The organism is Streptomyces violaceoruber (genome assembly GCF_033406955.1).
Taxonomy (GTDB): Bacteria; Actinomycetota; Actinomycetes; order Streptomycetales; family Streptomycetaceae; genus Streptomyces; species Streptomyces violaceoruber.
This window is the reverse complement of sequence record NZ_CP137734.1, coordinates 1-54,457: the sequence shown is the minus strand read 5'-3', so window position 1 is coordinate 54,457 and position 54,457 is coordinate 1. Positions and strand designations below refer to the sequence as shown.

Below are 54,457 nucleotides of genomic sequence, written 5' to 3'. Positions count from 1 at the left end.
CACAAACGTGGCTGGTTCCTGAGTCTGCGGCCGCGATGAACGCTCCCGATCGCGCCCACGGTTGCGGCGCTCCGCGCACGGCAGCGCATCGCCAACGGTCGAAGTAGTCACGAAGCTCTCGAGGCCACGGTTCCGCCCGCGCGGCCCGACCCCGGCGGACGCGGTGGCTTCCGTGGGTGGCCGCGCTCAAAGGCTCTTCAGTGCAGCGGCGCTGGGGCTGCCAACTTCTGCCGTGTACATCACCAAGGAGAAACCTGAGCCGGGCAGGCTGAGGGTGTGCCGGTCGATTTCGAGCTCGCCCAGTGTCGGGTGATGCAGTCTTTTTTGCACGCCGGGTATGGGGCGCACAGCATGATTGCGCCAGCTGCTCGCAAAGTCTGGATCGTGGGTCGCGAACTCGTTGATCAGCTCCGCGAGCACTTTGTCTGTCGGGTACAGAACGCTGGCCGCGCGCAATTGAGCGGCTACTTGCTGAGAGAATTCAGACTCCGAACCGGGCGCGCCGGTGCAGAGGGTGCCACGGAATCTCGTTGAGATACGTGTGAGGTTGCGCTCGTCGGGTGTGAGACGAGAGAAGTCTGTAATCAGAGCTGCAGCTGCTGCGTTCCAGGCGACGATGTCTTGCCGGTCGTTGACGATGTAGGCAGGGATGCCGTCGACTCTCCCGAGCAGCTGTTGGGCGTCCTCGGGCACGTGCTCCGGCGCGCCGTCGTTCTCTGCGGGCAGCACTTGTCCGGCCAGGCGGGCCAGATGGTCACGCTCCGCGTCAGTGAGCTGGAGAGCCGTCGCCAGCGCGGACAGTACTTGCGGTGAGGGCCGGGGTGCCCGTGCCTGTTCCAGTCGTTCGTAGTAGCTCACTGACACCCGCGCCAGGGCGGCTACCTCTTCGCGGCGCAATCCGGGTGTGCGACGGGCGCGCCGGCTTGGTGGAAGCGTCGTTTCGGCCTGCACGTCTTCTGGTCGCAGGTCCTCGCGGCGGCGGCGGAGAAAGTCTGCGAGTTCCTGGCTGCTCACTCTTCCATGCTGTCACAGGAGGGACGGCTGAGCCTCGCACTGCTGGTCCGGGGCTTAGCCGTCCGTTCCGCGCCCGCACTTCTGCTGTGCATGGTGATCCAGTCTGCTTGTTGACTACGAGGAGGAATGGTGCACAGCACGCCTGAGGAGACCTTTCGCCGCATGATCGACCTGCTGCTGGCCAAAGACATGAATGCCGTGGCAGATCTGTGGGCCCCTGACGGAATTGCGGAGTTCCCTTTCGCAGCCGGGAGCTCCCCTCGCGTTCTCCGCGGACGTGAGGAGGTACGCGCCTACCTCGCTCACTATCCCGAGCTGATGGACATGAAGGAGGTGGCCGCGCTCACCGTGCGGCCCACGGATCGAACGGACACCGTCGTGGTGGAGTGGACGGCCACCGGCCGCACCGTGGCCACCTCCCAGCCCTACCTCCTGGACTACATCGTGGTTCTCACGGTCCGCGACGGGCGGATCGCTCTGTTCCGGGACTACTGGAGCCCGCTGTCGGCGGCCGCCGCTGCCGGGACTCTCGCCGGGCTGATCGACTCGCTCGAAAGGAAGGACGCCTGATGCCCGGAGTACTCGTGACCGGAGGGACCGGCAAGACCGGCAAGGTGCTGGTGCAAGTGCTCCGCAACGCCGGTGTGCAGGCCCGGGTCGCCAGCCGGAACCCAGCCGCAGCCGACCCCGATCCGATCCGCTTCGACTGGAATGACCCGACCACATACGGACCTGCGCTCGACGGGATGGACCGGGTCTTCCTGCTTCCGCCGGTGGAGAGTGTGGACCCGCTGCCACTGGTCGAGCCGTTCCTGCGCCGAGCACAGCGGGCCGGTGTCCAGCGCCTCGTGATGCTCGGCTCCGCGATCGTTCTGCCGAACGCGCCCAGTGCCGTGGAGATGGCCGCTCAGGTTCAGGCTCAGCCCGGAGGAGTCGTACTCCGCGCGTCCGGCTTCATGCAGAACTTCCTGCGCCCGCACCCACTGGCCGAGCACATCCATCGACTAGGCGAGATCCGTACGGCAGCCGGTGACGGCAGACTGGGGTGGGTTGACGCGCGGGACATCGCGGCCAGTGCTGCCGCGCTCTTGGCTGACCTGGAGGTGGACGCTCGAAGTGACTACCTGATCACCGGGCCGCACGGGATGAGCTATCCACAGGCCGCGCAGATCATCACCGCGCAGACCGGCAGACGGGTCCGGGTGGAGCGTATTACGGAGGAGGAACAGGCTGCCGCCCACCGTGCCTCCGGAATGCCGACCGCGTTCGCAGACGCCCTTGCCGCCGTCGAGCGCGGAATCAAGGAGGGACGCGAAGACCAGGTCAGCACTGCGGTGCTCGAACTGACCGGCCGTCCGCCGCGCACCTTTGCCGAATTCGTCTCCGATCACGCGTACGAGTGGACGCAGTAGTGCGTACGTGTCCGGCCAGCTGTCCGGCCAGCACGAACCCGGCGCGGCCCTCGGCCGCATGGTCAGAGCAGCCTGGAGCGAAACGCTCGGGGAAGACCATCCGGACACTTTGCCGGCGGCCAACAGACTCGCCGGGTGCCTGGTAGGCCTCAGGAAATACGCTGAGGCAAGGGATCTGTTCGCGGACCTTCTCCCGCGCTGCGAGCGGGCGGTGGGCTGGGGGGATCCCCTGACCCTGACCGTCGCCAGCAACCTAAACGGGTGCCTCTCCGCGCTCGGTGCTCACGAAGAGGCCCGGCGACAGTGCGAGGAGGTGGTGCGGCGGAGCCGCCTCGCGCTCGGCCCCGACGATCCCCGCACACTGCGCGCGGCATCCAATCTCGTGATCTTCCTCCGGCGTCTCGACGATCATCAGGCTGCCCTTGCCGTCTGGGAGGACACCCTGCTGCGGTACCGGCGCGTGCTGGGTGAGGACCACCCCGACACCCTGCACGCCAAGAGGGATCTCGTCGCTCTTCTTCGCGCGATGGGGGAGGACGACCGCGCACATGCCGTGGCGGGGGAGCCACCGGCCGGCCCTTGAGCGGATTTCGAGCGCGGGCAGCCGAGAACCGGCCCTGTCAGGGGTGCCTCGGCTCCTCACTGGAAATGCGGACCACGATCTCCCTCGCCGTCCCGTGGTGAAGTGCTGCCGGAGGCGGGCGTAGTGAACGTGAGTCCTCCGGAGATGTTCTCGGCCAGCACCGCGGGCCCATGGAACGTGCCGCCGCTGATGTGGTTGGTCGTCCTGCCCTCGCCGACGCGCAACGTCATGGCCGGCTCGTGCCACTGGCCCAGGTCTGAGCGGAAATCGCCGTCTGCTGCCGCTCGTGCGGCCAGGGCTTCGCCCAGCGCCTGGGCGCGCGGCTGATCGGCGGGGCCTCCTCCAACCGGCTCAGCTCTCCTTCACCGGACGTTGCCGACGAGCTTTCCGAAGTCTCTCCGACGCCGCGGAAGGGGCGCCGTACCAGAGTGCTCAGCCCCCTACGCCTGTCGCCCGGCCTCGCCTCCGGCACCACCCGCCAACGCCATCAACAGCCCTACCGATACAGGATCCACCACGTGGTCCCCGCGTCCACGTGCTCACCCTCTGACAGGAGACACGCTACGAGAAGCGGCGGCTCGCTGAGGGCCGATCAGGAGCGTCCGTCGGCCTGGCTCTTCGCCGCTTGGCGCCGGTTTGCGTTCCGATGTGCCGCAGCCCCTGAAATCACCGCTGTCAAAAACTCTGACGGCAACACCGGTTCCCGGGTCCGTTCATGCCGGTCTCAGCTCGTTCACGCTGCCCTTGGGGGCGTGCTCCCCGGGGCCCGTCCCTGGCGGCGCGAGGCGAGCGGCGAGGGGCGGGCGGGTCCGCCGCTGGGACGCGATCGACGTCGGCGGCTTGACCGGGCCGGGCCCGGTCAAGGCCGTGGAGTTGGCCGAAAAAGCTGACCAGCAGCTTCACGCCTCGACGACGATGGTGCCTATGGTCGATTCCGGGCCCGGGCCTTCCGGACGGTCGACCTTCCACCACCCCAGCACGTCCTGGTACTCCGCCTGCGGGACGGCACGTCCTTCGGCAGTCATCAGGCGTCCTTGATACGCCTGGGCGTAACGTGCTCGAACCGAGTAGACGCCGGGTTCGTCGGGGACTACGACGTCGCACGACACGTTCACCCACTGCGCCGGACCCGGGTTGTCCTCCGCCAGCGCCTTGACGCGCGTGCCGGGATTTACCACCTTCACGCCGCCCCCGCTGCGCTGCTTGCCGCTCCACACCGATGCCTGGGCCTGGTCCTGGCCCGCCAGGCCGACGATCACCTGGTTGATGGCGTTGCCGCACTCCGAGCAGTCGTGCAGCAGGTCGAAAGTGACCTCGTGCGAACCTCCTCCGCGGACGTGCACCACGTCGGCCCGCCCATCGATCTTCACGTTGCGGATCTTGAACCGAAATCCCGTCCCACCTCCGTACGGCTCGACCATCTCGGCGCCGGGAGCGGGAGCCGTGGTCAGGTGGACATTGCTGTGACTCATCTTGTCGGTCATGCGCCAAGTAAACACGTGGCGGCACCGGGGAAGGCAAGGAGTTCTGGATCATGTGCCGGACGAACTCGGGTTCGGTGTGGCCGCAGTTGACGAATCCGCGACCGCGCCAGCTGCCAGGGTCAGGTGCGGGGGAGGAGCGCGTACGGTCGCAGGGGTACGCCGACGATCCGCAGGACGAGGTTGCGGTGTGCGGTGTGCGGTGTGCGGCGTGCGCACGGCGGCACGGTTCAGGCCGGGCTTCGGCGGCTGGACGCCGGCGCGTTCGCGGCCGGGTTGGGGGCGTAGAAGCAATGGGGCGGGCTGGCACGGCGCGGGCGTACAACACGGCGTGCCAGCCCCAGTCCCGGGTCAGACGCCGTGCTGAACGTACAGGACGAGCCGGGTGACGCATCCCGATCCGGTGCCACCGGTCACGCCGAGGACGAAGCGCTGGGCGATGGACTTCCGGTGGCGCTGCCACCGCGCCGTCACGCGGCCCCGCTCCAGCACGTACGCCCAGTCTCCCGAAGTCCCGTACATGCAGGGCGTCAGATGCGCACCTCCGCGCTCAATGAAAGGCCGCGGGACGTCGCGTACTGCCACGCGTCGGCGGCTCGAAGGTGTGCTGCCCGATCCACTTCAAGCCGCCAGTCATCGTGTCCTCCATTGAGCCTCCACCAACTTGAAACGTCAGCGATTGGCTCCGAGGTGGCAGCCGACCCACTCCAGCCTCCTCAAGGACCTGGAAACCACTCAGCCCGCCTGCTGAGTGGATCCCTCAGCGGTTGACTTCGAGGTTCGTCAGGACAAGCAGAGCCCGCAGGAGACAGGTGGCGCGGGCCGGACCGGTGCGGGGTTTGTCGGGATCCGCCACTTCTTGAGGTGGGCGAAGCCGTGCTCGACCGGTGCGCGTCCCACGGCGAGGACGCGGTTGGCGGTCTTCTGGCCGACAGTGAGCTTGTGCGTGCGGGTGGCGCAGCCGGTGACGATCACAGGGTCGAGTACGTCATTGTCCAGGCCGCGCAAGCCAGGTCCGCCAAGGCCTCAAGGCGGGCGGCGCGCACCCGCGCAGCGGCTCCAGCTTGGACCGCACACTGGCATCGAACGCAGCCAACTCGTTGAGCGCCCGAGGCCCTCCTCGCCTACCTCAAGTCATCCCGTACGGACTTCTCAAGGAGCGTGAACGACTTGGGCGTACCGCCCGGCTGCCGCTTGCCCTCCTTGTGTCCCACAACCCGGTAGCCGGCGTTGAGGTAGTACGCACTCAGGCGTGCGTTGGTGGCCAGGCAGTCCAGGCGAACCAACGGTCGGCCCGCCTCGGCCACGCGTCGCTCCGCGACTCGCAGAAGCTGCCGTCCTGTCCCGGCCGGGGCACTTCCGCGGTCCACCATCAGCCGGTGCACGTAGCCGGCCGTCGGCGGCTGCGGCCCCCAGGCGTCCTCGTCCTCCCACCAGAGCTCCCAGGCCCCGACCACACGATCGGCGGCCTCCGCGAACCACACCTCCCCGCTCTTCATGATCCGGCGGAAGTGATCCTCGCCCAGCTCACCAGGCTGCCACTGGCCAGTGACACCTTGGGCAAGCATCCAGCGGGCCGCGTCGTCGCGCAGACGAACGACGGAGACGAGATCGGCATCGTCAGCGAGACGGAAGCGTAGATCGTTCACGCCGCGATCCTCGCACAGGTATCCGGGCATGCCGGGAAGAAGGACAGGTGCCCATCACCGCCTGAGCGAGCTCAACTCATCCACGACCATTGGCAATTACTCGCCGCGGGCATGCCGGCATCGCTGGGAGTCTGTGCGGTTCAAGCGGTTGCGCGGGGTCGGCGAGGGGCCTTCAGTGGTGGTTGCCTCGGTGCAAGAGCCTTCAGTGTTCGTGACAGTCCTCGCACCTTGATCACCCGGCCGTGCCCTACGTCCACTGTCATCGGTGGCCCGGCGGAAAGCAATATCAACACCTCAGCCATGAATCGGTCCACCACGATGGCGAGGTGCCGATCGTGCAGGTGCGTGTGTGCTGCCTGAGCCACAGACTCGACCAGCCATGCCTTCCTGCTGCTGCGTCAGCTGAGGCCCGGTCAACCGGTGGGTCGAAGAGGGCCTCTACGCAACGCGCCCGAGGACCGACGCTTGCGTCGGCCCGCAAGTGATCCGTTCCCAGACTTGCCGAAGTAGGAGAGGCCGACCGGCCCCGGACTAGAAACATAGCAAACATTCTGTATCTTTTATTGAGGACGTACCGGCCATCGGACTCACCGAGGGGATCTCCAACATGCCCGTACACCACCCGGGGCCGGAGCCCTGGGCTTGCGGACCGAGCGGGGCCGACGCCGACTTCACCGGCTTCGTGGACGACGTCTTCGGCTGCCTGCCCCGGCGTGACCAGCGCCGGTGGGCCGGCGCCTATCTGCACGGGCTGCTGACCGTGCAGGGCAAGAAGACCATCCAGCGCATGGCCCGGGCCGCCACCACCGCGCCGGGCGCCTCCCCGGCCCTGCAGCAGTTCATCAGCGCCAGCCCCTGGGACTGGAACGACGCGCGGGCCGCTCTGGCACGCAAGGCCGCCGCACACCTGCCCAATGACGCCTGGACCATCGGCGTGGTGCTGGCGGAGAAGCGCGGTGAACACACGGTCGGGGTGCACCGCAGGTTCGTCGCCGAGACCGGCCGCACGCTCAACTGCCAGGTCGGAATCGGGCTGTTCCTCACCTCTGCGACGGCCAGCGTGCCGGTGGACTGGCAACTCCTGCTGGACGAGAACTGGTCCGGCGACCCGCGCAGGCGCCTGCGCGCCCGCATCCCGTCGACGGTCGGCGCACAGCCGGTGTGGGCGCACGTCCTGGACTTGTGCGACCGCCTCGCTTCCTTGCGGCTCTCCGCCTCCGCCCCGCTCGTCGTGGACCGGCGAGCCGCCACGGACACCGCGCGGCTGGCTCTCCACCTCGCCTTGCGCGAAAGGGACTTCCTCATAGAGGTCCGACCCGACCAGCGGGTCCTGCCCGTGGGACGGACCGACCGGGGTACGAGGGTGGGGCACCTCGGGCAGCAGCCGGTGAGCGCCCATCAGCACCTGCGCGGCATCGGCACCCGGCATCCCTTCGCGGTGGCCGAGGGACCCCACGGGAGGGCCCGGCACGTGGACGTCTCCCGCTCTCTCGTTCGCCTGCCCGGTGCCCTCGGTGTCGGTGCGCTGGGCGCGTTCCGCCTGCTGGCCGAGCACTCCCCGGGCCGGCGCCGTGCCACCCGCTACTGGATCACCAACCTCGTGGACCGCCGAGTGGACCAGCTTCTGGCACTGCTGCAGCGGCCGGACCTCACCCGCGTCGCACTGCAAAGGCTCCAGGACGACTTCGGGCTGCTCGACTTCGAGGGACGGTCGTTCCCCGGCTGGCACCACCACATGACGATGGCGTCGGCTGCCGGCGTCTACAGCCACCTGACGCGCGACGCACACCGCGGCGCGCTCACCCTCGCCCGAACCGCCGGCACCTGATGCGGCACGGCAAAGGACGCCTCGCCATGACCACGACGACAGCTGCCCCGTGTGAAGAGCCCGCTTCCGGCAGGGAGCACGACGAGCGCGACGAGCAGCGCACCCGCCGCTTCGAACGGGAGGCTCTGGCCTACCACCGTCGGATGGAACGCGCCGCCCTGCGGATGACGCGGCATCCGCAGGATGCCGAGGACCTGGTGCAGGAGACCTACGCCAAGGCGTACGGGTCCTTCCACCAGTTCCAGCCCGGGAGCAACTTGTGGGGCTGGCTGTACCGCATCATGACCAACGCCTACATCACGTCCTACCGCAAGAAGCAGACGGAGCCGCCGCGCTCCCCGACGCCCCATCTCGAGGACTGGCAGATGGTGGGCGTCGTCGGCGACGACGCCGCCTCCCTGGCGTCCGCCGAGGCCCGGGTCCTGAGCAGGATCCCGGACCCAGAGCTGCTTCGGGCCTTGCGGGACACCCCGCAGGACTTCGTCAGGGTGGTCTACCTGGCCGACGTCGAGGGCATGTCGTATCAGGAGATAGCCCGGATGCTCGGCATCCAGCCGGGAACCGTCTCCTCCCGGCTGTATCGCGGGCGCCGGCGTCTGCGCACCCTGCTCGCGCAGTACGAGCGCGGCCACGGCGGTCACGGCCGCGGCGGTCACGGCTGAACCCGGCTCGCGGCCGGGCACCCGTCGCGGCAGGGCTCTGGCTCCGACGTGCTGTCGGGCGCCGAGGCGGTGTGCGCTTGCATCCGGCGGGCGGAAAACCCACCGGATGCAAGCCTTCGTCCCCGCGCCCGGGGGATGTAGCGCCGGGACGGTCGCCGCCACTGTCCCCGGTTCGCCGGCCGCCGTCGTGGCGGCCGCGAACCGGGGCGCCGGCGGTCTCTCAGGCGGCGCCGGGGCCGGCGGAACGGTCGGCACCCGGTGCGGCCTAGTTCAGGCTGCGGGCGGCGGCGATGACGCTGTCCAGCACGTCACGTGCCGCCAGCAGGTTCGCTATGGCGTCGCTGACCCGCCGGTGGACCTGGTACAGCTCGGGGAGCAGCTCCGGGCATCCCGACTCCTCTATCCGCGCGTCGCCCAGCAGGAACGGCAGCAGTTCGGCGATGGTGAGGGTGCCGATCCCGGCGGCCAGCAGGGTGCGGATGCACCGTACGGTCCGGACGTCCGCCTCGGCGTACTCACGGAAACCGCCCGGCCTGCGGTGCGGCCGGATGAGGCCCTGGTCCTCGTAGTAGCGCAGCAGCCGGGTCGGGGTGCCGGTGCGCTGCGAGAGCTCTCCGATGAGCACGGGCGATCACCGAACCGCTCCGGGGCGGCACCCCGGCCGGGCGTCCCCTGCGGTGAGGTCCGCCGGGGACGCCCGGCGTGCGGGGTCGGTGTTCACGAGTCGACGGCGGCACGCTTGGCGGGGAAGCCGTGGTTTCGGGCCGCCAGGGCGATGACGAGAACGGGCGCCAGGAGCACCAGGATGGTCCACGGGAAGGAACCGGCGCCGACCGCGTCGAGGAGGACTCCACCGGCGATTCCGCCACCGGCCATGGCCACGTTCCACAGGGTCACCAGCATGGCCTGGGCATTGTCGCCCTGCTCCGCCCCGCCCGCGTCGCTGGCGGCCGTCTGCAGAAGAGTGGGCGCGCCGCCCCAGCCCAGACCCCACAGCACCACGGCGGCGTAGACCAGTACCGGGCTGTCGGCCAGTACGGCCAGCAGTGCGGCGGCGACGGCGATCAGCAGGGTCGCGGCGATCATCAGTCCGCGCAGCCGGTGGTTGATCTGCGCGCCGACGACCCAGATGCTCACCAGGCAGGCCACGCCGAAGACCAGCAGCACGAGGTCGGTGGAGTCGCCCATCTCCACGCTGTCCAGGAAGGTGGCGATGAAGGTGTAGAGGATGGTGTGGGCCAGCACGAAGATCAGTGTCACGGCCAGGACCGGCATGACGCCGGGGACCTTGAGGGCACCCATCATCGAGGTGCGTCCCCCGGCCCGCTGTCCCGGGTAGTCGGGAACACGCGCCGCGATCAGGACCAGAAGCAGCACGGTGAGGCCGGTCATGGTGAAGAACGCCGCCTGCCAGCTGATCACCTTGCCGAGGAAGGTACCGGCGGGGACTCCCAGCGACAGGGCGAGCGGAATGCCGGCCATGGCGATCGCGATCGCCTTGCCCTGCAGATGCGGGGGCGCCATGCGCCGTGCGTAGCCGGCCAGCAGCGCCCAGGCCAGACCGGCCGCAACGCCCGCCACGAAGCGTGCGGCCATGGTCAGCGCGTACACCTCCGAGACGGCCGTGACCGTGTTGGCCACCGCGACGCCCGCCATCGCTGTCATCAGAAGACGCTTGCGCCGCCACCCGGCGGTGGCGGCCGCCAGCGGCATCGCGGTCAGCACGGTCCCGAGCGCGTAGATCGTCACGGTCTGCCCGGTCGCGGACTCGCTCACCCCGAGATCCTGGCTCATGGCGGGCAGCAGACCGGCCGGCAGGGTCTCGGTGAGACTGGTGATGAAGACGGCGGTGGCCAGCGCGAGCAGCGCCAGCATGGGCAGTCCTTGGGGCCTTTCCGTGTCGCTCACCGCTCCGGGAGCAACGGCGGCCTCTTTTTCGCTAATTGACATGGTGTGAATGCTCAGGGCTTCACACATGTGTGAAGGTCAACGCGAAGAGGTGTGAGGTCGATCACATGCGTATCGGAGAGCTGTCGGAGCGCACCGGCACCCCTCGCCGGCTGCTGCGCTACTACGAGGAGCAAGGGCTCATCGCCGTGGAGCGCTCCTCCAACGGCTATCGCGAGTACGACGACGCCCTGGTGGACCGGGTCCTGCAGATCAGGGGTCTGCTGGAGGCCGGGCTGCCGACCCGGATCATCAAGGAGATCCTCCCGTGCCTGCACCAGCCCCGGACGATCCACCTCGCGAACGCCACCCCCGAGATGATCGCGACGCTGGAGCTCGAGCGCGACCAGATGACGGAGCGCATCCAGTCCCTGATCCGGAACAGGGACGCCGTCGCCGCCTACGTCGACGCGGTGCGCAACTGCCGCATCCCGAGTGCTCCGCCCGAGCCCCGCGTCCACTGCCTGGCGCCCCGCGGCATGCGTCAGAACCCGGCTGCGGCTCCCACGACTTGACGCTCCTCCCGCACCGGGGAGGGCGGCGGGCGGACGAAGGCCCCGCAGTGGACGCACGGCATCACCGATGCACCGGGGCCGGGACAGCCTTCGACAACAAAAAGAACACCCTCTATATTTAAGTGCGATGACGGCATACGCCCACCCGGGCACGGAGGGCCAGGGCCGACGGGCCGGCAGCTGGGGCCACACATCCCGAACTTGAGTCGCTTGAGTCGCTGAAGGGACCCGCTTGTGTGCTTCGAACTGCGAGTCCCTGAAAGCGACCCGGCGGGCTCGGCCCCTGATGACCGACGGGTCCTCGCATCGCACCGCAGGGCTCCGCGTGACCCGCCCGGACGGGGCGTCCGAGCGCGGACTGCTGCCGGACAGTCTCAGCGACCGGGGTAACGCCAAGCTGTTCGTCGCCCTGCACGGAAGGACCTGCCGCTACGTGCCGGGCCTCGGCTGGTACCGGTAGTCCGGCTATCGCTGGGAGAGCGACGGGGACGACGCCGTGCTGTGGGCCGCCGGCGAGATGGCCGAGGCGTTCGCGACGACCGACCCTCACGGTCGGTACACGGCCTCCGCGCTGGAGCGCAACCGGCGTCGCGCGCTGTCGACCGCGGGAATGCACGCCATGCTGAAACAAGCCAGGTCCGCACCCGGAATGGTCCTCAGTGCCTCCCTTCTGGACGCCCGGCCACACGCCTTGTGCACCCCCGAAGGAGTCATCGATCTCCGCACCGGGATGCTGCGGTACTTGACGTCGGTGGTGCTGAAACGCAGCTCGATCTCGGCTCCTGTCGGTTCGCTGCGCAGCGCGGTCCGCTCGAGGCTCCAGCCGGAGTCCTTGAGGCCTGCGGCTAACATAGAGGTCATTCTTTTTATTTGTCGAGAGAGTCGAGGGATCTGAGCATCCGGTGACACAGCACAAACGAGAACGAGCCAAGCAGGAGCGGGCGATCCGTACGCGCGAGCAACTTCTGCGGGCAGCAGCAGAGGTCTTCGACGTGTCCGGCTACGCCGGAGCCAGCATCAACCGGATCCTCGACCGGGCCGAGCTGACCGCCGGTGCCATGTACTTCCACTTCAAGTCCAAGGAAGATCTGGCCAGAGCCGTCATCCTGGAGCAGGCCACGGACGTCCACTTCCCCCGGACCGAACCGGGCCTGCAGCAGGTCCTCGACATGACCGGGCATCTGGCGACCGAGATCCGCACCAACACGCTGCTGCGGGCCGGAATCCGGCTGGCCGTGGACACCACCGAGGAAGGTCTGCGCGAGTTCGCCATCTACGACTACTGGGTAGACCAGTTCCGCTCGGAGCTGGTCGAGGCCCACGCTCGGGGGGAGCTCCATCCGTTCGTCGACGTGACGGCCGCCGCGCGCCTGGTCGTGGCCTCCTTCACCGGCACCCAGATCATGTCCCAGGCGGCCAGCAACTGGGCCGACCTGCCCGCACTCATCGCCGACCTGTGGCACTGCCTGCTGCCCGCCTTCGCGCCGACCGAAGTCATCGGGCGACTCACCATTCCCAACGACCGGAACGGGGCAACCGGGTGAGACTGCTTCGCGTGGCGATGACAGGGTGGGTCCTCCGGCTTCATCGGGTCAGCGGTACTGTCCGGTCTTCTCCGAGCCCGCACCGGCGGCCGTATCGCCGAGCTGCGTCTCCTGGGCCGTACTCCACCCGACCGGCACATGCTTTCCCGGCCGGGGCCGGCGTGGCAGCACGCCGACCTGGCCGAGCCACGCTCATTGGCGGGCACGCTCGACACCGAGCAGCAGCGCCGCAGACACCGGGCCTGAGCGGTCCGTTGCCGCGCAGGACAGTACGGTCAGGTACCTCGTCAACAAGCACAGCGGCAAGTGCCTGACGGTCTACCGGGCCAGTGGCGCAGACAACGCGAACGTCAACCAGTACCAGTGCGTCGGCGCCCGGAACCAGCAGTGGCGCATGGTGATGACCGGCGGCGACGGGGCGCTGGCGTCTGTGGTCCTGCAGAACATCGGCAGTGGCAGGTGCCTCACGGTGCACGGCGCCAGCGGCGCCAACGGGGCGAACATCGACCAGTACACCTGTGTGGGAGCCACCAATCAGTCCTTCGCTTTCATCCCCGGCCGTCTGAGCCGGACGCCGCTCTACACCAAGCCGCTCACCCGGAAGAAGTGTGTGGACGTGCAGGGGGCCAACAAGGCGAACAACGCCAACGTCATCCAGTGGTCGTGCAACGGAAACACGAATCAGCTGTGGGACATGACCCGCAGTGCCTGACCAGGCGAGCGAGGCCCGTTGTCTGACGCGGCCGTCTCCGCGCGGCCGCCGTCGGCGTACGGGGCCCCCGCTCCCGTACGCCGCCACCGGTGAACCGCCCCGAGGCGCCGGAGGCTGGATGTGTCAGAACGGCGGCGGGCCGCCGGCCATCCCCGACAACCCGAGCACGCCCGCGCACGAACAGCACTCCACGCGGCCGGTCTCCGGGTCGAGGACTCGGCCGCAGCCGTTGGCACAGCGCGGCCAGGCGATGCAGTCTCGGCACAGGGTGTGCCCGGCACCACGAGCTGCCCGCAGTCGCCCTGCTGGCCGTCGCACGTGCAGACTGCCCCCCGGAGGAACTCCTGGGGGAACGGAAGGCTCAGCCCCGGTCACCGCCGAGACGGCGGTGACCGGGGCTGAGCGCGCTCCGCGAGTGGACGATCGAGCTGTACCGCCCGGAGGACCACGCCTTCGAAGAGGTCTCCCACATGGCCAACGGTTCACCCGTGGGGCCGTTCTACTCGTACGTGGGCGGGTCCGTCCGGATGTCCTACGACGAGGAACCCTACTGCCGTGGAGGCAGCCACCCCGACGACCTGCTCGACGTCATGCGCAAGGTGGGATTCGGGCCGATGGAAGGCCCGGACGCGGACGAGGACGAGGACGAGGTGAAGAGCCTCACCCGGGCCAAGTTCGCCTTGGCGCACCACGTCACCGGGGTCCGGCTGACGCGCCGGCTCCTGGAGACGGCGGAGTTCACCTGCGGGCTGGTGACAAAGAGACCCGCCATCTCCTGGCCGCGGGTTTGAGCCCCCGGCCGTGGAGCTGCGGCGAGGCCCGACCGCGCCTGCCCGCTCGGCGCCCGGTCACGGGGCCAGCGCGGCCGCCCACGGCGTGAGGATCTCGGCGTACCGCGCCGGGTCGGACTGGTGCATCATGTGTGACGCGTCCGGCACCGACTCGTAGTCGACCTTCACCCCTGCCGATTCCAACAACCGCCTGGCCTGCGCGGCCTGTTCGTCGGAGAGCGCCCCGAGCAGGTTCCCGGTCTCCGGGTCGGTGCCGCGCATGTGGTGCGTGAGGAGCACCGGCGTGTTGACGCGGTTCAGCATGCGTTCGTGGGGGCAGTTCAGCCCGACGGTCCCTTCGTAGAAGGCCCGGGCCCATTCCGGGTCGTACTCCTTCAGGTGCTGCGGGATCGTGTCCGCCACGAAGGACCGCGCCATCGGCGACGCCGAGGCGCCGGCCGCGCGACGGAACCCCTCCCAGTCACCCACGCTCCACTGGTCGCCGAGATACGTGCGGAACAGCTCGAACACCGGGCCCGCCCCCTGCCGGACCGAGTGACCGTGTGCGGGGACGAGTTCGGAGGCGAAGAACGGCGGGTCCTCGCACAGGACGCCGCGGATCTGACCGGGCATGGAGTACGCCGACAGCCACGCCGCGAGGACGCCGCCGGAGGAATTGCCCGCGACGACGACGGGCCGCCTCACCACCAGGGCGATGAACCGGACCAGGTCGTTGCCGAAGTTGTCGAGGCTGTACCGCTTCGGGGTCCAACTACTGCGTCCCTGGCCCCGCAGGTCGACGGCGTAGACGTGGAAGTGCTCCGCGAGGAGGCCCATCGCTTCCTCGTACGACCACCAGGACCCCGTCTGCTCGGGGATCAGCAGCACGGCGGGCCGGCCCCGGTCACCGGCCTCGGCGTAGTTCATGGTGATCTCGCCGAGATCGACCTGCTGTTCGGGGTAGGCGTGCGGGACGTGGACGTCGCGCAGCGCGGGGCTGGTCACCATTGTGGTCTCCTCGGTCTGTGCTGCCCGTCGTTACGGGCGGACGGCGCTTCCCGCGGCCCGGCGCCGGTGATCAGAGCCGGCGCCCGCCCTCACCGGGTGGGCACGTCACAGAGCTATTATTCGAACCGTGGCAGACGACGCGCACCGCCGGTTCCGATGAGTGGAACACCGGCCCAAGTCCCACGCTCAGGCAGGCCGTTGCACGGTGAGCCGGTCCTGGAGCGGGCCTTCCGGGTCCTGGGTGCCTTCACCGAGGCAGGCGAGGGCCTGGCACTCCACACACTCGCGGCCCGAGCGGGCCTTCCGAAGAGCACCACCTCCCGGATCGCGGCCCAGCTGACGGACGTAGGAGCCCTCGAACGCCTCGACAACGGCGACTTCGTCGTCGGCCTGCAACTGCTCGAGATCGCCTCGCTGGCACCCCGCGGCCACGGACTGCGCGCCGCCGCGCTGCCGTTCATGCAGGACCTGCACCGGGTCACCGGCCAGCACATCCTCCTCGCCGTGCGCGAAGGCGACGAGGCGGTTCTGGTCGAGCGGCTGTCCGCACGGGGCGCGGCGGCGGTCAAGTACCGGGTCGGCGGACGCCTCCCCCTCATCGGGACCGGCATCGGCATCGCCCTGCTGGCGCACGCCCCCGGGCGCATACGGATGGAAGCGCTGGCCGGCGCGGACGACGCGGCCTGCGTCCGCCGGCTCCTGGCCACCGTACGCACGGACGGCGTCTGCGCCGTGACGGTACCCAACCCCCTTCGCTCCGGGCCCACCGCCATGTCGACCGTCGCCGCCCCGATCCTGAACCGCCGCGGCGACGCACTGGGCGCGTTGTCGTTGGTCGCCCCCGATGAGGGCGGGCCCCGTACCGCGGCCGTGACGGCGCTGCGCAGGGCGAGTCTGGCGATCTCCCGGGCCGCGGGGCCGTGAACCACGCCTGCGCCGGGCAGCAGACCGGCGCCCGTCGACGGGAACTCCCACGCCCGGTCCCTTGTCACCGTTCTCCGCGTGCTTCGGCCGTGCAGCCGCCGGCGCCTCAGGGCTCGACGAACTTGTCGGCCAGTCCCCGGTCCAGGTAGTCGTCCGGCAGATCCTGGATGACCAGTTCTGCTTCGGTGCGTCCGGTGTGCAGCCGCCAGTAGGCGTCGGCGATCGTCTGCGGCTGGGAGTCGTGGCCCCCTTGGCCGATGTAGGCGGCGATCGCCACGTGCGCGGCGTAGACGCCGGTGCCGGAGAGCGCCGCGTGCAGATTGAGGATCCAGTTGCGCATCCCGCCGGTGGCGATCTGGACGTTCGCCACGTGCGGGGCGATCACCGGCCCCGATCCCGCCCCGCTGCTGACGAGGATCGTCCCCGTGCCGCGTTCCAGCATGCCGGGCAGGACGTGCTGCACCGCCGCCACGCCCCCGAGCAGATAGAGGTCCAGCTGAGCCAGAACCGAGTCGACGGTGACCTTCGTGGCCTCGACCAGCGGCGCCCGGCGCAGGTCGGCCGGGGACGGCGCGGGCGAGTACTCGAGGATGTCGATCGGTCCCAGCCGCTCCTCGGCTGCGGTGAGCGCGGCGTGCAGAGCGGGACGGTCGGTCACGTCGGCGGGGAAGACCTCGGCCCGCACGCCCGTGTCGGACAACTCGTCGGCCACTGCCTGCAGCGTCGTGCGGCTGCGGGCGATCAGCGCCACGTCGACCCCTTCGACGGCGAACCGCCGGCCGATCGCGCGCCCGAGTTGAGGACCTGCGCCCACGATCGCGAGCGTGCTCAATTTCGCCACCTCGTTACCCTTGTATCGACATTCCGGACCGCGGATGTCGGATCTTCGATGTATGCCGGAACAAGGGTAGGAAGCGTGTGGTCCCGGCGCCTCGGACCGGTGCGTCAGCTCGAACGGGAGATTCGCGACAACGATGAGCGGTACTTTCTCGGCGGACGTGAGCGGTGCGAACGCCTTCAGCGTCTTCGCACACGAGTGGCGGAGCAGGATGGGCGAGACCTTCGCCCTGGCGCCCTTCCGCCGGACGACCGTGTCCGGGTTCTCGGCGCGCTCCCGCGGGTTCCGGGTGCGGGACATGATGTTCAACCGCTTCGAGACCGCGGCCGCCCTGCGGACGGGGGGCCGACGGGTCGGGGCCGACGATCACGTACGCCTGTGGATCGTCCACCGGGGGGCCTGGCGGTTTGGTGAACCGGGAGGGGCCGAGCACACGGCACCGGCCGGCCGCCTGCTGGTACAGACGGGAAGTCTGTCCCACTTCTCCGCGGCGCCACGCACCGTCGTGCAGGTACTTGTCCTGCCCGCCGCAGAGGTGCGGCCCCAACGGGCCGGGCCGGCCTCCCGTCCGGCCGACACCGCCGAGGTGCGGCTGCTGACGGCGCACGCCACCATGGTGGGCCGGATGCTGGACCGTCTCGGGCCGGCCGGGACCGACGCCGCCCGCAGCACTCTGGCCGAGTTGGCCCGGGCCGCAGCCGGGGGCGGCCTGGACGACGTGGAGCCCTTGTTGTCGCCGGCCCTGGCCCAAGCCGCGCGAGACCTGGCCGACCGCCGGCTCACCGACCCCGCCCTGTCCCCCTCGGCTCTCGCCCGGGAGTTGAACGTCTCCCCGCGTACGCTCCAACGGGCCTTCGCCAGGGAAGGGCGACCGCTGAGCAGCTACATCCGGCGCCGCCGCCTCGAGGAGGCATGCCGCGCGCTCGTCGCACCGCACCGGCGCATGACCGTCACGGAGATAGCCGCCCGCTGGCAGTTCGCCGACAGTGGCCACTTCGCGCGCGCCTTCCGCAAGTACTACGGCCGGACCCCGACCGACTACGCCGTGACCGCTGCTCGTGAAACGGATGCCACATAGCTGTGCGGGCCGGTGCCGTCACCCGCCCACGGCAGGAACGGCTCCGTTCCATAGTCGGTGGTGACGGGGTGTGACGGGGTGTGGCGAGTCTCGTTGACATGACATGCGCGACGTCAACTCCTTTGCGGGGACAGTGTTTTCGGGGCTTGCGTCGCTGGTCATCGAGGAGGTGGTGGATGGTGGTGAGGTGATCCGGGTCGTGGCCTGAACCCGGGGTTTTTCGTTGCCCTGTCCGGTGTGCGGGGCACGGTGTGTCCGGTCCTGGGATGCCGAAGACAGACTTTCCGTGGACAGGTCCCCGGGCTGCTGGAACGTCTCCAGCGCCGCACCACACGGCTGACCGGCCAGGTCTGCAAGGTGGTGAAGGAGTCGTGCGGCCGGGCGGCCCCCCCCCGGCTCACCCGGTCACTGGCCACGCCCGTGTCGTTCGCCACCGCCCTGCGGCTGCTGCGGCGCATCCACGTACCAGCGGTGCGGACCCCAAGAGTGGTAGGGGTGTCGACGACTTCGCCCTGCGCCGCCGGACCGGTACGCCACGATCGTCATCGACGCCGAAACAGGCGCGCGCATCGACGTGCTGCCCGACCGACAGGCCGCCGACTGCGAAACACAGTTGACCTCGACGCGGCGGGAGTGCGGTGGGCCAGGTGTGACACCAGCGCGGCACTTGTAGCTTCTTGACGGTCGGTCAGGAAATCGGGGAATGGACTCGGCATGGCCCTGGTTGCCTTAACCGAATCTGATTCGGATAACGGAAGGACAGCCATGACTGACTCGTCACAGCGCGACGCACTCCTGGAAGCCCGCTACGGGCAGCAGGCGGCGCCGGCGAACATCATCTGGAACGAGCAGATCGAAGCGCTGCTCGCGCACCGCTCAGTGCGCGCGTTCACCGACGAGCCACTGCCCGACGGCGCTCTGGAGACGGTGGTGGCGGCCGCCCAGTCGGCGTCCACGTCGTCGAACCTCCATCAGTGGAGTCTCGTGGCCGTCTCGGACCCGGAGACGAAGGCCGAACTCGCAAGGCTGACACACGGCGCGGAGTTCACCGGGTTCGATTTCGTCGCCCAGGCCCCCAGCGTGCTGCTGTGGATAGCGGACATGTCGCGCAGCCACGCGATCAGTGTCGAGCAGGGCGGCAAGCCCGTCGTCACCGACTACGTCGACGCCTTCCTGATGGCGTCGGTCGACGCGGCCCTGGCCGCCCAGAATGGTCTTGTGGCGGCAGAGGCGATCGGCCTGGGAGGCGTGTACCTGGGCTCGCTGCGCAACCACGCCAAGGAGCTCTCCGACCTGATCGGACTTCCCGCGTACGCCTACGTCGTGTTCGGCATGGCCGTCGGTACCCCGGACCCGCACCGCCCCAGTGCGGTGCATCCCCGTCCGGCACAGGACGTCGTGCTGCATCGCGAGCGCTACCGGACACGGCCGGTCGAGGAGTGGATCGAGGACTACGAGACCGCGTTCAAGGCCTTCCGCGCCGAGTACGGACTGCGTGACAAGACATGGAGCCACTCCGTCGTGGTGAGTACGGGCCTGGATTACATGGATGGGCGTGAGAACCTGCGCCGTACGCTGGAGGAGCGCGGCTACCTGCTGCGCTGAATCATTCGACGAGAAATGAGGGTGCAGGGCGTGGCCAGACCGAAGACGCAGCTGTTGTCTGCTGCACGGATCGCGGACGGCGCGATCGAACTCGTCGACCGTACTGGCGACGTGCAGATGGTTCAGCTGGCCCGGCACCTCGGCGTCGCCCCGTCCTCGCTCTACTCCCATGTCACAGGCCGGGCGGAGGTCATCGATCTCGCCCGGCTGCGGATGCTGGAACGGATGGAGTCCGTCGGGCCGGCGCACGACTGGCGCGAGGCCGTGGCCAACCTCCTGCGCCGGCTCACCGCCCTCTACGCCAGACACCGACGCATCCTGCCGCTCCTCTCCACCACCGCCGTAGCCTGCGACCGTTCCATCGCGGTCTACGAGCCGATGTTCGCCGCACTGATCGACGGAGGCTTCCGGCGAGACCAACTGCGCCTGGTCGTCGCCATGGTCGAGTTCCAGGCGTTCGGTCTCGCCCAGGGGCTGCCGGCCCCCGTCATGTCCGACCACATTCGCGAGACCCTTCCCGCCTACACCGCATCAGTGGACCACTCGCGCTACGACCTGCCCACCGCGACCGAGTTCTCCGTGGCCATGGTCATCGGCGGACTGGAAGCGATCCGGACTCACCCCGGTGCACCGTGACGCATACACGCACCAACGGGCAAGCCCCTCGAAAGCCCTGACCAATTGGACGGAAGGGAACTGAGTGTCCTGGTCGTCCTCGCGTCCTCGGCCCACAACGGCGACTCCGCCGTTCTCCGGGGGGCGTATGGTCCAGCGCCCGGGCCGCACCGTGTGCTGGAAGGAGTTCCCGGTGGACGTGTCCGCGACGGGCTCTTCGGAGGAGCCGGTCCCACCTGGCTGGTGCTGCGTCAGGCAACGTTCGCCCTGTCGACGACCTCCTGTAGGCGTTGGTCGTCGGCGTGGCGGTTTCGCCAGATGACGTAGCGGCGGATCATGTTGCCCTGCTCCTTGTGGGTGGTGTGGTCGGTGCAGTCGAGGGTGAAGTAGCGCAGGGCGGCGAACTGGGCTTCGATGCGGTTGAGCCAGGCGCTGTTCGTCGGCGTGTAGGCGATCTCGACGTTGCTCGCGGTGGCCTGGTCGCCGACGCGCCGGCACTTCCTCGTGGTCAGGTGCGGGGAGAAGTTGTCACAGACGACCGCGATGCGGACCTGGGCCGGGTAGAGAGTGCGCAGGTAGCGGCAGAACTCCAGAAACTGGGTGCGCTTCTTGATCGGCTTGATGTAGCCGTAGAGCTTGTCCCGGGCCAGGTCCAGGGCTGCGAAGAGGTGGCGCACACCGCCGTAGCGGTTGTACATGGCCCGCCGCCTGCGGCGCGGTTCCCGGGCGGGGTCCTCGTGCTTGCCCCCGCGTTCGGCCCACCATGCCCCGCGCGAACAGGAGGGCCATCTGTGCCCGCCGCCATGTAACCACTGAATCGGTGCCTCAGCGGATGATCCGAGCAGGCGCTGTCCCTCGTCATCGTCGATGTGTCGAACCTGAACTCTGTCGGCCACGCCGACCAGTTTCAGTGAACGCGCCGATCGGGATCCGGTTCTCGATCGGCGCGTCGTGGACTGCAGGCGGCGGTATCAGCCGAGGTGCCGGGCGAAGAACCTCAGCGTGCTCTCCAGCTCGAATGCCGGGGTCTCCCCGTGCTTGCCGGGGTTGGCGTGCGACGTTCTCTCGGTCGAGGCCAAGGCGTCGAACAGCGCCAAGCTCTGAACCCGCGGCACACGCTCATCGTCCCACTGCACCAAGAACTGCACTGAGACGCTGATCCGTGCGGCGGCCTCGGACAACTGATCCCTACACCACCAGAAGGTCACCAGAGGGACGTGACCCTGCTTCGCCATCGCAGCCGCTGACCAGCCGATTTCACCGGTCACCACAGGATGAACGAGGCTCACTGACAAGGTGATGCCGTTGGAGCGCCGAAAAGTGCAGGGCCGGCGCTCCAACGCCCGTCACGGTGCCGAACGTTTCCGCTGGACCAACCAGGTGCCCCCCGTCACTGCCCCCGTCACCAAAAAGCCCACCATCAGGGACATCTTGAATTCCGCCATCCTGCTGCCGTCGTCCGCCATGAACACTGACAGCGTCGTCATGACGGCCGTGATCACTAGCCCAATGGCCAGGTTCTTGCGCACCAGCGAATTCAGCAATTTCTCCTCGTTTCTCGATGGGCGTGCCGCAGTATCGTCCTTTACTCGGCGGCATGCCGGGGCTGTCATCGGTTCGGGTCGACCCCGTCCGGTTCACCTGCTGTATCAGCCGCCGAAGCCGGCTGTGGCAGCAGCCCGGGTCTGGTCCAGGACCACCGCCATGGACGGTCCTGCCTCGTCCACAACAAGTCCGATGTGCATCCTGGCGGGCGGGTGTTCCATGAAGACCCAGTCACGGGCCAAGGGCAGCCCGGCGCCGGACGCCTCCACACCGAACAGGGACCGCTGCCGGGCGGCGGCGTGAGCGAGGCCCGGCAGCAGCATGCCAACCCGTACTGCTACAGGATTTCGATCCAGTCGACGTGGGGCGGCCTGGTGGGAAAGGAGATGATGTAGTGCTTGCGGTAGGCGACGGTTGTCCCGTTCGCGTCGTGATAGTTGACCCAGTTGTTTCCCGTGGAGATCTTGTCGACCCACACGGTGGTGCCCGGCCCGCTCTCTGTGAATCTGTAGGTGCCCTTGTTGGCGAAGCAGTAACTTTGGCTGTGGGCCGTTGGCGTTCTCGAAGCGCACATCGGGTCGCAGATAGTCGAACGGGCCGCAGTTCACGCTATCGATGGCGTGTGATGTTCCGGGCGGTATGACGGCGGCCGCGGCTACTGGAAGGGCGAGACGCAGTTTCCTGGACAGGATCCTCTGACTCCTCACGAGCAGAGGCGCGAGCCCCCGGCTATCACGATGTCCTCAGCACACCAGGTCCGGCGACACGCGTCGTCCCTCGTCGATGCGGACACCGTCGTCACCGCAACGTGCCTGACAGCGCCACGTCCTGCGGACCGCCCGACTCCGTCGCCGACTGGCGGCCGCGGACCCTGCGGGCCAAACCGACGAGGACCGAGCGCAACGCCTCGGCCCGACGGCTGGACGGGACGAACATCTGCTGCTTGAGCCGCGCGGCGCGCTGGTGCTTGGTGATGAACGGACGCAGCCCGACCTCCCAGGCGTCCAGGGCGGCGGCGAGGTCGTCGGGGTGCTCCTGCAGGGCCGCGCCCAGTGCGGCGCCACCGCGCAGCGAGGACGTGGCGCCCATGCCCGAGTAGAGGTTCATGCACCAGGCCGCGTCCCCCACCAGCACGACTCGCCCCGTACTCCACCGCGGCATCCGCACCTGGTGTACCGAGTCGAACACGTGGTCAGGGGCCTCTTCCAGGGAATCCAGGACGTGGCGCACCGTGGGATCGTCCATCCCGGAGAAGACCGCGCGCAGCCGCTCGAGTCGCGACCCGCTGAACTGCTCCTGGATGTCCGTTGTCCGGTAGGTCAGCAGCGCGGTGGGCGCGTGGTCGGCGAGCCCGAACACCCACACCGCCCGCTTGGCGCGCGCGATGATGATGCTGTCGCTCGCCTCGTACGTGGGCGCCTGCTCCTTCAGCTGGAAGGCGCAGATCATCGCGTTCCACGTGGTCAGGTGGTCCTCGTGCGGACCGAACACCATCCGCCGCACGCTTGAGCGCATTCCGTCCGCGCCGATCACCAGGTCGAAGCTCTCGCGGTACTGGCCACCGGTGTCGGCGTGCTCGAGCAGGACCTGCGCCTCGGCAGGCCCCTCGGTGATCGCGACCGGAGTGGTCGCGAACCGCACCTCGACACCCGTGATGCTCTGCCACAGCGCGGCCTCGATGTCGCCGCGCAGCACCGCTGCCGGCCCTCCGGGTTGGTCCAGGAATCCCAGAGCCGGCCTGCGCCTGCCTCGGCGATCCACCGACCACGCATTCGTGCCGGCCGCGCGTTCCGGGTTGCGGGTGTGCAGGTGGTCGGCGATACCCAGGTCGACCGCGGCCTGTCGGCCCTCCGGGAACAGCCCGACGAAGTAGCCCCCGGTGCGCCGCTCGGGCGCCCGTTCGACGATCACCGGCGTCCAACCGGCCCGGCGCAGCCCGATCGCCGCGGACATCCCCGCGATCCCGAGCCCCACCACCAACGCCCTCTTCTGCATGGCCGTCACCGCGTCCTGCCGGAGGGGACAGCGGCCGCAGTCGGAGCCGCAGCCGCGGTGAACTCCGCCGCCAGCCGGCGGTGGACGACCCTGCGGACCAGATCGAGAACGCCCGAAACCAGCACCTGGACCGGGCGGCTGGACGGTACGAACCGCTGTTGTTTGATCCGTGCGGAGCGCCGCTGGCTGGTGATGTAGGGACGCAGGCCGACCTCCCAGGCGTCCAGGGCGGCGGCGAGGTCGTCGGGGTGCTCCCGCAGGGCCGCGCCCAGTGCGGCGCCACCGCGCAGCGAGGACGAGGAGCCCATGGCCGAGTAGGTGTTCATGCACCAGGCCGCGTCCCCCACCAGCACGACCCGCCCCGTACTCCACCGGTCCATCTTCACCTGATGGATCGAATCGAACACGTGGTCAGGGGCCTGCTCCAGAGAGTCCAGGACGTGGCGCACCACGGGGTCGTCCTCCATCCCGGAAAAGGCCGCGCGCACCTGCTCGATCGACGGCCCGGCGAACCGGTCCGGAATGTCGTCGGTGCGGTAGGTCAGCCACGCGCAGGGCGCGTGATCGGCGAGTCCGAACACCCACATCGCACGCTTGGGGCGCGAGACGATGATGCTGTCGCTCGCCTCGTACGTGGGAACCTGCTCCTTCATCTGGAACGCGCAGATCATCGCCTTCCAGTTCGCCAGGTAGTCCTCGTCCGGACCGAACACCATCCGGCGCACGCTCGAGCGCATCCCGTCCGCGCCGACCACGAGATCGAATTCCTCGAGGTACTGCTTCCCGGTGCCGGCGTCCTCGAGCAGGACCCGCACTCCGCCGGCGCCCTCGGTGATCTCGACCGGAGTGGTCGCGAACCGTACCTCGACGGCGTCCTCGGTCCCGTCGCCGGTAATGCCCTGCCACAACGCGGCCTCGATGTCGCTGCGCAACACCGCTGCCAGCCCGCTGGGCGCGTCCAGCAATCCCAGAGCCGGCTTCCGCCTGCCCCGGCGATCCACCGACCACGAGTTCCCGCCCGGTCGCCATTCCGGGTTGCGGGTGTGCAGGTGGTCGGCGATCCCCAGGTCGGCCGCAGCCCGCACACCCTCCGGGAACATGAAGATGAAGTAGCCCCCGGTACGTCGCTCAGGTGCCCGTTCGACGATCACCGGTGTCCAACCTGCCTGGCGCAGCCCGATGGCCGCGGACATCCCCGCGATCCCGAGCCCTACCACTAGTGCCCTCTTCTGCATGGCTTTCCTTTCTCCGATCACGTTCTGATGGATGGATGGCTCGATCCGCCACGACGACGGCGCGCGGCTGCGGCCAGTGCGTGCCCATGCCTCACCGACCCGGCTCAACGGGAAAGCGGTGCAGGGCAGTTGCAGGGATCCGTCGGCGAGGCGGGCCATGACTTCGGGCGCCTCGGCGAGCATCCCCCGGCTGATCGCGATCCGACGCCGCTCCCGGTGATCCGGATTCACCCGTTGCGCAGCAAGGTCACGCGGACAGCGACGCCTCCAAGCCAGCGGACGAGCCGATCTACACGTGGGGCGTGTTCGCCCCGGTGTTCCCGCCGCTGCGACGCAGCGCGGCGAAGTATGCCTTGGTGACAGGCCCCCACAGGCAGTCCAGCACGAGACCGGGCGACGTCTCGGACATCGCATCGGCCAGCGCCTGCTCCAGAGCGTCGGGTCCGCCCTGGGCCGGCGACACGGTCGTCGCTCCCGCGTCGCGCAGCCGTCCAAGCGCCTCCGGATGGCGCGCGGCGGCGATGACCCCGCTGCGTCCTGAGAGCCAGTGCCCCCTGCGCGGCAAAGCTGCCCGACGTCCCGTGGCGTCCAGCACCGGCAAGGTGCCCAACGCTCCCACTTCCTTGCGTCGCACGGTGAGGGCCATCCAGCGCGACAGGCCGGGGTTCAGGCCCGCGGCGATCGAGAGGATCCGCCCCCGCCGGAACCTCCGCCTGGAAGACAGCGACCAGCCGCTCGTCCGTCGTCCCGAAGGGCGGACGCGCGCGCTCGGTGCAGACCAGTCGCCCGTACCGACGAGTACCTCATCCGGCCGCGGGCGTAGTGCCGCCGGGCGGCCGGCCCGTGACCGTTGTTGTCCAGGCCGCCTCCGACGAGGTGCAGGGGCTCGGAATCGGGCGGGACCGTCGGCTCGGGTAAGTCGGCGCAGACGGGCGGCGCATCGGGCGCGGTGACGATTGCAGCACGCATCACGGGCACTCCTTAACTAAGTTCAGTGCTGTGGCCAGCATTCCTGAACGCTGTTAAGGTGTCAAGCATGACCAAGGGCATCACCCGGGAGCGGATCGTCACGGCGGCGCTCGAACTCCTTGACGACCAGGGCATGGACGCCCTCACCGTCCGTACACTCGCCTCCCGGCTGGATGTCCGCCCCTCCGCGCTCTACTGGCATGTGCGCAACAAGCAGGAGTTGCTCGACGAGATGGCCACCGAGGTCATGCGCCGGGTCGCCGACGCCCTCGCCGCGGTCCTGCCGGGCGACGGATGGCGCGACGACCTCGCCGCCTACGGTCGCGTGCTGCGCTCGGAGTACCTGCTCCACCGCGACGGGGCACGTATCTTCAGCGGCACCCGGATCACCGACCCGGACGTGGTCCGCATGAAGGAGCCGTTGTTCGAACGCTGGACCGCGTCCGGCTGGAAGCCCGCCGACGCGGACGACGCCATCGACCTGGTTACCGCGTTCGCCGTCGGCTTCGTCATTGAGGAGCAGGAGAGGCGCCAGGCCGCCGGGGCCGATCCGTCGCGCTACTCGATCGACCAGCGCGACGCCTGGCTCGGCGAAGGCGCGCCACTGGTCAAGGAGGCCGGGCACCTCCACGATGACGGCGACCGGCGGTTCGAACGGCTCCTCGGCATGGTCCTCGACGGGATTGGCGCCCGGCTGGACACGTGATTCCTCCGCCTCCACCCGCACCTGGCTGGAGAACCACACCAGAATCCGGCACGTCTTCATCCCCGTCGGCGCCGGCTGGCTCAACCTCCAGGAAGGCTGGTGGCGCATCTTCCGCAAAGCCGCCCTCGCCGGCCAGTCCTTCGCCGGGCCACCCGAGGTCGAACACGCCCCCCGCCTTGCAACAGCCCAGCTCAACACCCGAACCCGGCCCTGGGTATGGGGAAGACCCGCACCACCAACTCGCCCAGGGTTTTGGCGTAGTCGGCGACTGCCCTTTTCGTGATCATTTGAGACGAAGAGTGAGCATTCGGTTCCTGCTCTCGTCCATCGTGCTCTGGAGCCCTTGCGTCTCCCTCGCACCATCGGTTGGAGCAAGCCGACCGCCCTAGGAGATGATTCCGTGCGTGGTCGAAGGAGCAGATACGGATGCGGACGATGCTTGCGCGTGGGCTGAGCGACTGGGTTGGGCGTTCGGGCTTATAGCGGAGGATCCGGTTGCGAGAGGTGCAGCGCTCGTCCGTCTGGCGGAGACACAGAGGAAGGTCGCGGAGGCACTTGCCCGGTCCAACGGAGACGTGGCTGCTGACGCAACCTTTGGAAGCGGACGAGCAGTACCGGGAACCGGCCTTTCTGCACGCGCGCCGGAAGTATCAGCAGGCCCAGAGGTGTTCGCTGCCTGATGGGGTGTGGGGCGGTCCTGCCAACGGGGATCTGGCGACGTGGCCGGGGCTGCCCTATGTGTTGCTCTTCCTGGAGTGGGAGGCGAAGTACCCGCTGGAGTGGACGCAGCATGCGAAGGCGTGGGGTACGAAGCAGAGCCTGATCCGGGAGGTGGCCCGTGCTCGCCACGAGGAGGCGATCAAGGCGAAGCTCACCGACCTGGTCGAGATCGTCGTCCACCGGGCGTATCGTTGCAAGGATCGCGAATACGTGCGAGTGGCCCGGGCTGTCGACAGCGCTGATCTGCGGGACAGGCTCGGTCGGGCGACGGAGTCGGACAGTCCGTGGGCCCGGTGCCACGCCGGGTACGTGCTCTGGCTCCTTGACCGCCCTGACCTGCCGAACACCCGCCGTGTCTGGCAGACCTGGGTTGCGGGCGAGGCCGCAGCGTTGCTGTGAGCAGGCGATGCAGAAAAGGTGCCCGTGATCGCGATGGCAGCCTGGCGCAACCTTGCCGTCGGCGCCCTCCGGCTGAGCGGCATCAAGAACATCGCCGCCGGCCTCCGCTGCAACGCACGCGACGCCCGCCGCCCCCTCGCACTCCTCGGCCTAGCGTGATCACAAAACGGGCGCCCGCCGACTATGCCGAGACCCTGCCAACTCGCCTGCTACGACGCCGGTATGTGTGCACCGTTTGAGGAATCCAGCACCAGGTTCTGTCCCGTCGATCATGTCCGGAGCCAGATGATGGTTACTGCGACGGTAATGGTGCCCAGGTAGACGTATGCGCGCTTGTCGTACCTCGTGGGCACAGCTCGGTAGTTCTTGAGCCTGTTGATCGCCCGTTCCACGGTGTTGCGCTCCTTGTACCGCTCCTTGTCGAAGCCGGGTGGGCGCCCCCCTACACGGCCCCGGCGTAAGCGGATCCCGGCCTGGATGCTCTTCTCCAGGATGACATGGCGGATGCCGTGTCGCCGCAGGTAGCGGCGGGTCCGACGATTGCTGTATGCCTTATCGGCGCTCACGCTGTCTGGTGTGGTGCGCGGGCGGCCCGGCCCGAGTCGAGGCACTCGAATGCGTTTCATGAGTGGCTTGAACTGTGTGCAGTCAGCCCGTTGGCCTGCCGTCAGCAACAGTGAGAGCACGGGGCAACGGCCGTCGGCACTCAGGTGGATCTTGGTGGTGAAGCCTCCTAGGGAGGGACCGAGCTCCTCGCCTCCTGCACCACCTCCACCAGGCGGGCGCACAGTCTCGCCCACGGTCTTCCGCTCCGGTGTGCCATCGCGGCTGCCCCTTTTGACGATGCGGGCGGCGGAGCTTTCCGCACGCCGGCCGCATGCTGGTGGCCATGGACCGAGGTCGTATCAACCGAGACGTCCCAGTCGAGCCCACCGGCGGCATCGACTTGGGCCTGCACCTTCTGAAGCAGCCGTTCCCAGGTTCTGACGGCCGGCCAGCGCCGGTGGCGCTCGTAGAGGGTCTTGCGTGGCCCGTAGCGTTCAGGCAGGTACCGCCACTGCATCCCGGTCCGCACCCGGTGCAGGATGCCGTTGATCACGTGACGGTCGTAGGCGGCGAACAGATGCCGGATGCCGTGCGGGCGGGTGTAGGTCGCATGGCCGGCGCGCGCCGTCAGGGCCTGCACCTGGATGGCGTATCACAACGAGGCGAACGTTGTCTGATGCGGCACTGGTTGAGATCCGGGACTACCTGGTCAGTCGTATCGTCGAGGCAGAGAATGAGGGCTGGCTCGGGGAAGTCGAGAGACTGCAGGTCAGCCTCGCCGGCGCAGAGAACGAGATCAAAAAGCTGGAGTCCAGCCCACGGGGGTCGACACTTCCAGGCATCCCGGATGTCCCGTCGTCCAGGCCCCGTCGGTCGGGTCTTTGATCAGTATGGTGATGAGATCATGGCTCTGATCTTGCTGCTTGCTGCGCCTGTCGTCATCGGCATGCTAACCGCCTTGGTGTGGTTGCTGGGACGGCGCGCGAAGGTGCCCAGCTGGATGCTGATCGTCTTCTTGCTGGCCGGTTGGCTGACCGTTTCCGTCGGCTGGGCTCTCTCACAGCGCGCTCAGCCGAGCCTGTTTCCTGAGACCTCGCCCTGTTACGGCACGCGCGACACTCCTGTTTCGCAGTACTTCCCACCCGACTCGTTCTGTCGCCATGCCGACGGGGAGCTGCGGACGGTCAATGGGGCGAACTCCAAGCTCATGTTCTGGAGCGCCGCCAACACCACCTTGGCAGTGGTGATTGCCGCAGCTCTCGTACGGCGTCGCCAACGATCTTGATCGTGATCCCTCTAACACAGGCGGCCAGGGCCTCGAGTGTCCTGCCGTGGCCGGGCAGTGAGCGGCTGTCGCGAACACACCCATGACTGAGTTTGGGGACCAGTAGCATCCGGGCTGTGCCACTTCAGACACGGATCCAACTCGATGCTGATGAGCGAAGGCGGTATTGGTGGCGGACTGGGGTCGTGACGCTGACCTTGATCGGTATGGCGGTGGCGGCTGGACTCACGGCACCAGGCACCGAGCGCTGGTGGTGGATCGGTGGCGTCGTCGCCTTCTCCTGCCTCGTACTGCTTTCCATGGTCAATCAGGCGACAGGAACGACGCTCCTCACCCCAAAGGGCATGGAGTTCCGAACCCTCCTCAGCCATCGGGCAGTCCCTTGGGACGAGGTCGTGAGCGTTGAGAAGCGATACCGCACAGGACGGAACGGCACATGGTCCTACGTGCGCGTTCTCCGCGCGCACGGCAGAGCTCTCACGCTTCCAGGCGCCTTAACTGCACGCTGGAACGACCCCAAGTTCGAGGCGAAGTTGGCTACGATCCGGCAGTACACCGCTCACGTGAACGACAACTGATACTGCAGCAGTAGTTCAGGGAAGTGACCAGGCCACCAGTCCAAATGAGACTGCACCGGACCAGATCGTGTGGGGCACGGCAAACCCTCCATGGCGGCCCCGTGCGAGGCCAGTGTGGGATCTCAGATCCCGTGGCCGAATGTCTGTTGGCACGAGGGTCGGTCGGCATTCGGGCCCGCGCTGGGGACGCCGTGGGCAGTGCTGCGATCACTCTCAGTATTCGCCATATGGATGGTGCGGTCGACGAGGCCCGGGTCCGGTCTGCTCCTCGCTCAATCTCATGCGCTCGGCCGCACCGTGGCGCACGTTTCGCTGGTAGAAGGACAGCGGCACTACTCGGGAACGTACTGGTCAGCGCCGACGCAGAGCCATGTGCTCCACGAATCTCGGCTTGAACTGGCGCGCCTGCTCTTCGCCAACTTCGAGTCTTCCGTGCACGGCAGCGTGGCGCAGCCGTTTCTGCTGAAGGCCATGGTCGACGGGCGGGTCCGTCGGCACGTCCCGGACTACGTCTTGAGTACCGAGCGCGGCCCTGTGGTGGTGGACGTCAAGCCGCGGTGCCGGCTGTCAGCCCCGGAGGTCGCTTCGACCTTGGTACCGCGCGCCCCTCAGCGACGGTTGCGCCGGGGCAGAAGCGGCTAGGACTTGTCCGGCCGATCATGTGACTACTTCGTCCACAGGTCGTTGATGCGGACATGGGGCGGGGAGATCTGACGGATGCCGAGTGGGAACGGCTGCTGCCCTTCCTGCCGGTGAGTAACGGTCGTTGCGGCCGGTGGCGGGATCACCGTCAGGTGATCGACGGGATTCTGCACCGGGTGCGGACCGGCGTTCAGTGGCGGGACCTGCCCGAGCGGTTCGGCCCGTGGAAAACCGTCTACGAACGCCACCGGCTGTGGTCAGCCGACGGCACCTGGGAACGTCTGCTGCAGCAGGTCCAGGCTGCAGCAGACGCGGCAGGTGAAATCGACTGGGACATCTCGGTGGACTCCACCATCGTCCGAGCCCATCAGCACGCGGCCGGCGCCCGCACCGATCCGCCCCCTGCGCCCGCCTCAAAGGGGGACGACGAGGTGGAACACCAGGACGAGACGCCGTGGCAGAGCCTCGTCGGCCGCCTGGTGGAGGTGGTGCTGGAAGTGAGGGCTTGGGTCGTTCGCGGGGCGGGTTCACCAGCAAGGTCCATCTGAGCGCGGACGGCCGCTGCCGTCCGCTCTCTCTGGTCATCACTCCAGGTCAAAGGGCCGACTGCACCCAGTTCAAGCCGGTCTTGGAGAAGATCCGCGTCCCCAAACTCGGCCCGGGCAGGCCACGCAAGAAGCCGGACAGCCTCGCCGCGGACAAGGCATACAGCAACGGGCCGTGTCGCGAGTACCTGCGGCGCCGGGGCATCCGGCACACGATCCCGGAGAAGACCGACAGCCATGCGGCCCGTCTGCGCAAGGGTTCACGCGGTGGGCGGCCACCGGGCTTCGACGAGGAGCGGTACAAAAAGCGAAACACCGTCGAACGGACTATCAACCGTTTGAAGCAGTCCCGAGCTGTCGCTACCCGTTACGACAAGCGCGGTTACGTCTACCTTGGCACCGCGACAGCGGCAGCCGTGGCGATCTGGCTCCGGACCTGAAGATCCGGGACGCAGCTCAAAGAACGCCCTCGGCTGGCCTCTGGTGCCCACACGGCACCTGGCCTCCGTTCTTGTCGAAGACCTCGGCATCGTCGCCAGAGTTCACCCAGACCGTGATGCCCTGACCATGCACGACCACATTGAACGGCGACTCCTCCGCCTCCGTCTTCGTCACCACCGTGAACTCCTCGCCCGGACGCATCCAGTGATCGGTTCCCCATGGCTCGACCCACAGGCAGAGCCTGCTGCTGGTCTCGTTGCTCACGCTCGTCTTCGACACGCTCGCACCCTAACCAGCAACATGATCGGCCGGACAAGTCCTAGCCGCGCTCCGTGGCGTCCAGCGGAAGGCACCCGCCTTGCTGCCCTTGGGCTGGGCTACGTAGTACCTAGGAAAGATTCTTCCCATTGTGGGCATGTCGCGCGACAGGCACTCTCGAATATCGACAGAGGAGTACAGAGTGCAGCGCAAGATCAGCTTTGACCGCGACGGTGTGACCCTGGTGGGCAACCTCATCACCCCGGATGCCTGTTCACCGGGGAAGGTGTGGCCGGCCCGTTCACGTGGTGTGCAGCGACCATTGATCCGACCACCGCACGGGAGCGGCTGACTTGGACGGCGGCCGGGATGGAGGGCCTGTGCTTGAAGCGACGTCAGGAGCCCTGCCGCCCCGGCGGGCGACCGGCATGCTGCACTGCACCGGCCGGACGACTCCACTCGCCCGCGCCGTCGCGGTGCCACTGGCTGGGCTGCTGGTGCCGGCAGCAGGCGGGCATTCGTGGACGGGCACCGCCTGTTCACCGCGGGCTGGGGCGCGCGACGTCCTGGACGTCGCCCTCGTTCGGCCCGGGATCGTGGGGGGAGTGGTGGACGTGGCCCGGGACGCGGCTGGCCGGCGGCGGCACCCGGTACGGCTGCACCGCGCCCGTCCCGACGTGGACCCGGGGACGGTGCCGCTGTTCAGTACCTGACCGGGCGAGCCTGAGGCGTGCGGGGTCAGGGGCTGGGGTGCGAGGCGGCCCTGAGCTTCCGGCCGCTGCCGGTGCAGGCGTCTTGCAGGGGCGGGAACCGGTGGCCTTTGACGTCGGTGCTGTACTCGTGGTGCTGTCCGCAGCCGCTCTTGTGGATGCCGGAGGTCGGCACGGTGACGGGTGTTTCCTGCGCTGTTCCCGGCGGTACCCAACAGCCCCATGCAGCCACTGGACGATCCGGCACGGAAGGGATGATGGCGTGCTGCCCCGACTCGAGCGGTACCTGCTCCAGGACTTCCCGTTCATCCATTTGATCATCGGCGGGTTCGGCAACACGGCGTTCCTGATCGGCAGCGTGTGCTTCCTGTTCCCCAGCCTGGAGAGGATCGCCCTGTGGCTGTTCGTGCTGGGTTCGCTGGGCATGTTCGTCGGCAGCCTCGGTGAGGTGTTCGTCCGGCACGCGCGCAAGTCCCGTCGGCGAACACAGAGCTGACGCCTGCCGTCGACGCCCCGGCCCGTCTCGTTCGGCGGACTCGCCCGTCGGCACGGGGCCGGCTTCCCGATGGACGACGATGCCGACCGCCTTCGGCGGCGGCCCGGGCTTGCTGCCGGGGGCGTCGTCAGGTGTGGGAGAGGGCGGAGGAGACCAAGAAGCCGCTTATGGTGACCAGACCGATGACGAGGTGGGCGTCCTGGAACCCTCCGGGATCATCGTGTCGGCGATCATCGCGAGGATCGCTCCGGCCGCGGCCGCCGTCACGGCGGCGATCACCGCCGGGGAAGAGCCGCCGACCACGGTGCATGGTGCACGAGGAACGCGGAGAGGGTGCTCGCCGCGGCGACGGCACCTCACACCCCGTAGACCCACGGTCACCAGACTCACCGCTCCGCCGTCGAGCAGACTCACGCCGATGACCGCCGACTCCGGAGTACCGTCCAGCAACGCACCGAAGGCCAGGGCGAGACCCGAACCGCTCTGCTGCTTCTCGGAGGGCTGCGCATGGTCCAGGTGGTGACCGGAACGTTTACGGTGCCGGGCGCCGCGTCGGGCCAGCCACACGTTGCCCGCGGTGTACGCCGGGGTGCCGATTGCCGCGGAGGCCAGACCTCCCTGCTCGTACGCCTCCCCGGCCAGTTCGAAGCTGACCGCCTAGAGCAGCACGCCGGCTCCGAAGGCCATCACCGTTGCGATCACCTTCTGCGGCACCGGAGCCCGAACCCCACCGCCGCCCCGAGGAGCGGCGCCGACCCCGCCACCAGCCCCCACAGGCCCGACTGAACCACCCTGCTCGGGGCTGTTTTGGAGGTTTGCGGTGCCCCGTACCTTCTGGTCCGGCGCCGTCAGCTGCGGCCTGGTCGCTTCTACAACACCCTTTACGGCCTGTCTCTTTGGTCAGCTTTGGGCGCGTTCCTTCTTTGCGGCGATCACCGTGTAGTTTTCTGCGTCCGGGTCGAAGGTGTTGGATTCCACCTCAAGTCCGACCGCATGCAGCTGTGAGACGAGTTCCTCCTGGCGGAACGGCCAGCACGACAGTCTCTCGGATCGTGTCAGCACCGATCCATCCGCCGTCACCTGTGCCACAGCGATTTCCAGATGGTGCTCTTCGTCCCAGCGCTGCTCGATCTGCCAGTTGTAGACGACTACCGCATCGCGTCCTTGACGCCGGACGAGTCGAGGACCCACGTCCAGACGAGATCCGCGCGCTCGTACGAGCTCCCAGGTGCGGGATGTGAGGACGAGGTGTCCGTCGCGGCTCAGGAGCCGCGACATGGCGGTGAGTGCATCGAACCGGGCAGAGGCACCCTCGGCATGGGCGAGCGAGTTGCCCACGCAGAAGACGACATCGAAGGGCGGGGAGCCGTCGAGACGGTCGGACAGCTCGTCCCAGCTGACGCGCAACGTGCGCAGCGAGACACCGTGTTGCTCCGCGAGTTGATGGGTCCGGCGCGCCATCGCAGCGCTCGCGTCTGTCGCTGTCACGTCCAGGCCGAGCGCGGCCAGACCCACTGCGAGTTGCCCGGTGCCACACGCGCAGTCGAGAACGCGCGCCTTCGGGGGAAGCCGTTCGACCAGGTCACCGAACGCAGCGACAGAGCCTGCGGGAGTCAACTTCCCTTCGGGCATCAGCCACTCATAAACCTCTGAGAGGGTCCCGTAACCGGCCACAGCCATACACCCCAACCGAACTCGACAACGTCCCTGGCGCACGTGCTCGCCCAAGGGAATCACTCCAGCCCTTCGACACGCCACAGGTTTGGAACTCGGTCCCGCCCGACGGGCAGGGATTCCGCTTCGATTCGATTCCACCTCGGTCCCGTTGGCCCACCTCCAAGCCGTTCAGGCCGTTGCCGACTCGGAGGGCGGCATCGACGGGGGCTTCCATATCGACTCCACCTCGATGCGCGCCCACCGTCACGCCGCCGGAGCGCCAACAGCACCGCCGCGCGCACCCTGTCGGCCACATCTAAAGGGGCTGCGCAGAGATCGGCCCGCCTGCGCGCACGTGCATCTGCGGCCGTTCTCGGAGGAGGCGGTGCGGCAGGCGGGGTTCTCCTCGCTGTCGCCGTACTCGACCAGCAGACCGAGGAAGACCTTGTAGCCCGCGGCATCGTCGGTGATGTGCCGCTTGGCCAGTAACTGGCCGTTGTCGTCTACCAAGGCGACGTCATGCGATCGCTCGGCCCAGGCAATGCCGCAGTAGATCAAGATGCTTCCCCCCCATACGGCAGTTTGCGCAGGTCACGAGCTCATGCGGAACCACGCGGCGACCTAATCCCAGGACTCGACGCAAGGGCCGGTCCGCCACCTCAGTAGCCGTTCGCGGCACCGGCTCACCCCACGGGCCTCGGTTTATCCGGGAGCTCAGAACGCTCGGGTTTCACAGGAGGTCACCAGGTAGCGGGCTCGCACCACCAACACCAACGAGTGACCAACGTCGAGGTATTGACGTCTGAGAGCGTCGGGAGCATCCCTGTCTCAACCGAGCCCGCGAAGGCCCAGCTGGCGTTAGGTGTCGCCCGGCGCCCACGGGCACCAACACGTCCGTGGTGCATGACGTGGATTCCGAACAGCGCCGATCTATCCTTGGGCGTCGCGGCTGGGGAACCAAGAGACGTCTGTCCCGCATCTACGCCGTACTCGAACAGTCCGCCGGCAACTTCGTCCGCCGCACCGTCCTCAACAACGGATTAGGCCGGCGCGCTGCTCTTGGTGTTGGACAGAAACACCCGAGCGGGGCCTCTGTCCCCTTCTCCAGCCGCTCTGTGTGCCCCCGGCTCACGGCGACGGAGCCAATGCGGGCCTTGTTGGCTTTGTTCACGAGTGTCGACAGCGATGTTCAGCACTTCGGGGGCATCGACACCGCGCTGTGTTCGATGGCGAGAGGGATGGCAGCGCCCGGTCCGTGGCGCCTCAGTCCTTCCGGCGGGTGGCTACGGCGTCATCGCCGAAGGACGCGGTGAGTGCCCGTGCGATCAAGTCGGGCAGTTTGGTGTGTCCGTCGTCTTCGACCCAGCGGGTCAGCGCCGTGTGCATCGCGGCGATGCAGGCGCTGGTCGCCGCCTGGGCGCGGAACGCGGCGTCAGGACCGGTCGCGTCATCCCCGAGGGCATCGACGATGGCCTGTTGCAGCGCGTACTGGCTGTCCAGGTGCCGGGCCCGCAGCGCAGGGGTCGAGACCATGAGCCGGAGGCAGTCCAGCAGGAACCGTTCGTTCGCCGCCTGTTCGTCTCCGTTGCCGCCGGTCCAGTTCGTGGCCGCGTCGATGAGCGCGCTGCCGACGCGGCGCACCAGGGGTTGTGCTGCGGACGACGCTGCAACGTGCTCGGCGATGAGCTGGGCGGGCTGATCGATGAGGACGAGGTCCTCCTTGGTGGGGAAGTGCCGATACACGGTCATTGCGGAGACGCCGGCGGCCTCGGCGACGTCGGCCACCGTTACCGCGTCGTAGCCGTGGTCGGTGAACAGTCGCACCGCGTGCGCCTGGATCAGGCGCCGTGTCTCGGAACGCCGTCGTTCCCGCAGGTTTGGTTGCCGCTCACTCATGTGCTAGACATTACCATCATGTTAGTAACTAACATTCAGATGGGCGAAGACGTGGGCAACCTGGCGGGCAGAACGGCTCTGGTGACGGGCGCCTCGCGCGGCATCGGGCAGGCGATCGCGACTCGACTGGCGGCCGAAGGAGTCACGGTTATCGTGCACTTCGGCACGGACGAGGCCGGGGCCGCGGCAACGCTCGACGCGATGGAACACGCCGGCGGGACCGGCTTTGCCGTCCGAGCCGAACTGGGCGTGGATGGCGACGTCGAGACACTCTTCGCCGGCGTGGAGGCCGGCTTGGGCGGTCGGCCGCTCGACATCGTCGTCAACAACGCCGCGGCCGCACCAGCCGGCGCACTCGGCGTCACGACGCGGGCGGAGTTCGACCACTTGTTCGCAGTGAACGTGCGGGCACCGTACTTCGTCATCGAACGTGCACTGCCTCTGTTGCGCGAGGGTGCCCGGATCATCTCGATCTCGTCGGTGGCAACCCGGATGGCCAACTCGTCCCAGACGTCCTTCGCCATGACGAAGGGCGCGATCGAGACGATGACCAAGACCCTCGCCGCCCAACTCGGTTCTCGTGGGATCACGGTGAACGCGGTCGCTCCTGGGGCCACCAAGACAGCGAGCAACGGAGCTGTCTTCGACGTGCCGGGCCTCACCGAACAGATCTCCGGCATGACGGCACTCAGCAGGCTGGGCGCGCCCGACGACGTAGCCGACGTGGTCGCCTTCCTCGCTTCCGATGCCGCCCGCTGGGTCACTGGGCAGATCCTCGACGCAAGCGGTGGCCTGTTCCTCGGTCCACGCATCTGACCAACGAAGGTTTGGCGAGGGCAGCGCATCGCGCAACTCCACACAGCGTTCCGGCTCCGCGACATCCGGACACGGAGCGCGCGCAGACACTCGTTCGGCAGTCCGACTCGGCCGGAACCTGCGCAGCCCGAAGCCGTGAACTGCTCGATTACTGCGGCGCTTCGAGTGCCGCCCGAGCTCGTCGACACGGCGACCGAGGTGTCGGGCCAGGGACCGCCAGTTTTTCAGGTGGGCGATACCGTGTTCGACCCGGATGCGGCGTGAGGAGTGGGCTTTGCGCTGTCGTTCGTGCACCTCCTCGTACCAGTCCGGGGCGTTCTTCTTGAACTTGCGGTGTGGTGGTGTGATCACCCGGCCGCCGGTCTGTGCACCCAGTCCCTGGTAGCCGGCATCGGTGAGGATCTCGACCGCGGGCCCGTCGGCCAGGAGCTTGACTAGCCCTAACTGGCGGGCGTGGATGATGTCCGCGCAGCTTGCGGGACGGGCCGGGCTGCACCACAGCACGCGGTCTTCGCCGTCAGTGACGATCATGGTCTTGACGGCGTTCTGCTTGTTCTTGCCCGAGATGAACTTGTCGCGGTCCTTGCGTCCGGCGGCCGGCCGACGAACCCGGATCTCGGTGCCGTCAATGATGCCGGTCGACCCGCTCGCGCCGAGGTGGTCGACGACGTCGGCCAGAGACCGCAGCCGCACGTCGGGGCTGACAGGGTAGCCTCGCTCAGCGAGCAGGGGCCGTACCTCACCGATGGCCCTGGTGACGGTGGAGCGGCCCACACCGAACCAGCAGGCCAGCACGTCGTGGGTGACCCCGTGTCGAAGGTGCACGAGGGCGGCCAGGAGCCGGTCGACGAACACCAGCCGGTGCTTCGCGCCTGCGCCCACAGCCCGTTTCCGCGGCCGGGAAGTGAGCCGGGCCTCGTGACGCTCGTGCCACAACGGGCCGATTTCAGATACGAGTTCAGCAATCACGTCAACAGACAGGCCCGTGATCCTCCGGTCGCTGATGATCGCTGCACGAGACGCGTTCCCCACCACATGACCATGATCGACGATCAGGAGCCCGACGTCTCACCGCTTACCGTGCACGAGCTCGTTAGGCTGGCGTGGTGACTGGTGAGCAGGAGTGGGTGCAGCCGTCAGGGGTGTGGGCCACGGCGGTGGGGGTGGCCAGGGTGCGGGCGCTGGAGAGCGAGCGGGAAGACGCGCTCTTCCGGGACCCGCTGGCACAGGCCTTCGCAGCCGCCGGTGGGCTGTGGCCCTCCTCGCCGCCGCTGCCTGATGATGAGGCTGCGCGCCGCCGTCGGCTGGCCGTGGCGTTCTCCATCGTCGTCAGGACGAAGTTCCTGGACGATCTGTTGGAGCATGCCACCGCGTCCGGGGTCCGGCAGGTCGTGCTGCTGGGCGCCGGTATGGACAGCCGGGCCTTCCGGATGGCCTGGCCCGAGGGCACCCGACTGTTCGAGGTCGACACGCCCGCACCGCTGGAGTTCAAGGCTTCGGTGCTGCGCCAGGAGCGCGCCGTCGCACACTGCGAGCGGATCACCGTCGCGGTGGATCTGCGTGAGGACTGGCCGAGCGCGCTGGCCGCCGCAGGGCACGATGCGGCGATTCCGACCGCATGGATCGGCGAAGGACTGCTGATCTATCTGCCCGAGGACGCGGTGGAGCTGCTGCTGGCCCGGATTGGCGAGCAGTCGGCGTCGGGCAGCCGGATGGGGCTGACGTTGGGCTCGCGCGGCGTGATCGAGCGCTTCGCCGCGGGTGCCGTGCCGGGATCGGCGGCGTCCATGTGGGTCTCGGAGATGCCCGACGACCCGGTTGGCTGGCTGGCCGGGCACGGCTGGGAAGCCAGCTGCCACACCCTGCGCGAGCGCGTTGTCGCCTACGGCCGCCCGATGAGCACCCTTCCGCAGCACGAGGACGGGCCCGGCGGACTGATCTCGGCGGTCCGCCGGTAGAGCGCCTCCAGGCGGTCACACCTCAGTGGCAATCGGTCAAGATTCGCTGTCACAGGACATCGCGGCGAGGAAACCAGATGACCGCCCCCGTGCCGCCCACCAGCGAGCCCGACACATCAGCACGCACGTGTCCCGGCGACCAGATCGGCCCGTGCTCCACATGCTGCCGGCCGACCCACACATACGGCTCCGGAGTCCGCTCTCCGCTGTGCGAGTACCGCGACGGCAAGGCCGCTGCGCGGTGGGGCCGCAAGCTGCGCGCGGACTGACTCCCGGCACGCGCGGCCAGGGCGGATGTGCCGTGATGCGAGGTGAGTGTGACGGGCAAGGTCTTCGGCCCAGTCCACCCCACAGAATGCTGGTGTCGGTAGACCGGTGATCTCCATCCGACCCTCCTTCGTGGCGACCTTCTTTCCAGGTCAGAGCCCGTGCAGGGTGCGCGTGCTCCCTGCTGGAAGCGCTCAAGGCACGTCATCCCACCAGCCGTTCGCAACCTCAGTGAGCCGCGCGGCTCGCCGTCCGCGTCGGAGCTGAAGACTCAGGGCAGAGCTGAGAGGTCATCCGCGCAACCGGCTCGGACTACGAGCAGCCAAGTGGCCGATAGCCGCAGGCGGAGCGCTCCGCAGTAGCAGGACCTGTTCAAAGCTCAAGCAGAACGAACCGCACCTGATTCCGAACACTCCTGCCCGCAGTGCCGGGCGCGAGTCAGCCTCGTATTGTCGACAGGGCTCTTAGGTCCGGGCATATTCAAAGGCTCGTCTCGCGCCCACGAAGGTCAACTCCAGCCCGGCCTTCGTCCCTCATGAGGCGTACTCGTCTGGAACGACGCCGGAGCAGGAAGCTGGGAAGGCAGGCTGCCCCGCTGGTCTTTCGACCGGCCCGAGTCCGAGCACCTCACCACCTGGAACGGCGACGAAGGACTCCTTCGGCGCCTGGAGTACAGCCAGGCGTACCCCGGGGTGGCGCCTCGCCTCGGTCCGCTGCCCGAACCGTTTGAACGGACGCAGCATCGCTGGCAGGTCAATGGCGACGCCGGCCTGTGCCTCCTGCGCGACGCCATATGGACGAGCCCCGAGTCCGGTGCCGATCTGCTGCTGAAGGCCGCCGGTTGGCGGATCGAGTACGCGCTGATGAAACATCAGACGATCGATCAGATGACCGGCAGCGGAATCGTCAGCGACCACCGCCTCGACCACTTCCTGGCCCACCCCCGCCACCCGAGGACACCACGGACCGCCCTGAACTGGACATCGGCGGCCAGGATGGTCCCGCGTGCTGATCCTCATCGCACGGGACGCCGCGAGCCGGAGGCCCGTGCGTCCCGGACCGCCCGTCTCGTACCCCGCTCGGGCGTTGCCGCCCGACGTGCCCGGTGGGTACGCACACCCGAGTGCGGTTTCGGTGAGAGCGCTGTCCGCTCCGGACCGTCCCTGTGGACGGTGGTGGCGGGGACCCCCTCCACGCGGCTGTCCTGCTACGCGGCTCCCTCGTCGGCGGGCATCGGGGCGGGGTAGGGCTCGGCGAAGTCGGCGGAGCGGCTGACGCCTTCCCACCGGGATGCTTCCGCGAGCCGGTGCCGGGAGTGCTCCGTCGCCATCTCCACGGCGTTGACGCCGAGCAGGAGGTGCGACGGCGGGTTGTCGCGTCGGGCCGCGCCGACGATGATGGCGGCGGCGCGCCGGGGATCGCCCGCGGTCCCCGCGTCGCTCTGGCGCATGCGCCGGTTCATGAGGCCGACGGTCTCCTCGTACTCTGCGGGCACCGGCTGCACCGTCATGGAGGATCCGGCCCAGTCGGTGGCGAATCCGCTCGGCTCGACGACCATGACACGTACGCCGAACGGCGCGGCCTCCACGGCGAGCACGCGGCTGAATCCGTCCACCGCGAACTTGGCCGCCTGGTAGGACGCGATGCCGGGTGATCCGCCCACTCGCCCACCGACCGACGAGATCTGCACGACCGTGCCGGCGCCTTGGCGGCGCAGTACCGGCAGGGCGGCCCTGGTGACGTTGTACACGCCCCAGAAGTTTGTCTCGAACTGCGTACGGAAGTCGGCTTCGTCAGTGGTCTCGATCGGTGACACGTTCGCGTACCCGGCGTTGTTGACCAGTACGTCGATGCGTCCGAAGCGGTTGATCGCCGCATCGACGGCTTCCCGTGCTCCGGTGCCGTCCGTGACGTCGAGAGCGACCGGGTGGACGCGGTCGTCGCCGTACCGCTGTACGAGATCGTCGAGCTGTTCGGGGCGGCGGGCGGTGGCGACGACCAGGTCGCCTGCGTCGAGGACGGCGGTGACCAGAGCGCGCCCGAGGCCGCGCGAGGAGCCGGTGACGAACCAGACCTGCTGCCTGTGCTTGCGTTGTTCCATGCCTTTAGTGAAACACCGTTGCGTTAATAATGCAACGAGGTTGCCTTATGATGATGTGATGACCGGGTCCGGATTCCAGCGCGCCCGCAGCGCACAGGCCAAGCAGCAGCGGGAAGAGGCGATCCTCGATGCGGCCCGCGAGCTCGGTACCGAGCGCGGCATCCGCGAGATCACGCTCACCGACATCGCCGCGACCGTGGGCATGCACAAGTCGGCCCTCCTGCGCTACTTCGAGACACGCGAACAGATCTTCCTCAAGATCACAGCCGAGGGTTGGAAAGAATGGTCCGCGGAGTTGTGCGCCCGACTGCGCGAGCTTCCCGGCGCGGCACCGGACGCCGTCGGGCAGGTGTTCGCCGCCACCCTGGCAGCCAGGCCCCTGTTCTGCGACCTACTGGCCCAGGCGCCCCTCAACCTCGAACGGAACGTGTCCGTCGAGTCGGTGCGGTCCTTCAAGATCGCCACTCTCGACGAGGTCGGGCGTATCGGCGCGGAGCTGCGCCGACTGCTCGGTGTCGACGAGACCCAGGCCGTGGACGTCATCGCGACGGCCACCAGCCTGGCGGGCGCCCTCTGGCAGATGGCGACGCCCGGACCGCACATCCAAATGCTCTACCGCAGCGATCCCCGGCTCGCGCACGCCGTCGTGGAGGTGGAGCCACGGCTGAACCGGGTGCTCGGCGCCCTGCTCCGGGGAATCGCCGACGGATGAACTGCTTCTCCGGGGCGGACGCCGGCCCCGACCCGGAGGGGCACCACCCGTGCCACGGTCGCGCACCAGAAGGGGCACGGCGTCCTCCCGCGGCCGACGGCGGCTTGGTTCACTGCTTCGATGGATGACCTTGTGCTTGCCGGGATCGTGCTGTTCGGGGCGTCGCTGCAGTGGATGACCGGTATGGGGTTCGCGCTCGTCGCCGTGCCCCCGCTGGTGCTGCTGCTCGGGCCGTCTGAAGGAGTCGTGCTGACCAACTGTGCCTCCGGGATCATCTGCCTCGCCGGGTTGGCCCAGGGTTGGCGGCGGGTGCGGGTGGGGGCGATGGTGCCGCTGTGCACCGCGGCGATATGCACCGTGCCGATCGGGGCCCGGCTGACCGCGACCTTGCCCGAGCCCGTGCTCATGACGGTCATGGGCGCGCTGGTCACGGCCGCCGTGCTGCTCGTCATGTACGGCGCACGCGTACCGGCCCTGCGCGGACGGAAGGGCGCGGTCGCGGCCGGGGGACTGGGCGGGTTGATGAACTCCGCCGCCGGTGTCGGCGGCCCGCCGATCTCCCTCTACGCGATCAACGCGGGCTGGACGGTGCGCGAGTTCGTCCCCAACGCGTTCTTCTACGGCGTCGTCGTCAACATCTTCTCCGTCGCCGCGCACGGTCCGCCCCACCTCGACGCCGAGCGCTGGGTGTGGGTCGTGGGCGCCCTGACCATCGGGATGATGATCGGCCGGACGTTCTCCGGCAGGCTGCCGGAGAACCGGGCGCGGTGGCTGGTGCTGGCTCTGGCACTGGCGGGCGGGATGCTGGCACTGGGCAAGGGACTGTGGAGGCTGTGAGCCGTCACCGGGTGCCGCGCAGCCGATCCGCGCCCCGGCCATGATGCAGACCCCCGTGGTCGACGGCGCTCGAGATCACCGCACCTGGTCCTCCGCTTCGGTGAACCGATGGAGCCCGAGTACGGCCAGGAGCTGCAGCTTCTCATGGCTCTCGGTCCGAGGCGGAGCGGTGAGGACAAGCAGTGTCTGGGACTGGTCCTCGGTGAACAGCGCCTGGCAGTCGACTTCGATCGCGCCGACTTCGGGGTGGATGAGTGTCTTGTGATCCTCGAAGCGTTGTGCGACCTCGTGCCGTTCCCACAGCTCGGCGAACTCCTCGTTCGACTGCTGCAGAATCCGTACGAGCGCGCCGGCGTGTGACCGCGCGCCTCGCATCCCGTAGGCGGCACGCAGGTTCGCGACCTGGGCGCGGCTTTGGCGGCCCCAGTCGCTCTCGGGGTAGACCGACCGCTCGGAGGGATCGGTGAACCACCGGTAGACGGCGCTGCGGGCGAGCCCCGTGTGCCTGGACGCGTCGCCGAACAGAGCAACAGCCATCCTGTTCTGCACCAGGGTCTCGCCCAGCTCGGTGAGAATGAGCGCCGGGGTGTCATCGAGTCGGTCCAGCACGCGCAGCAGCGCGGGCGCGACGGGACTCGGGTCGGACAGGGAAGCCGGCGCGTTGTGCCCGGCGACGCGGTACAGGTAGTCGCGCTCGGCGCGGGTGAGCCGCAGCGCACGGGCGAGCGAGTCCAGCATGCGTTCGCTGGGCTGCGGGCCGCGCCGTTGCTCCAGCCGTGTGTAGTAGTCGGTCGACATCAGGGCGAGGGCCGCGACCTCCTCACGCCGTAGACCTCTGGCCCGCCGGCGTGCACCGGGGGACAGGCCGACGTCCTCCGGCTGGAGCGCCTCGCGGCGGTGGCGCAGGAAGTCGGCCATTGCTGCACGGTCCATGCTGCCGATTATCGTCCCGCGCCGGACAGCGAGCCAGGGATCGCCGATCCCCCGACAACTGCTCCCTGAACCCGCCCGCGGGAACCGGCGACGATCGGAGCATGAACATCTCCGGAAACACCATCTTCATCCCCGGCTCCACCAGCGGCATCGGTCTCGCCCTCGCCCTCGCGTGGCAGGCCAGGGGCAACACCGTCATCGTCGGTGGTCGACGTGCCGAGCTACTGGAACAGATCGCAGCCAGGCATCCGGGCATCGGCACCGTTCAGATCGACACCACGGACGCCGCGAGCATCGCCTCTGCCGCGAAGCAGGTGCTCGCCGGCTATCCGGACCTCAACGTCCTGGTGACGATGGCCGGCGTGATGCACATCGAGGACTGGCGCCGTCCCGCCTCGTTCCTCGCCACCGCCGAGTCCACGATCACGACGAACGTGCTCGGTCCGATCCGCCTCATCGCTGCGTTCGTCGAGCATCTGCAAGCACAGTCCGACGCCACGATCATGACCGTCTCCTCCGGCCTGGCGTTCACGCCGCTCAAGGTCACGCCGAGCTACAACGCGTCGAAGGCGGCCATCCATCTGCTCAGCGAGTCCGTTCGGCTCCAGTTCGCCGGCACCTCGGTGAAGATTCTCGAACTCGAGCCGCCCTCCGTCCGTACGGCGCTGCTGCCCGGGCAGGAGGACAACGAGCACGCCATGCCGCTCGACGAGTTCATCGCTGAGGTGGTGAGCCTGATCGAGACCCAGCCCGACGCCCGGGAGATCCAGGTCGAACGCGTGAAGTACCTGCGCTACGGGGAGGCCCGCGGCGACTACGAGCAGGTCGTCGAGACGCTCAATTACTCGGACCCGCACGGCGAGTAGCCCGGTAGCCGGTCCGGACGAGGCGGCCTGCGACCGCCGACGGACCGGTCGAGCCGTCCGAGTAGCCAGGAAGTGGCCGGCGGCTTCCATGCTCTCGGCCGACAGGGGCGCGACGAGCGCGTCCACTCCGTCCCGGGCGGCGTCGCCCGGCGCGTGCGGCGCCGGAAGGCGCACGGCATGGTCCCGCCGGGGAGATCGTGTGCGGCGCCACCGCCCCCGGTGGCGCCCGGCCGAAGGGGATACTCAGATGCAGTCGCCGGTTACCGGCCAGGCCGAACGCGCTCCTTGAGCGGGCACGAACGCGCGAGGAGCAGCGACGGCCCGCGCCGCCTGCGACGAGGCGGCCGATGCGGCCGGCCCCGACGGCGCCGCGCCCCCGCGTGCACCTGGCCAGGCCCTTCCGGCGCGCCCGTCGACACCGGCCCGGTGAGGCGGCACCTCACGAGGACATACCGACGTGGGCTTCAGACGTGGGAGAGTGCGAAGGACACCAGGAAACCGCTGACCGTGACCAGTCCGATGGCCAGGTGGGCGTCTTCGAAGGCTTCCGGGATCATGGTGTCGGCGATCATCGCGAGGATCGCTCCGGCCGCCACCGCCGTGACGGCGGCTATGACGGCGGGCGAGAAGGCGCCGACGACGGTGTAGCCGAGGACGGCGGCCAGAGTACTGGCCGCGGTGATCGCGCCCCACACGCCGAAGACGTACGTCGTGCCGCGACCTGCTCGTTTCATGCCCGCGGAACTCGACAGCCCCTCCGGGACGTTACTGATGAACACCGCCGCCACCGTGACCGTGCTGACCGTGCCGCCGTCCAGCAGCCCCACCCCGATCACGGCAGACTCCGGCACTCCGTCCAGGAGCGCCCCGAACGCCAACGCCAGGCCGGAGCCGCCCTGTTGGGCCTCGGACGGCTGCGCCTGCGCAGTGTGGTGACCGGACCGTTTGCGGTGCCGGGCGCCACGGCGGGCGAGCCAGAGGTTGCCGAGCGTGTAGGCGGCCGCGCCGATGACGGTGCCGATCGCTGCCGGTGCCAGTCCCGCCTGCTCGTAGGCCTCACCGACCAGTTCGTAGGACACCGCGGAGATGAGCACGCCGGCACCGAAGGCCATCACCGTCGCGATCACCTTCTGGGACACCCGCACCCCGAAACCGATCGCCGCCCCCAGCAGCAGCGCCGAACCGGCCAGCAATCCCCACGCTCCCACCTGCACCACTTCGCTCATACGCGGCCGGTACCCAGCCGGACTCCGTCGAGTCCGCCGCTCCGTGACCTCGATGACCGCGAGGTCGGGTGGGACGTGACCGGGCACCCCGCCGATCTTGAAAGGAGTGTCGTGTCTGAAGCAGTCCCGAAGAGGAACGCTGGGAAGTCAAGCGCAACCTGATCGACTACACGCCCAACTGGACATCGTGGAGGGCCGGGGCCTGATCCGCTGCGACGACATCGGCGTCGGCGTCGGCGTCGGCCGCGGGGCTCACGAACGGTACGCGGCGACCGCCGACGACCTCACCTCGGCGCGTGGCGAGTCGACGTGGACCATGCACTTCAGGCGCGACGACTGGGACGTCAGCGTCGTGACCCACTCCCGGCTCACCTTGCGACGAACAGAGCTTCTTCGTGGACGCCACGCTCGACGGCTGGAAAGCGGGTCGCCGTGTGTTCTCCCGCACTTGGAACGAAACGGTGCCGCGGTACCTGATGTGACCGCGGTCAGGCGGTCGTTCTGCCCCGGACTGCACTGTCGGGCACGCCCATCGGGGTGAGCGCCTGGTGCGCACAGGCCGTGTCGCGGGCCTGTGGGACCGCGGACGGCCTCGGAAGCATCCGTCACGCACGCCGGGGCAGTCGCAATGCACGGCAACTCGTCCCCGACGCGACCAGAGATGAGCGTGATGACGTGACTTACCCCGAACACCCTGGAACTCCCGCCGACGCGGCACAGACGCACCCCGGAGCCGGCACGGGACGCAGCAACGGACTGGCCGTCGCCGCGCTCGTTCTCGCGATCCTGGCCGTCCTCCTCTTCTGGACCGTCGTCGGCGGGGTGGTGCTCGGACTCCTGGCGCTGATTTTCGGCATCATCGGCGCCCGCAGAGCCCGAGGCGACCGAGTACCGCACCGCAAGATGTCCATCGTCGCGGCGGTGCTGGGGACGCTGGGAGTCATCGCCTCCGTGGTGATCATCGCGATCGGCGCGTCGATCTTGAACTCGGACGAGTTCAAGGACTTCGACGACTGCGTTCAGCACGCCGACACCCAGAGCGAGCGCGACGCCTGCGCGAACGACTTCGAGGAGGACATCAACAACTGACACGGCCGACGGCCCGGTCCTGCCGACGACGCGGTGGAGAGCCACATCATGAGGCACCCGCAACTACGGGCCCTGCCCGGACCGCAGCACGAGGACTGTGGCCCTCGCGACGGCCGTCGCCGCGGTCGGAGTCCCCGCGGTGTTCCCGACTGCGGCCGTGAGAGGGGCAGTGGCTCCGTAGGAGAGCCGCGTGCCGCCGTTGCGGAGGGCTCGGTGGCGTGGATGTGGGATAGCTCCTGATTCCGGCGCGACCGACCTGGAGCACTATGACCGGCTGGGTTCTGTGCGGGACGCGTCCTGGGCTCGCCTGAGCCGTGGTCTCGGCGGTCATTTCGGGTGACCGACCCGGAACGGGGCCGGGAATCGGCGAGGTGGCGGGCCCGCCTGCGCGTTCGCCGTCGTTCTTCGGCGATCGCCTGCCGCAGTCGGACGACGGGAGTGGCGACGACCATCCGGACAGGCGCGGTGGACCGGGTCGGCCCGGTCAGGGTCGGGCACCGGGAAGGCGGTGGGGGGAGCCGTGCCGCCTGAAGCGTGCCGACTCGGAGACGCTCACGAACTTCGCCGCGTGGTGCGCGGCCACTTGAACTGAACCACCCCCGCTACGCCTTGCCGGGGTACTTGTGCCGCCCGTGGGCCTCACCGTCTGTTCGACGCGTAGGTACGAGCAGAGGGGAGCCGGGATGCCGAACGGGCCCCCCGCCCGCGCCCGTAGTCATCGCGGGGTGCGTGAGCATCGTCCGGCTCCACGGTGAGGCGTGCTTCGACTGCGGTGCCGTGAACAGGGTTCTGCGCGCGGCAAGATGTTCACTACGGACGGAGACCTCACTGCGGAGACCATCGCCCGTTGCACGAAGATTCGGGCGGGAACGAAAATGGAGAACACGCACTTGCAGGGGTATTTCGCGGCGCACGGTGGAGCCGAGCAGTGGGGCAAGTACGGCACCCCGCGTCTCAACATTCCGGGAGGACAGGGAACGTTCGACATCCACTTCTACGGCAACGAAGTGAGCGAAGGTGAGAGTCTGCTATCTGGGTGTCCCGGACACGCCGCCTGACCCGCTCGACTGCAGGCGCCACTTCACTCCGGGGCAAGAATGCGTTGTCCTTGAACTACATGTCCGCAGTGACGGGTATCGTCCCTGCGCATCGAGCACTCGAGTGATAAGGCCGAATCGTCGACGGCTACTCGCATCGTTCAATTTGCTCACCTGGTCCCCCCGCTCTCAGACGTTCTCGGGGATGAGCCCGCAGGTCTCATCACGGTGTACACCTCGCGATGCTCTGGAGGGCTGGGCTTCACACCAGCACCGCCGGCCGCCCGTACGAGCGCATCACGATCTGTTACGGACGTTCCAGGACTCGGTCGCCCGTCGGGGTGCGCTGTTACCCGGAGGCCCGGAGACGAGGCCGACGGAGGCGTCAGCCGGGCGCGGGTCATCGGTTCTCCTGTCGGTGCCCGCGCCTTGTAGCCGCGCCACATTCTCAATGCCCGGGTGGCGGTGGGCCGATACGACGAGGCAGGCGACAGCGCCGAGGAAGACCAGGACAGAAGTCCAGTTGTTCAGGCGCAATCCGAGGAACGTGTGGGCCTCGTCGATGCGCAGGTACTCGGTCCCAAACCGGCCGACCGTGTAGGCGGCGACGTAGAGGGCGAAGGTCCTGCCGTGGCCGAGCGGGAACCGTTTCGCCGCCCAGAGGATCAGTGCGGCGACGCCGATGTTCCAGAGGGATTCGTAGAGGAAGGTGGGGTGGTACGTCGCGATGTCTAGCGTGCCGGCCGGACGGTGAGCACGGTCGATCTCCAGGCCCCAGGGGAGAGTGGTGGGGCGACCGTAGAGTTCCTGGTTGAACCAGTTGCCCCAACGGCCGATCGCCTGGGCCAGGACGATGCCCGGGGCGACCGCGTCCGCGAAGGCGGGCAGGGGAATGCGGTGGCGACGGCAGCCGATCCAGGCGCCGACCGCGCCCAGGGCGATGGCACCCCAGATACCGAGCCCGCCCTCCCACACGTACAGGGCTCGGACGGGCTCGCCCCGTTCGCCGAAGTACGCCTCGGGGCTGGTGAACACGTGGTACAGCCGTCCACCGACGAGGCCGAAGGGCACTGCCCAGAGGGTGACGTCCGCAATGACGCCCTGCTTACCGCCGCGTGCGACCCAGCGCCGGTTGCCGAGCCAGACTGCCGCGAATACGCCCAGGATGATGCAGAAGGCGTATGCCCTCAACGGAATGGGGCCGAGGTGAAGGACGCCGGTCGAAGGGCTGGGAAGGTAAGCGAGGTCCATGATCGAGAGCCTTGGTCGAGGTCGTGGAGGGGTTTTAGGTGGCACGCCCGACGGCACGGGCAGTTCGGCCGTCGCTCAGCGCTGCCAGCCGTCGGCGGTGCGCAGTCCGTAGCCGAGCGCGCGGTCGAGGGCGATGTGCAGCAGCCAGGCGATTCCGAAGGTGAACAGTGCGGTGCCAGGCGGGTCGGGCAGTACAACGCAGACGGCGAGCCACAGGAGGGGAACGACCGGCCGGTGGGCGAGGTTGTAGCCCGGCACCCTGCCGCGGGGGAGTTGCCCGGCCTCGTGCGAGCCCGACGGTCCGACGAACAGCGTCAGATCAGGAGTGAAGAGGCCCGCAATTCCCAGTGGAATCGTCCCGCCACCGTGGTTGACCATCTCCAGCACGAGCCAGAACAGCAGAAATGCGCTGAACAGGGCCCAGGTGCCGCGGACCGGACCCGAGGCGGAGCTCCGGGTAGGTCCCTGGACCGTAGGGGGTGTCATACGGCCACTCCTGGTGAGGAGGTGACATCTCTGAGCCCAGCTCCGCATGTGGCGGCGTGTACGTAGCCCGCGGTGCGGGCGACGGAACAGGGAGCGGGTACCCCGGCAAGAGCGGTCATGCCGTGCTTCCATGAGGTCTGTTCCGGATTGCCTGGGTGAACGCCTCGCAGCCGGTGCGCCAGGCCACGTCCAGGTCCGCGCCGGGTGGAAAGCGGCCGTCGAGTTCGAGCATGACCATGCCGTGGGCGAATGCCCAGAACGAACGCGCGATATTGATGTCGCCGTGCACCGCGCGGGCCAGCGGCAGCGCCGCTCGCTCTTCGAGCCCTTCAGGGAGCGCGGTGCGGGCGAGCGGCCAACCGTGTGTGATGCGGTACAGGTGCGGGCTGGCGAGCGCATGACGTCGGTAGGCGTAGCCGAGCACAAGCAGGGGCGGGTCGGCGCCGATCTCGGCTTCGGCGGCCTCCTGAACCTCTGCCAGGAGGGTCAACCCCTGCGCCTGGAGCCCGGCCACGAGAGCGGCCTTGTCCGCAAAGTGCTTGTACAAAGAGGGCGCCCGGATGCCAACACGCTCCGCGATGCGCCGCATCGACAACGCATCCGGCCCTTCGGCGTCGAGCAATTCCCGGGCGGCGCACATGATCTGTTGTGCGCGGTCAGCCACGGCGGACCGTTCGCCCGACTTCAATGCGGGTGAACCACCCGGAGCAGGAAGTCGCTGTCCGGACGGCTGAGGAGACCTCGTACGAAGCGAGCCCCGGGCACCGAATGCCCGCGGTGCGCTGCGCGGGGCTCGGTGAGAACGGGCTCGGCCCAGCAGAGCATGCGCCTGCGGGCGCTGGCGATGGTCGCTCTCCCTCGGAGACCACCAACGTCCTCGAGGGGCGCACTGGCGCTGCCTGTACTCTCCGGCGGGGCCGGGGCAGGAGATTGCCGCGCAGGGTGCCGGCTGCGGCAGCAGTCACTGCGTCCCCCCTCACATGACGATCAATCAACGCGACTAACAGCGTTAGCCGTGTGCGTCACGGTACGGCTGACGGTGTTAGCCGTCAAGGCCCGCCGGCCCGATCCCCCCAGCCGACCTCACCGTCGACGGCACCGGACTGTTCTGCGCCACGCTCCTGCTGCGCCTGCGCAAACAGATCGAAGACCTACCGTCACCGTGGTCCACGTCATTGCGACCGGCCCCGCAGCTCCGCTTGACCTCCCGGCCTGGTGCCACATGGTCGCCCACGACTACCTCGGCCCCCTGTCCAGCAGCCGGCCGGTATACGGAATCTGTCTGGCCGCAGACGCCCGCGCCACGCGCGCTGACGCACCCTGGCACCCCGCGTCCACGTCCTCCCGGGGCTGACGCGCACCACCAGTCCGCAGCTCGGCAACGCCTTGGTATTCCGCAGTTTGTGATAGCCGGAACTACCAGCAACGTTTCAGCGGGTGCGTCTATTTGACGGTTGAGCATCAGATCGAAGGTAGGCTTTGGGCCGCCCAGCCACCTGCCTGCCACTCCTGGCCGTGTCCGAAGGCGGTACCGTCGCCCGAGGAGGACTTCGTCGAACTGCTGGGTGCCTGGCCAGCGGGCCGTTGCGCCGGGTGCGGGCGCTCGTTTCACGCTGACGTAGTGGTCGACCACTGCCATGAGCCTGGCCTTGTCCGCGGCCGCTTCTCCGAACTGCCCGTCCGTCAGGTTTGCGGACGGATTCCGTACTCGGCCAACCACCCGAGCAACTCTTGGCGGGAGGCTTGGACGAGACACCCTCCTGCGAAGCGGGCGTCGTCGGTGACCTCTGCCACGCATTCGGCAGGTGGCGCGAATGCCTGGATCTCCTCGTCAGTGGTGAACTCGGCTTCCCCGAGTACCAGACCTTGAAGACGGCCGTCGAAGACGTCAACGCCCAAGGGAGGCACGCTGAAGCGCGTCTTGGACAACATCGTGGCCGGCAGCGAGGCGAGCACGTCGTACTCGGCTGGCGACAAGTACGTATTCGTGATCAAACCCTGGATGGCGCCGGACAGCAGGACCGGGACTTTCTGGGTGAGCTTTAGCTCGCAGCGACCGTCCGCGAAGTCCGCTCGCCGCAGCCTCAAGCGAGTGCCGTTCACATACCGGTCGGTGATCACACGGGTGACGGTCACCATCGACGGATTCGGGGGCTGGCCAGGAGGAACCGTCTCTCCCGCTCGACACGTGAGTACTTGCCCGGGTGGACCGATTGCCCCTCAACCCCACCAGCCTTGTCCATCATGAGGACAGCTTCTCAGCCCTCGCTTTCCTCTCGGCCACCGCAATAGGCGACGAACCATTTCTGCCGGGTTCCAAGTGCGGTGGTCAGGAGTCGTTGGGGCGTCCGGCGATCTGGCCGAAGGCAGGCATTCCAGATGGGTGGGTGAGGGCTTCAGCGTCTCGTTGAGCTGAGCCGGTTTGTCCTCGGCGCCGGTCAGGCTGATCTCCAGGCCCTCGACCGCGCCGATCCAGCCCTCGCGCTGAGCTTCGGCAATCCGGTCAAGCAGGTTGTCGCGGTCTCGATCAGGCGGTCTCGCTGCGAGGGTTCAGGCCGAAGGAGCGGGCATCGGACGCAAGCGTGCTCGTGAATGCATGAGGTTCCGAACGCCCGGGCGCAGGTCCCGAGCGAGAGTTTGCACTTCTCGAAGTGGGAGAGGAAGGCGTCCCACTCATCGTTCGTCGGGGTCCGGCAATCCTTGCTGGGACGGAGCGACCTACGGCGGGCGATGAACGCGGTAGCGCGAGGGTGCCGATGCCGGGATGGATGCGCTCGATATCTGAGCGGACCAAGCTCTACGTCCAGGAAGCCCGGCCCCGGATGGCCGAGGAACTCGGCATCACGCCGAAGGAACTGGCGGGCATGCACCGCCGCATCGAGGTCCCCCCCGACGCCCAGGCCCAGGTCGACTGGGGCGATGAGAGCAAGAGCCTGGCCCACATGGCATCCCGAAGGTCTACTCGTTCCACATGACGCTGTCGTAGTCGCGCGACCCGTTCTGCTGCTTCACCACCAGCCAGGACCTCCAGACGTTCTTCGACTGCCACCGCCGGGCCTTCGCGCACTTCGGCGGAGTGCCGATGACGATCGTCTACGACCGGACCAAGACCGCCGTCCGCCGCCACGTCGCTCCGGGCAAGGCGGTTCCGCTGCATCCGGAGGCGGTCGGCTTCGCGGGCCACTACGACTTCGACGTCCTGGCCGCCTACCGGCCCACCGGCAAGGGACGCGTCGAGGGGCAAGTCCTCATCGTCCGCGACCACGTCCTGTCCGGCCGGTCCTTCCCCTCCGTCGAGGAGATGGATGCGGCCTTCATCACCTGGGTTCCGCAGCGACGGGCCCCGGCACACAGGACTCACCAGCAGATCATCGGAGAGCGGGCGGTTTGCGACCACGTGGCCCTCAGGTCTCTGCCGCCGACCCGTATCTGGTGGCTGAACGGCACCTACGGCCGGTCGGCAAGGACTGCCTGGCCGCCTTCGGCGGCAACCTCTACTCGGTGCCCGCCTGCAGGGTCCGACCGCGTCAGCTGGTGGGATCCGGGCCACAAAGTCGCACATGCTGCGTTCCACCGTCGCCGTCAGCAGCGGCGAGACGTTGCTGGCGGCCCATCCTCGGGCGATCGGCCGCGGGGTCCGCGTGGTCGAAGAGGCCCACTGGGACGGCCTGCCTACCGGCAGAGGACGTCGCACCACAACCGGCGGCGTCCTGCCCCAGCCTCGCCAAGAGCGTCCTCTGGGCGAGAAGGTCGGACCTCGGCATGCCCTGCTGAACCGTGCTGCGGCCACCCGCCTCGAGATCGGTTGCCGGCCGCTGTCGGTCTATGACGAGCTGACCGGCACCCGTCCCTCCACCACCTGTCCGAGCACGAGGGAAACGTCTTGAGCGAGCTGGTCTCCACCCGCATCCGCAATACGGCCGACAAGCTCGGCCTGCCCCACCTGGCCGAAACGATCAACGAGTACACCCGGCGGGCCGACGAGGGGAAGATGGGCAATCTCGACTTCCTCGACCTGGTGCTGTCCGAGGAACTCGCAGTCCGCGACGACCGCCGCTTCCGCCAGGGCCT

The 54,457-nt window shown here is 68.5% G+C and carries 63 protein-coding genes and 6 pseudogenes (1 of these 69 cut by a window edge); 36 read left to right on the top strand and 33 right to left on the bottom strand.

Annotated elements, in window-relative coordinates; translation table 11 throughout:
• Positions 1-22 carry the 3' end of an NmrA family NAD(P)-binding protein gene (locus R2E43_RS00345; RefSeq protein ID WP_136208491.1) on the top strand. Its footprint begins 869 nt before the window's first position, so the window shows 22 of its 891 coding nt (coding positions 870-891); its start codon lies off the left edge, out of view; its stop codon occupies positions 20-22.
• A gap of 164 nt (positions 23-186) precedes the next feature.
• Here R2E43_RS00345 and R2E43_RS00340 read toward each other — a convergent pair whose 3' ends face one another.
• Positions 187-1,014 (bottom strand): helix-turn-helix transcriptional regulator, encoded by an 828-nt coding sequence (locus R2E43_RS00340; RefSeq protein ID WP_332055767.1) that lies wholly within the window; start codon positions 1,012-1,014, stop codon positions 187-189.
• A 126-nt stretch (positions 1,015-1,140) separates the two neighbouring features.
• Here R2E43_RS00340 and R2E43_RS00335 point away from each other — a divergent pair, with 126 nt between their 5' ends.
• The 3 genes from R2E43_RS00335 to R2E43_RS00325 are packed head-to-tail and all read left to right on the top strand — an operon-like array spanning position 1,141 to position 3,009.
• Positions 1,141-1,584 carry a nuclear transport factor 2 family protein gene (locus R2E43_RS00335; RefSeq protein WP_319218323.1) on the top strand — a complete coding sequence of 148 codons (444 nt, stop codon included), beginning with the start codon at positions 1,141-1,143 and terminating at the stop codon, positions 1,582-1,584.
• On the top strand, positions 1,584-2,426 hold the full coding sequence (locus R2E43_RS00330; protein ID WP_003971365.1) for an NAD(P)H-binding protein: 843 nt from the start codon (positions 1,584-1,586) through the stop codon (positions 2,424-2,426). Before R2E43_RS00335 ends, R2E43_RS00330 begins: the two co-directional genes overlap by 1 nt.
• A 7-nt stretch (positions 2,427-2,433) precedes the next feature.
• The gene (locus tag R2E43_RS00325) at positions 2,434-3,009 is read left to right on the top strand and encodes a tetratricopeptide repeat protein (protein ID WP_332055766.1); all 576 of its coding nucleotides are present in this window, start codon (positions 2,434-2,436) and stop codon (positions 3,007-3,009) included.
• Positions 3,010-3,908: 899 nt separating this feature from the next.
• Here R2E43_RS00325 and R2E43_RS00320 read toward each other — a convergent pair.
• From R2E43_RS00320 to R2E43_RS00305, 4 genes are all read right to left on the bottom strand, one after another.
• The gene (locus R2E43_RS00320) at positions 3,909-4,493 is read right to left on the bottom strand and encodes a hypothetical protein (protein WP_011031898.1); all 585 of its coding nucleotides are present in this window, start codon (positions 4,491-4,493) and stop codon (positions 3,909-3,911) included.
• 348 nt (positions 4,494-4,841) lie between these two features.
• On the bottom strand, positions 4,842-5,012 hold the full coding sequence (locus R2E43_RS00315; RefSeq protein ID WP_168715366.1) for a hypothetical protein: 171 nt from the start codon (positions 5,010-5,012) through the stop codon (positions 4,842-4,844).
• Positions 5,013-5,273: 261 nt separating this feature from the next.
• Complete coding sequence (locus tag R2E43_RS00310) at positions 5,274-5,498, bottom strand: hypothetical protein (protein ID WP_319119874.1); 225 nt, start codon at positions 5,496-5,498, stop codon at positions 5,274-5,276.
• A 116-nt stretch (positions 5,499-5,614) separates the two neighbouring features.
• Positions 5,615-6,169 carry a GNAT family N-acetyltransferase gene (locus R2E43_RS00305; RefSeq protein WP_332055765.1) on the bottom strand — a complete coding sequence of 185 codons (555 nt, stop codon included), beginning with the start codon at positions 6,167-6,169 and terminating at the stop codon, positions 5,615-5,617.
• Positions 6,170-6,746: 577 nt separating this feature from the next.
• Here R2E43_RS00305 and R2E43_RS00300 point away from each other — a divergent pair.
• Together R2E43_RS00300 and R2E43_RS00295 are read left to right on the top strand one after the other, a co-directional pair.
• Positions 6,747-7,967, top strand: coding sequence for an IS701 family transposase (locus tag R2E43_RS00300; RefSeq protein WP_332055764.1), 1,221 nt, complete (start codon positions 6,747-6,749; stop codon positions 7,965-7,967).
• A gap of 26 nt (positions 7,968-7,993) precedes the next feature.
• Entirely contained in the window at positions 7,994-8,629 is a 636-nt protein-coding gene (locus tag R2E43_RS00295) for a sigma-70 family RNA polymerase sigma factor (protein ID WP_332055763.1), read from the top strand.
• A 265-nt stretch (positions 8,630-8,894) separates the two neighbouring features.
• On the opposite strand, the gene R2E43_RS00290 is transcribed toward R2E43_RS00295, so the two are convergent.
• The gene (locus R2E43_RS00290; RefSeq protein ID WP_332055762.1) at positions 8,895-9,254 is read right to left on the bottom strand and encodes a MerR family transcriptional regulator; all 360 of its coding nucleotides are present in this window, start codon (positions 9,252-9,254) and stop codon (positions 8,895-8,897) included.
• Between the two features lie 92 nt (positions 9,255-9,346).
• A complete protein-coding gene (locus R2E43_RS00285; protein WP_332055761.1) occupies positions 9,347-10,579 on the bottom strand; it encodes an MFS transporter in 1,233 nt (410 codons plus the stop codon).
• A 65-nt stretch (positions 10,580-10,644) separates the two neighbouring features.
• Here R2E43_RS00285 and R2E43_RS00280 point away from each other — a divergent pair, with 65 nt between their 5' ends.
• The 6 genes from R2E43_RS00280 to R2E43_RS00255 all read left to right on the top strand — a co-directional run bounded on the left by R2E43_RS00280 (position 10,645) and on the right by R2E43_RS00255 (position 14,138).
• Positions 10,645-11,091 carry a MerR family transcriptional regulator gene (locus R2E43_RS00280; RefSeq protein WP_319119878.1) on the top strand — a complete coding sequence of 149 codons (447 nt, stop codon included), beginning with the start codon at positions 10,645-10,647 and terminating at the stop codon, positions 11,089-11,091.
• A gap of 325 nt (positions 11,092-11,416) precedes the next feature.
• Positions 11,417-11,551: a hypothetical protein gene (locus R2E43_RS00275; protein ID WP_308428317.1), complete on the top strand. Its 135-nt coding sequence runs from the start codon at positions 11,417-11,419 to the stop codon at positions 11,549-11,551.
• Between the two features lie 57 nt (positions 11,552-11,608).
• Positions 11,609-11,986, top strand: a complete 378-nt coding sequence (locus R2E43_RS00270) for a hypothetical protein (RefSeq protein WP_332057095.1) — start codon at positions 11,609-11,611, stop codon at positions 11,984-11,986.
• 7 nt (positions 11,987-11,993) lie between these two features.
• Complete coding sequence (locus R2E43_RS00265; protein WP_332055760.1) at positions 11,994-12,635, top strand: ScbR family autoregulator-binding transcription factor; 642 nt, start codon at positions 11,994-11,996, stop codon at positions 12,633-12,635.
• A gap of 25 nt (positions 12,636-12,660) precedes the next feature.
• A complete protein-coding gene (locus tag R2E43_RS00260; protein WP_332055759.1) occupies positions 12,661-13,347 on the top strand; it encodes an RICIN domain-containing protein in 687 nt (228 codons plus the stop codon).
• Positions 13,348-13,745: 398 nt separating this feature from the next.
• Positions 13,746-14,138 carry a DUF6461 domain-containing protein gene (locus R2E43_RS00255; protein ID WP_332057094.1) on the top strand — a complete coding sequence of 131 codons (393 nt, stop codon included), beginning with the start codon at positions 13,746-13,748 and terminating at the stop codon, positions 14,136-14,138.
• 57 nt (positions 14,139-14,195) lie between these two features.
• Here the strand turns inward: R2E43_RS00255 and R2E43_RS00250 are convergent, their stop codons facing one another.
• Complete coding sequence (locus tag R2E43_RS00250; protein ID WP_189285394.1) at positions 14,196-15,125, bottom strand: alpha/beta fold hydrolase; 930 nt, start codon at positions 15,123-15,125, stop codon at positions 14,196-14,198.
• Between the two features lie 156 nt (positions 15,126-15,281).
• Between R2E43_RS00250 and R2E43_RS00245 the strand changes: the two genes are divergently transcribed.
• Positions 15,282-16,049: an IclR family transcriptional regulator gene (locus R2E43_RS00245; RefSeq protein ID WP_003971352.1), complete on the top strand. Its 768-nt coding sequence runs from the start codon at positions 15,282-15,284 to the stop codon at positions 16,047-16,049.
• 106 nt (positions 16,050-16,155) lie between these two features.
• On the opposite strand, the gene R2E43_RS00240 is transcribed toward R2E43_RS00245, so the two are convergent.
• Complete coding sequence (locus tag R2E43_RS00240) at positions 16,156-16,881, bottom strand: SDR family NAD(P)-dependent oxidoreductase (RefSeq protein WP_003971351.1); 726 nt, start codon at positions 16,879-16,881, stop codon at positions 16,156-16,158.
• A gap of 142 nt (positions 16,882-17,023) precedes the next feature.
• Between R2E43_RS00240 and R2E43_RS00235 the strand changes: the two genes are divergently transcribed.
• From R2E43_RS00235 to R2E43_RS00220, 4 genes and pseudogenes are all read left to right on the top strand, one after another.
• The gene (locus R2E43_RS00235) at positions 17,024-17,965 is read left to right on the top strand and encodes a helix-turn-helix domain-containing protein (protein WP_189285396.1); all 942 of its coding nucleotides are present in this window, start codon (positions 17,024-17,026) and stop codon (positions 17,963-17,965) included.
• 103 nt (positions 17,966-18,068) lie between these two features.
• A pseudogene (locus R2E43_RS00230) lies at positions 18,069-18,581 on the top strand (ISL3 family transposase); the annotation flags it as partial.
• A gap of 149 nt (positions 18,582-18,730) precedes the next feature.
• Entirely contained in the window at positions 18,731-19,570 is an 840-nt protein-coding gene (locus tag R2E43_RS00225) for an NADPH-dependent oxidoreductase (protein WP_332055758.1), read from the top strand.
• A gap of 30 nt (positions 19,571-19,600) precedes the next feature.
• Positions 19,601-20,206 carry a TetR/AcrR family transcriptional regulator gene (locus R2E43_RS00220; protein ID WP_037898187.1) on the top strand — a complete coding sequence of 202 codons (606 nt, stop codon included), beginning with the start codon at positions 19,601-19,603 and terminating at the stop codon, positions 20,204-20,206.
• A 230-nt stretch (positions 20,207-20,436) separates the two neighbouring features.
• Here R2E43_RS00220 and R2E43_RS00215 read toward each other — a convergent pair.
• The 8 genes and pseudogenes from R2E43_RS00215 to R2E43_RS00180 form a co-directional block, all read right to left on the bottom strand.
• A pseudogene (locus R2E43_RS00215) lies at positions 20,437-20,955 on the bottom strand (transposase); the annotation flags it as partial.
• 201 nt (positions 20,956-21,156) lie between these two features.
• Positions 21,157-21,357 (bottom strand): annotated as a pseudogene (locus R2E43_RS00210) (hypothetical protein); the annotation flags it as partial.
• Between the two features lie 174 nt (positions 21,358-21,531).
• Positions 21,532-21,714: a hypothetical protein gene (locus tag R2E43_RS00205; RefSeq protein ID WP_231909045.1), complete on the bottom strand. Its 183-nt coding sequence runs from the start codon at positions 21,712-21,714 to the stop codon at positions 21,532-21,534.
• A gap of 120 nt (positions 21,715-21,834) precedes the next feature.
• Positions 21,835-22,053, bottom strand: coding sequence for a hypothetical protein (locus R2E43_RS00200; RefSeq protein WP_011031912.1), 219 nt, complete (start codon positions 22,051-22,053; stop codon positions 21,835-21,837).
• 14 nt (positions 22,054-22,067) lie between these two features.
• Positions 22,068-22,304, bottom strand: a complete 237-nt coding sequence (locus R2E43_RS00195) for a beta/gamma crystallin domain-containing protein (protein WP_011031913.1) — start codon at positions 22,302-22,304, stop codon at positions 22,068-22,070.
• Positions 22,305-22,528: 224 nt separating this feature from the next.
• On the bottom strand, positions 22,529-23,725 hold the full coding sequence (locus tag R2E43_RS00190) for an FAD-dependent monooxygenase (protein WP_030872865.1): 1,197 nt from the start codon (positions 23,723-23,725) through the stop codon (positions 22,529-22,531).
• A gap of 5 nt (positions 23,726-23,730) precedes the next feature.
• Positions 23,731-24,960 (bottom strand): FAD-dependent monooxygenase, encoded by a 1,230-nt coding sequence (locus tag R2E43_RS00185; protein ID WP_078653483.1) that lies wholly within the window; start codon positions 24,958-24,960, stop codon positions 23,731-23,733.
• A gap of 289 nt (positions 24,961-25,249) precedes the next feature.
• Complete coding sequence (locus R2E43_RS00180) at positions 25,250-25,594, bottom strand: hypothetical protein (RefSeq protein WP_332055757.1); 345 nt, start codon at positions 25,592-25,594, stop codon at positions 25,250-25,252.
• A 402-nt stretch (positions 25,595-25,996) separates the two neighbouring features.
• Here R2E43_RS00180 and R2E43_RS00175 point away from each other — a divergent pair, with 402 nt between their 5' ends.
• The 3 genes from R2E43_RS00175 (at position 25,997) to R2E43_RS00165 (ending at position 27,913) form a co-directional block, all read left to right on the top strand.
• Positions 25,997-26,635: a TetR/AcrR family transcriptional regulator C-terminal domain-containing protein gene (locus R2E43_RS00175; RefSeq protein WP_011031918.1), complete on the top strand. Its 639-nt coding sequence runs from the start codon at positions 25,997-25,999 to the stop codon at positions 26,633-26,635.
• Positions 26,636-27,190: 555 nt separating this feature from the next.
• Positions 27,191-27,754, top strand: coding sequence for a hypothetical protein (locus R2E43_RS00170; RefSeq protein ID WP_332055756.1), 564 nt, complete (start codon positions 27,191-27,193; stop codon positions 27,752-27,754).
• Positions 27,755-27,778: 24 nt separating this feature from the next.
• Complete coding sequence (locus R2E43_RS00165) at positions 27,779-27,913, top strand: hypothetical protein (RefSeq protein WP_258876802.1); 135 nt, start codon at positions 27,779-27,781, stop codon at positions 27,911-27,913.
• 110 nt (positions 27,914-28,023) lie between these two features.
• Here R2E43_RS00165 and R2E43_RS00160 read toward each other — a convergent pair.
• Positions 28,024-28,859: pseudogene (locus R2E43_RS00160) on the bottom strand (IS5 family transposase); the annotation flags it as partial.
• 345 nt (positions 28,860-29,204) lie between these two features.
• Between R2E43_RS00160 and R2E43_RS00155 the strand changes: the two are divergent.
• The 3 genes from R2E43_RS00155 (at position 29,205) to R2E43_RS00145 (ending at position 31,790) form a co-directional block, all read left to right on the top strand.
• The gene (locus R2E43_RS00155) at positions 29,205-29,585 is read left to right on the top strand and encodes a hypothetical protein (protein ID WP_332055755.1); all 381 of its coding nucleotides are present in this window, start codon (positions 29,205-29,207) and stop codon (positions 29,583-29,585) included.
• 185 nt (positions 29,586-29,770) lie between these two features.
• Positions 29,771-30,163, top strand: coding sequence for a PH domain-containing protein (locus tag R2E43_RS00150; RefSeq protein WP_231909049.1), 393 nt, complete (start codon positions 29,771-29,773; stop codon positions 30,161-30,163).
• 695 nt (positions 30,164-30,858) lie between these two features.
• Positions 30,859-31,790, top strand: a protein-coding gene (locus R2E43_RS00145; protein ID WP_408649106.1) for an IS5 family transposase whose coding sequence is annotated in 2 segments (ribosomal slippage) — positions 30,859-31,191 and positions 31,194-31,790 — 930 coding nt in all. Because the reading frame shifts where the segments join, the coding sequence is not laid out codon by codon here.
• A 16-nt stretch (positions 31,791-31,806) separates the two neighbouring features.
• Here the strand turns inward: R2E43_RS00145 and R2E43_RS00140 are convergent.
• Positions 31,807-32,070 carry a hypothetical protein gene (locus R2E43_RS00140; protein WP_332055754.1) on the bottom strand — a complete coding sequence of 88 codons (264 nt, stop codon included), beginning with the start codon at positions 32,068-32,070 and terminating at the stop codon, positions 31,807-31,809.
• A gap of 181 nt (positions 32,071-32,251) precedes the next feature.
• On the opposite strand from R2E43_RS00140, the gene R2E43_RS00135 reads away from it, so the two are divergent.
• Together R2E43_RS00135 and R2E43_RS00130 are read left to right on the top strand one after the other, a co-directional pair.
• Positions 32,252-32,401 (top strand): hypothetical protein, encoded by a 150-nt coding sequence (locus R2E43_RS00135; RefSeq protein ID WP_319130627.1) that lies wholly within the window; start codon positions 32,252-32,254, stop codon positions 32,399-32,401.
• Between the two features lie 28 nt (positions 32,402-32,429).
• Positions 32,430-32,762, top strand: a complete 333-nt coding sequence (locus R2E43_RS00130; protein WP_332055753.1) for a hypothetical protein — start codon at positions 32,430-32,432, stop codon at positions 32,760-32,762.
• 25 nt (positions 32,763-32,787) lie between these two features.
• On the opposite strand, the gene R2E43_RS00125 is transcribed toward R2E43_RS00130, so the two are convergent.
• Complete coding sequence (locus tag R2E43_RS00125) at positions 32,788-32,934, bottom strand: hypothetical protein (protein WP_173668790.1); 147 nt, start codon at positions 32,932-32,934, stop codon at positions 32,788-32,790.
• Positions 32,935-33,021: 87 nt separating this feature from the next.
• On the opposite strand from R2E43_RS00125, the gene R2E43_RS00120 reads away from it, so the two are divergent.
• Positions 33,022-33,255 (top strand): YrhK family protein, encoded by a 234-nt coding sequence (locus R2E43_RS00120; protein ID WP_319125307.1) that lies wholly within the window; start codon positions 33,022-33,024, stop codon positions 33,253-33,255.
• Positions 33,256-33,382: 127 nt separating this feature from the next.
• On the opposite strand, the pseudogene R2E43_RS00115 reads toward R2E43_RS00120, so the two are convergent.
• From R2E43_RS00115 to R2E43_RS00095, 4 genes and pseudogenes are all read right to left on the bottom strand, one after another.
• Positions 33,383-34,046: pseudogene (locus R2E43_RS00115) on the bottom strand (ZIP family zinc transporter).
• 109 nt (positions 34,047-34,155) lie between these two features.
• The gene (locus tag R2E43_RS00110) at positions 34,156-34,887 is read right to left on the bottom strand and encodes a class I SAM-dependent methyltransferase (RefSeq protein WP_136208479.1); all 732 of its coding nucleotides are present in this window, start codon (positions 34,885-34,887) and stop codon (positions 34,156-34,158) included.
• Positions 34,888-35,175: 288 nt separating this feature from the next.
• The gene (locus R2E43_RS38935) at positions 35,176-35,469 is read right to left on the bottom strand and encodes a hypothetical protein (RefSeq protein WP_408649105.1); all 294 of its coding nucleotides are present in this window, start codon (positions 35,467-35,469) and stop codon (positions 35,176-35,178) included.
• Positions 35,470-36,174: 705 nt separating this feature from the next.
• Positions 36,175-36,807: a TetR/AcrR family transcriptional regulator gene (locus R2E43_RS00095; protein WP_332055752.1), complete on the bottom strand. Its 633-nt coding sequence runs from the start codon at positions 36,805-36,807 to the stop codon at positions 36,175-36,177.
• A 39-nt stretch (positions 36,808-36,846) separates the two neighbouring features.
• On the opposite strand from R2E43_RS00095, the gene R2E43_RS00090 reads away from it, so the two are divergent.
• Positions 36,847-37,623: an SDR family oxidoreductase gene (locus tag R2E43_RS00090; protein ID WP_332055751.1), complete on the top strand. Its 777-nt coding sequence runs from the start codon at positions 36,847-36,849 to the stop codon at positions 37,621-37,623.
• 243 nt (positions 37,624-37,866) lie between these two features.
• Here the strand turns inward: R2E43_RS00090 and R2E43_RS00085 are convergent.
• Positions 37,867-38,448: pseudogene (locus R2E43_RS00085) on the bottom strand (transposase family protein); the annotation flags it as partial.
• A gap of 281 nt (positions 38,449-38,729) precedes the next feature.
• Here R2E43_RS00085 and R2E43_RS00080 point away from each other — a divergent pair.
• Positions 38,730-39,581 carry a class I SAM-dependent methyltransferase gene (locus R2E43_RS00080; RefSeq protein ID WP_030873193.1) on the top strand — a complete coding sequence of 284 codons (852 nt, stop codon included), beginning with the start codon at positions 38,730-38,732 and terminating at the stop codon, positions 39,579-39,581.
• Positions 39,582-40,381: 800 nt separating this feature from the next.
• On the opposite strand, the gene R2E43_RS00075 is transcribed toward R2E43_RS00080, so the two are convergent.
• Positions 40,382-40,789: a hypothetical protein gene (locus R2E43_RS00075; RefSeq protein ID WP_173668793.1), complete on the bottom strand. Its 408-nt coding sequence runs from the start codon at positions 40,787-40,789 to the stop codon at positions 40,382-40,384.
• Between the two features lie 266 nt (positions 40,790-41,055).
• Positions 41,056-41,949, bottom strand: coding sequence for an SDR family NAD(P)-dependent oxidoreductase (locus R2E43_RS00070; RefSeq protein ID WP_093457780.1), 894 nt, complete (start codon positions 41,947-41,949; stop codon positions 41,056-41,058).
• 58 nt (positions 41,950-42,007) lie between these two features.
• On the opposite strand from R2E43_RS00070, the gene R2E43_RS00065 reads away from it, so the two are divergent.
• A complete protein-coding gene (locus R2E43_RS00065; protein ID WP_319130599.1) occupies positions 42,008-42,661 on the top strand; it encodes a TetR/AcrR family transcriptional regulator in 654 nt (217 codons plus the stop codon).
• A 120-nt stretch (positions 42,662-42,781) separates the two neighbouring features.
• Positions 42,782-43,498 (top strand): sulfite exporter TauE/SafE family protein, encoded by a 717-nt coding sequence (locus tag R2E43_RS00060; protein ID WP_319130598.1) that lies wholly within the window; start codon positions 42,782-42,784, stop codon positions 43,496-43,498.
• A gap of 75 nt (positions 43,499-43,573) precedes the next feature.
• Here R2E43_RS00060 and R2E43_RS00055 read toward each other — a convergent pair whose 3' ends face one another.
• On the bottom strand, positions 43,574-44,431 hold the full coding sequence (locus tag R2E43_RS00055; RefSeq protein ID WP_037665931.1) for a helix-turn-helix transcriptional regulator: 858 nt from the start codon (positions 44,429-44,431) through the stop codon (positions 43,574-43,576).
• Between the two features lie 101 nt (positions 44,432-44,532).
• Between R2E43_RS00055 and R2E43_RS00050 the strand changes: the two genes are divergently transcribed.
• On the top strand, positions 44,533-45,297 hold the full coding sequence (locus tag R2E43_RS00050; protein WP_319130596.1) for an SDR family oxidoreductase: 765 nt from the start codon (positions 44,533-44,535) through the stop codon (positions 45,295-45,297).
• A gap of 464 nt (positions 45,298-45,761) precedes the next feature.
• Here R2E43_RS00050 and R2E43_RS00045 read toward each other — a convergent pair whose 3' ends face one another.
• Positions 45,762-46,523: a ZIP family metal transporter gene (locus R2E43_RS00045; protein ID WP_332055750.1), complete on the bottom strand. Its 762-nt coding sequence runs from the start codon at positions 46,521-46,523 to the stop codon at positions 45,762-45,764.
• 675 nt (positions 46,524-47,198) lie between these two features.
• On the opposite strand from R2E43_RS00045, the gene R2E43_RS00040 reads away from it, so the two are divergent.
• Positions 47,199-47,612 (top strand): hypothetical protein, encoded by a 414-nt coding sequence (locus R2E43_RS00040; RefSeq protein WP_011031939.1) that lies wholly within the window; start codon positions 47,199-47,201, stop codon positions 47,610-47,612.
• A gap of 875 nt (positions 47,613-48,487) precedes the next feature.
• The gene (locus R2E43_RS00035; RefSeq protein WP_259332929.1) at positions 48,488-48,670 is read left to right on the top strand and encodes a hypothetical protein; all 183 of its coding nucleotides are present in this window, start codon (positions 48,488-48,490) and stop codon (positions 48,668-48,670) included.
• Positions 48,671-48,946: 276 nt separating this feature from the next.
• Here the strand turns inward: R2E43_RS00035 and lgt are convergent, their stop codons facing one another.
• The 4 genes from lgt to R2E43_RS00015 form a co-directional block, all read right to left on the bottom strand.
• Positions 48,947-49,900, bottom strand: coding sequence for a prolipoprotein diacylglyceryl transferase (lgt, locus tag R2E43_RS00030; protein ID WP_189285408.1), 954 nt, complete (start codon positions 49,898-49,900; stop codon positions 48,947-48,949).
• 75 nt (positions 49,901-49,975) lie between these two features.
• On the bottom strand, positions 49,976-50,386 hold the full coding sequence (locus R2E43_RS00025) for a DUF4260 family protein (protein ID WP_189285409.1): 411 nt from the start codon (positions 50,384-50,386) through the stop codon (positions 49,976-49,978).
• A gap of 115 nt (positions 50,387-50,501) precedes the next feature.
• On the bottom strand, positions 50,502-51,074 hold the full coding sequence (locus R2E43_RS00020) for a TetR/AcrR family transcriptional regulator (protein WP_189285410.1): 573 nt from the start codon (positions 51,072-51,074) through the stop codon (positions 50,502-50,504).
• Positions 51,075-52,069: 995 nt separating this feature from the next.
• Positions 52,070-52,525: a CYTH domain-containing protein gene (locus tag R2E43_RS00015; protein ID WP_332055749.1), complete on the bottom strand. Its 456-nt coding sequence runs from the start codon at positions 52,523-52,525 to the stop codon at positions 52,070-52,072.
• Between the two features lie 629 nt (positions 52,526-53,154).
• Here R2E43_RS00015 and R2E43_RS39095 point away from each other — a divergent pair.
• The 3 genes from R2E43_RS39095 to R2E43_RS00005 form a co-directional block, all read left to right on the top strand.
• On the top strand, positions 53,155-53,361 hold the full coding sequence (locus R2E43_RS39095; RefSeq protein ID WP_193487381.1) for a hypothetical protein: 207 nt from the start codon (positions 53,155-53,157) through the stop codon (positions 53,359-53,361).
• A 585-nt stretch (positions 53,362-53,946) separates the two neighbouring features.
• Positions 53,947-54,273 carry a hypothetical protein gene (locus R2E43_RS39090; protein ID WP_456300762.1) on the top strand — a complete coding sequence of 109 codons (327 nt, stop codon included), beginning with the start codon at positions 53,947-53,949 and terminating at the stop codon, positions 54,271-54,273.
• The coding region (locus tag R2E43_RS00005; RefSeq protein ID WP_332055748.1) for an ATP-binding protein at positions 54,270-54,457 on the top strand (188 nt) is incomplete at its 3' end. The genes R2E43_RS39090 and R2E43_RS00005, both read left to right, overlap by 4 nt.

Coding starts and splice junctions, on each gene's coding strand:
- R2E43_RS00050 (WP_319130596.1), top strand. CDS start 44,533: ATGAACATCTCCGGAAACACCATCTTCATCCCCGGCTCCACCAGCGGC.
- R2E43_RS00045 (WP_332055750.1), bottom strand. CDS start 46,523: ATGAGCGAAGTGGTGCAGGTGGGAGCGTGGGGATTGCTGGCCGGTTCG.
- R2E43_RS00060 (WP_319130598.1), top strand. CDS start 42,782: ATGGATGACCTTGTGCTTGCCGGGATCGTGCTGTTCGGGGCGTCGCTG.
- R2E43_RS00065 (WP_319130599.1), top strand. CDS start 42,008: ATGACCGGGTCCGGATTCCAGCGCGCCCGCAGCGCACAGGCCAAGCAG.
- R2E43_RS00070 (WP_093457780.1), bottom strand. CDS start 41,949: ATGGAACAACGCAAGCACAGGCAGCAGGTCTGGTTCGTCACCGGCTCC.
- R2E43_RS00195 (WP_011031913.1), bottom strand. CDS start 22,304: ATGTGCGCTTCGAGAACGCCAACGGCCCACAGCCAAAGTTACTGCTTC.
- R2E43_RS00185 (WP_078653483.1), bottom strand. CDS start 24,960: ATGCAGAAGAGGGCACTAGTGGTAGGGCTCGGGATCGCGGGGATGTCC.
- R2E43_RS00015 (WP_332055749.1), bottom strand. CDS start 52,525: ATGGTGACCGTCACCCGTGTGATCACCGACCGGTATGTGAACGGCACT.
- R2E43_RS00190 (WP_030872865.1), bottom strand. CDS start 23,725: ATGCAGAAGAGGGCGTTGGTGGTGGGGCTCGGGATCGCGGGGATGTCC.
- R2E43_RS00025 (WP_189285409.1), bottom strand. CDS start 50,386: ATGACACCCCCTACGGTCCAGGGACCTACCCGGAGCTCCGCCTCGGGT.
- R2E43_RS00300 (WP_332055764.1), top strand. CDS start 6,747: ATGCCCGTACACCACCCGGGGCCGGAGCCCTGGGCTTGCGGACCGAGC.
- R2E43_RS00245 (WP_003971352.1), top strand. CDS start 15,282: ATGAGTGGAACACCGGCCCAAGTCCCACGCTCAGGCAGGCCGTTGCAC.
- lgt (WP_189285408.1), bottom strand. CDS start 49,900: ATGGACCTCGCTTACCTTCCCAGCCCTTCGACCGGCGTCCTTCACCTC.
- R2E43_RS00335 (WP_319218323.1), top strand. CDS start 1,141: ATGGTGCACAGCACGCCTGAGGAGACCTTTCGCCGCATGATCGACCTG.
- R2E43_RS00110 (WP_136208479.1), bottom strand. CDS start 34,887: ATGCCCGAAGGGAAGTTGACTCCCGCAGGCTCTGTCGCTGCGTTCGGT.
- R2E43_RS00055 (WP_037665931.1), bottom strand. CDS start 44,431: ATGGACCGTGCAGCAATGGCCGACTTCCTGCGCCACCGCCGCGAGGCG.
- R2E43_RS00090 (WP_332055751.1), top strand. CDS start 36,847: ATGGGCGAAGACGTGGGCAACCTGGCGGGCAGAACGGCTCTGGTGACG.
- R2E43_RS00270 (WP_332057095.1), top strand. CDS start 11,609: ATGGCCGAGGCGTTCGCGACGACCGACCCTCACGGTCGGTACACGGCC.
- R2E43_RS39090 (WP_456300762.1), top strand. CDS start 53,947: ATGCTGCGTTCCACCGTCGCCGTCAGCAGCGGCGAGACGTTGCTGGCG.
- R2E43_RS00320 (WP_011031898.1), bottom strand. CDS start 4,493: ATGACCGACAAGATGAGTCACAGCAATGTCCACCTGACCACGGCTCCC.
- R2E43_RS00200 (WP_011031912.1), bottom strand. CDS start 22,053: ATGCTGCTGCCGGGCCTCGCTCACGCCGCCGCCCGGCAGCGGTCCCTG.
- R2E43_RS00235 (WP_189285396.1), top strand. CDS start 17,024: ATGAGCGGTACTTTCTCGGCGGACGTGAGCGGTGCGAACGCCTTCAGC.
- R2E43_RS00280 (WP_319119878.1), top strand. CDS start 10,645: ATGCGTATCGGAGAGCTGTCGGAGCGCACCGGCACCCCTCGCCGGCTG.
- R2E43_RS00035 (WP_259332929.1), top strand. CDS start 48,488: ATGGAGAACACGCACTTGCAGGGGTATTTCGCGGCGCACGGTGGAGCC.
- R2E43_RS00155 (WP_332055755.1), top strand. CDS start 29,205: ATGGCTCTGATCTTGCTGCTTGCTGCGCCTGTCGTCATCGGCATGCTA.
- R2E43_RS00225 (WP_332055758.1), top strand. CDS start 18,731: ATGACTGACTCGTCACAGCGCGACGCACTCCTGGAAGCCCGCTACGGG.
- R2E43_RS00285 (WP_332055761.1), bottom strand. CDS start 10,579: ATGTCAATTAGCGAAAAAGAGGCCGCCGTTGCTCCCGGAGCGGTGAGC.
- R2E43_RS00305 (WP_332055765.1), bottom strand. CDS start 6,169: ATGCCCGGATACCTGTGCGAGGATCGCGGCGTGAACGATCTACGCTTC.
- R2E43_RS00330 (WP_003971365.1), top strand. CDS start 1,584: ATGCCCGGAGTACTCGTGACCGGAGGGACCGGCAAGACCGGCAAGGTG.
- R2E43_RS00175 (WP_011031918.1), top strand. CDS start 25,997: ATGACCAAGGGCATCACCCGGGAGCGGATCGTCACGGCGGCGCTCGAA.
- R2E43_RS00250 (WP_189285394.1), bottom strand. CDS start 15,125: ATGGTGACCAGCCCCGCGCTGCGCGACGTCCACGTCCCGCACGCCTAC.
- R2E43_RS39095 (WP_193487381.1), top strand. CDS start 53,155: ATGCGCTCGATATCTGAGCGGACCAAGCTCTACGTCCAGGAAGCCCGG.
- R2E43_RS00095 (WP_332055752.1), bottom strand. CDS start 36,807: ATGAGTGAGCGGCAACCAAACCTGCGGGAACGACGGCGTTCCGAGACA.
- R2E43_RS00315 (WP_168715366.1), bottom strand. CDS start 5,012: ATGTACGGGACTTCGGGAGACTGGGCGTACGTGCTGGAGCGGGGCCGC.
- R2E43_RS00295 (WP_332055763.1), top strand. CDS start 7,994: ATGACCACGACGACAGCTGCCCCGTGTGAAGAGCCCGCTTCCGGCAGG.